Genomic DNA, 56,585 nt, shown 5'->3' on the forward strand with positions numbered 1-56,585 from the left:
CCACGCGGGCCGCGCTGAAAGAGCGCCGCAACCGCGCCCTCGAAAATCTCGACGTCTGGCTCGCGACTTTTGAAGAAAATGCGACTAAACGTGGCGCCACGGTGCTGTTTGCCGAGACCACGGCCGACGCCGCCAGGCTGGTCGCCGAGATCGCCCAGAAGCACGGCGTGAAGAAGGTCATCAAGAGCAAGTCGATGGTGACCGAGGAAATGCGCCTGAACCAGGTGCTGGGCGAGATGGGCGTGCAGAGCATCGAGACCGATCTGGGCGAGTACATCCTGCAGATCAACGATGCCGAGCCGCCGTCGCACATCATTGCGCCGGTGATCCACAAGGACAAGGACGAGATTGCCGACCTGTTCGCCAAGGTCCACAACAAGCCGCGCCTGACCGACATTCCCGAAATGACGCGCGAGGCGCGCGAAGTGCTGCGGCCCGAGTTCCTGTCCGCCGACATGGGCGTGACGGGCGGCAATTTCATCATCGCCGAGACCGGCTCGGTGGCCGTGGTCACGAACGAAGGCAACGAGGGCATGTGCACCATCATGCCGCGCGTGCACGTGGCCGTGACGGGTATCGAGAAGGTATTGCCAACGCTGGAAGACCTGGCCACCGTGATGCGGCTGCTGCCGCGCTCGGCCACGGGCCAGGCGATCTCGAACTACTTTTCGATGCTGACGGGGCCGCGTGCCGAGGGCGAGCGCGATGGCCCCGAGCATATGTACTTCGTGCTGGTCGATGGCGGCCGTAGCGGGCTGATCGGCGGCGAATTCCAGGAGATGCTGCGCTGCATCCGTTGCGGCGCCTGCATGAACCACTGCCCCGTGTACCAGAAGATTGGCGGCCATGCGTACGGCTGGGTCTATCCCGGCCCGATGGGCAGCGTGCTGACGCCGAGCTATGTCGGCCTGGCCAATGCGGTGGACCTGCCGCAGGCCGCCACGCTGTGTGGCGAATGCAACCGGGTGTGCCCTGCATCGATTCCGCTGTCCGACCTGCTGCGCAAGCTGCGCGAGAAGCAGATGGAGCGCCACCTGCGCCCGTGGCAGGAGCGTGTGGCGCTGCAGGTCTGGGGCTATGTGGCCCGGCGCCCGGACCTGTACGCCTTTGTCACCCGCATGGGTGCGCGTATGCTGTCACGCATGGGCGGCCGCAGCAAGCTGATTGCCAGTCTGCCAATGGCAGGCAAGGGCTGGACCGAAACACGCGACATGCCAGCCCCGAGCGGCCGCACGTTCCGCGAGCTATACAAGGAAAGGAGGGCGCGTTCATGAGCGCCAATCAGGAAACGCTGGCCGTCATGCGTCAGGCTCTGGAGGCCCATCTGGCCGGCACGCTGCCGGCCGGTGAGCTGATCGCCCGGTGGCGCGCTGCGGCGCCGTCGCTGACGCTGCCGCCCGTGTTCGGGCAAGCCATGGAGGAATTGCTACGTCGCATGGAGATGGCGGCGGTCTTCGCGCAGGACAGCTGTTCGTTTTCGAGCACGGCGGTGACCGATCAGCTCCAACGCTGGCTGGACAAGGCCGCGACGGTTTGAATGGCTGAGTGCACGTCCCCTCTCACGCATGCGGGAGAGGGGAGGCTGGCTCACCCCAGCAGCAGCGCGTCGTCGTCGAGTTGCTCATGCCGCGTCTGCTCGAACATCTTGAGCAGGTCGGGCACATCCAGGCCCTTGCGCTGGTCGCCCGACACATCGAGCACCACCTGGCCCTGGTGCAGCATCACGGTGCGCTGGCCGTAGTCCAGCGCCTGGCGCATCGAGTGGGTGACCATCATCGTCGTCAGCCTGCTTTCCTCGACGATGCGCGCGGTCAGTTCCAGCACGAATGCGGCCGTCTTGGGGTCCAGCGCCGCTGTGTGCTCATCGAGCAGCAGGATGCGCGAGGGCTGCAGCGATGCCATCAGCAGGCTCACCGCCTGGCGCTGGCCGCCCGACAGCAGCCCGATGCGGTCGGTCAGGCGGTTTTCCAGGCCCAGGTTCAGCAGGCGCAGCTTGTTGCGAAATTGTTCGCGCGACGCCTTGTTCAGTGCCGGACGGAAACCGCGGCGCGAGCCACGTGCCATGGCCAGCGCCATGTTTTCCTCGATCGTCAGCGCCTCGCAGGTACCGGCCATCGGGTCCTGGAACACGCGGGCCACCAGGTGTGCGCGATCCCAGGCGGGCTGGCGCGTGACGTCGGTGTCGTCGATCATGATGCGGCCGCTATCGACCATCGTGTCGCCGCTGACGGCGTTCAGGAAGGTCGACTTGCCGGCACCGTTGGACCCGATCACGGCCACGAACTGGCCGGCCGGGATTTCCAGGCTCAGGCCGCGCAGGGCCCGGTTTTCGATCGGCGTGCCCGGGTTGAAGGTGAGCTTCAGGTTTTCAGCGCGCAGCATCTCAGGCACCTCCGTTCTTGCGGGCGAACAGCTTCTTGCGCGTGGCCGGCAGCACCAGCGCCAGCGTCACCAGCGCAGCGGTCACCAGGTTCAGATCCTGTGCCTTGAGGCCGATGAACTCGGAATTGAGCGCCAGCGCGATGAAGAAGCGGTACAGGATGGCGCCCACCACCACGGCCAGCGTCACGTAGACCAGGCGTCGCGCCGGGATGATGGTTTCGCCGATGATCACCGCGGCCAGGCCGATCACGATCGTGCCGATACCCATCGAGATGTCCGATCCGCCCTGCGTCTGGGCGAACAAGGCACCGGCCAGGGCCACCAGCGCATTCGACAGCGCCATGCCGGCCAGCGTGGCGCGGCCGGTAGGCACGCCCTGGGCGCGCGCCATGCGCGGATTGGCGCCGGTGGCACGCATGGCCAGGCCAAGCTGCGACGAGAAGAACCAGTCCAGCGCGAGCTTGGCGATGACCACCACCACGAACAGCACCAGCGGGCGCAGCACGTAGTCGGGCATCCATTCGGGCTGCAGGATCGTGAAGATCGTCGGCTCGGTGATCAGCGGCACATTGGGGCGGCCCATGATGCGCAGGTTGACCGAGTACAGCGCGATCATCATCAGGATACTGGCCAGCAGGTCCATGATCTTCAGGCGCACGTTGAGCCAGCCGGTGATCCAGCCGGCCATGGCGCCGGCCACGATGGCGACCACCGTGGCAATGAACGGGTCCTGTCCGGCGGAGATCAGCGTGGCGGCGACGGCGCCACCGAGCGGAAAGCTGCCGTCAACGGTCAGATCGGGAAAATTGAGGATGCGGAACGAGATCAGCACCCCGAGCGCCACGAGGCTGAAGATCAGGCCGATCTCCAGGGCGCCCAGCAGGGAAAAGAGGGACATGGGGGAAATCCTTTGCAGGCCGTCCGGCTGGCCCGGATAGGGCCATTGGGGGCGCTTCGCACCGCGCGCCACAGGGTAGGGCGCGCGGCATCGGCGGTATTACTTGATGACGGTCTTGGCTTCCTTGACCAGGTCCGGCGACAGCGTGACGCCCTGCTTCTCGGCGGCGCCCGTGTTCACGAACAACTCGAGGTTGTCCGACGTCTGCGAGGCAATCGCGCCCGGCTTCTCGCCCTTCAGGATGCGTACCACGACCTTGCCGGTCTGATGGCCGAGATCGCCGTAGTTGATGCCCAGCGCGGCGATGGCGCCACGCTTGACGCTGTCGGTATCGGAAGCCACCAGCGGAATCTTCGATTCGTTGGCCACCTTGACCAGCGATTCGTAGGCCGACACCACGTTGTTGTCGGTGTTCGTATAGATCACGTCGACCTTGCCGATCAGGCTCTTGGCGGCCGGGCCGATATCCACCGTGCGCGGTGCGGCGGCTTCCTTCAGCGACATGCCCTGCTTGGCCAGCAGATCCTTCAGTTCCTTGACCACCACCACCGAGTTGGCTTCACCGGGGTTGTAGACCATGCCGACGGTCTTGGCCTTGGGCACCACGCGCTTGATCAGCGACACCTGCTTGTCCAGCGCCAGCTTGTCCGACACGCCGGTCACGTTGGTGCCCGTCGCGCCCCAGCTCTTCACCAGTTGCGCGGCCACCGGATCGGTCACGCCCGAGTACACCACGGGCACGGTCTTGGTGGCGGCTACCACGGCCTGGGCCGACGGCGTGGCGATGGCCACGATCGCGCTCGGCTGGTCGCCCACGAACTTGCGGGCGATCTGGGCGGCGGTGCCCGTGTTGCCCTGGGCGCTCTGGTATTCCCACTTCAGGTTCTTGTCGGCGTCGTAGCCGGCAGTCTTCAGCTCTTCGCGCACGCCATCGCGGATGGCGTCGAGCGCGGGATGGTCCACGATCGACAGGACCTTCACGGTGGCCGTCTGGGCCTGCACGGCGCCGCCGTAGAGCAGGGCCAGCGCCACTGCGCTGCCGAGGATGGACTGGGTGGTGGATGCCTTGAAACGCAGCATGTAATTGTTCTCCCCCGAAGGTTCGGTGCTTTTCAGTCAGTCAGCCGCAAACGGTACGACAGCCGTCCTGACGGGCGCCGGCAGGCCGAAAGGGCGTCTGCGGGGCTGCCCGGCGGTCCATATGCGGACGCGGCGCGCCCGGCGGCAGGTACGGGCACGCGCGTGATCTCATCGGATACGACGGCGCGAAGCCTGCGAGCATACCATTTTCGGCCCCTGCTGGGTTCGCTTTTGGTGCTGCATCGCGCCATATCCTGCCGAAAAACACCTTCCAAAGAAGGGTGTGCCGCAAGATATTGCGCGAGATTGCCATTTTTCGCGTGAATGCGCCCGATGACCGACACGGGGCGGACGCCCCCGCGATACCGTTCGCAGCCTACCGGCGCAGGGCGGCGGCGCAGTCGCGGACCAGCGTCGGGCCGCGGTAAATCAAGCCGCTGTAGACCTGTACCAGTTGCGCGCCGGCATCGATTTTGGCGCGCGCGCCGGCGCCGTCGAAGATGCCGCCCACGCCAATAATTGGCAGATCATTGCCAACGACGCGGCGCAGTTCACGTACCACGCGCGTCGATGCCTCGAAGACAGGACGGCCGGACAGGCCTCCGGCTTCGTCGGCATGGGGCAGGCCCTGGACGGCGTCGCGCGAGATGGTGGTGTTGGTGGCGATCACGCCGTCGATACCGTGGCGGACCAGGGCATCGCCGATATTGCGGATCTGGTCGTCATCGAGATCGGGCGCGATCTTCAGCGCCACCGGCACGTACCGCTTGTGCTGGTCGGCCAGGCGCTGCTGGGCCGCCTTGAGCGTGGACAGCAGGCCGTCCAGCTCGCTGGCGCCCTGCAGCTGGCGCAGGTTCTTGGTGTTGGGCGACGAAATGTTCACCGTCACGTAGCTGGCGTGCGGATAGACGCGCTCCAGGCAGTACAGGTAGTCGTCGGCCGCGCGTTCGATCGGCGTATCGGCGTTCTTGCCGATGTTCAGGCCCAGCACGCCGCCTTCGGCCTTCCAGCGAGACGCCTGCACGTTGCGGATGAACGCATCCACGCCGCCATTGTTGAAGCCCATGCGGTTGATCAGCGCATCGGCCTGGGGCAGGCGGAACATGCGCGGACGCGGATTGCCGGCCTGGGCGCGCGGCGTGACGGTGCCCACTTCGATAAAGCCAAAGCCGAACGCGGCCAGCCCGTCGATATAGGCCCCGTCCTTGTCCAGCCCCGCGGCCAGGCCCACCGGGTTCGGAAAGCGCACGCCCATCACGGTGCGCGGGTCGTCGGCGATGCTGTTGCCGATGCAGCCGGCCAGGCCCATGCGCTTGGCGCGCATCAGGTTGTTCAGCGTGAAATGGTGGGCATCCTCCGCGTCCATGGAGAACAGGGCGGGGCGAAACAGGGGATAGAGCGCGTTGAGCACGGATGGGCGCGGCCGGAGCCGGAGAGGAGTCGGAATCAGGGCGGCATTGTAGCCGTTCAGGCCGCATTTGCTGCCAATTCCGGCCGGCTCGGGCGCTTATTCCTGTGCCGGGCCGGGATTGGCCGACGATGGCGGCTCCGGCGAGGCGGGCGTGCCCTTGAACGCGTGCCACTGGTTGCCGGTCAGGACCTGCAGCGGCTGGAAGCGCGCCTTGTAGGCCATCTTGCGGCTGTCCGCAATCCAGTATCCCAGGTACAGATGCGGCAGGCCCAGCTCGCGGGTCTCATTGATCTGCCAGAGGATGTTGTAGGTGCCATAGCTGGTGCCGGTCACCAGCGGGTCGTAGAACGTGTAGACCGACGACAGTCCATCGTCGAGCACATCGATCATGCTTACCATGCGCAGCTTGCCTGCCTCGGGCGAACCAGCCGGCTCGCGGAACTCCACCAGCCGGGAATTGACACGGCTTTGCAGCAGGAACTGCTCGTACTGGTCGCGGCTGTCCTGGTCCATGCCGCCGCCCGCATGGCGCATCGACTGGTAGAGCAGGTACAGCGCGTAGTGTTCTTCCACGTAGGTCAGCGGCGCCACCAGCGCCTGCAGGCCCTGGTGCTGCTTCCACGCGCGACGCTGGCTGCGGTCGGGCTCGAACTGGTCCACCAGCACCCGGCACGGCGTGCAGGCGCGGCATTCGTCGCAGTAGGGACGGTATGTGAAGATGCCGCTGCGGCGAAACCCCGCCCGCACCAGCCGCGAGTAGACATCGGCGTTGATCAGGTGGGCGGGGGTGGCCACCTGCGAGCGGGCCATGCGGCCTTCCAGATAGCTGCAAGCGTACGGCGCCGTCGCATAAAACTGCAGCGCGGAGAGCGGTAGTTCCTTGAGCTTGCTCATGACGTCGAATGAGGGGGCGGCGCGTCGGACGCCGGCATTGCCGGTCTGAGTGGCAGTCTATCAGAGCCCATTGGGGCACGTCTGCAAGCGGAATTGGCAGGGCGGCCAGCATTTTGAGATTCCTCGCATTGTTTTCAGCGCGGCGGCTTTCTACGATGGGCTCTCTGATACTTCAGGAGCACATCATGGCATCCATGCCCTTCGAGGAAGGTTCGGCAAGGACGCAGTCCGGCGCGACGCTGGTCGCTGCCCACCCGGTCGGGCGGTGGACGCGCTACGCGGACATCGCTACGGTGGCTGGCGTCGGTCTCGGGTTGCTTGCCGCATTGTTCGGCATCCTCGATTACCAGCGCACGGTCTACGGCGACATGTTGAAAACCGAGATTCGGGCCGTCGTGTCCACGATGTCGCAAATGGACAAGCGGCTCAGTGGCGAAATCGCGTCGCTGGACAGGAAGCTCAGCGGGGAAGTCGCGGGGCTGGACAGGAAGCTCAGCGGAGAAATCGCGGGGCTGGACAGGAAGCTCAGCGGGGAAATCGTGGCGCTGGATGGAAAGCTCAGCGGGGAAATCGTGGCGCTGGATGGAAAGCTCAGCGGGGAAGTCGCGGGGCTGGACAACAAGCTGACCGGGGGATTAAAGGGCCTGGAAGCCCGCCTCGGCGACAAGATCGACGCCACGAACCGGCGCCTCGATGAAACCAATCAGCGCCTGGCCGGGCTGGAAAAGGACGTCGGCGGCATCAACGTCCGTCTGGGCCGGCTCGAAGGAAAGGCCGGCAAGTGACGGCTCATGCGGCGCCGTTACCGGTCGCGCCAGTCCAGCGGCGCAGTTCGCCCTTGTCGAAATGCCATGGCTCGATCGTGGCAGAGGCTGCCGCTGCCCGCACATGCGCGATAAAGTCGGCGCGCGGGATCGGCGCCGCGCCAAGCGATGCTAGGTGGTCGGTTTCCTGCTGGCAATCGATCATGGCCACGCCGTGGCGTTCCAGGAAGGCACAGAGTGCCGCCAGCGCGATCTTCGAGGCATCGGTCCGATGCGCGAACATCGATTCCCCGTAGAACATGCGTCCCAGCGCCACGCCATACAGGCCGCCCACGCGCTCGCCCCGGTACCAGGCCTCGACGGAATGCGCCAGGTCCAGCCGGTGCAGGGCGGCGTACGCGGCGATGATCTCGTTCGTGATCCATGTGCCGAGCTGGCCGTCGCGCGGCGTCATGGCGCAGGCGCGCATGACCGCCGTGAAGTTGTCGTCGACGCGGATTTCCCAGTCGGGATCGCGCAGCACGCGCCGGAGGGTCTTGCGGAACGAAGGCGAAACCTTGAGCGCGGCCGGCACCAGTACCATGCGCGGATCGGTGCTCCACCACAGCACGGGCTGGCCTTCGGAGTACCACGGGAAGATGCCCTGGCGATACGCCAGCAGCAGGCGTTGCGGGGTCAGGTCGCGGCTGGCCGCGAGCAGTCCGGGCGCGTCGCTGGCGGGGCCGAGCGCGCGCTCGACCGGCGGAAACGGATCCTGCGGGTCGAGCCAGGTAATCATGCCGGGAAGATGGGCGGGGCCGCCTGGGTCGCGGTTACGGTGTGACGGTGGCGCGGCTGGTCAGCGGCCGCATCGGCTTGTCGATATCGAGCGTGTGCAGACGGAAGTCGCCGGCGGCGATCCTGCCTGCGGCGCGGTCGGCAAAGAAGCAGCGGAGCGTGTGGATCACGGTCGGGAAGGCCAGGTCGTCCCACGGCACGTCGGCTTCATCGACGAGCTTGACCTCCAGGCTTTCTTCGCCCGGGGCGATGTCCAGGTCGTTCAGTTTGGCCAGGTAGAACATATGCACCTGATGCACATGCGGCACGTTGAGCATCGAGAACAGCTCGCCCACTTCCACGCGTGCGCCGGCTTCTTCGAGCGTCTCGCGAGACGCAGCCTGGGCCGTAGTTTCGCCAATTTCCATGAAGCCAGCGGGCAAGGTCCAGAATCCGTAGCGCGGCTCGATGGCGCGCTTGCAGATCAGGATCTTGTCTTCCCAGACCGGAATCGTGCCCACGACGTTGCGCGGGTTGACGTAGTGGATGGTGCCGCAGTTATCGCACATGCTGCGCGGGCGGTTGTCGCCTTCGGGCACGCGCAGCACAACCGCATGACCACAGTTCGAGCAGAATTTCATGGGAGGCGTCCGGGAAGAATGGGGGCAAGTGTATCACCGCGCCGGAGACTCGCTTTGGCGGCTGCGTGATGTCCCGCCCCCAACGCGCTTATGGTGCGCAGATGGTGCACCGCGCCTGACATGCAGCGTGGCGGGGCCGGGATGCGAAACAAAAAACCCGCCGGTTTGGCGGGTTTGCTGTGTGACTGCTTGACGGTTCCGATCCATGATGATCGGTTGGTTGCGGGGGCAGGATTTGAACCTGCGACCTTCGGGTTATGAGCCCGACGAGCTGCCAGACTGCTCCACCCCGCGTCCGTCGAAGCTGTGATTATAGGTGACCTGTTTTCGCATTGCAACAGAAACTTAAAAGTTCTGCGATGGCAGCCCATCAGGCGCATGCATGCTGCACCTGACCTGCCTGATCTATTGGAGCGTTTTCGCGGCGGGGCGTTCAGGCCGGTGGGGGATATTCACTTGTGCGATGCGGCGGCCAGCGGGTACTTTCGAATTCGAAGCTGTCGCGCTGTCGCAGGTCATCGCGTTGCCAGATCACGCGGTCGTGGCGCACCGTGAGCATCCACGTGGTGGTGGCCAGCGGTTGTGGCGGGTCGAACGCGCGCGGCGTCAGCACGGCCACGCCGATGCCTGGCTCGGAATCGCGCACCGACGTGTAGCGGATCAGGCCGACACCGGCTTCCCGGGCAATGCGCGCGAAGGCCTGGCAGGGACCGTATTCGCCCGGGTGCATCCACTGCGCGGCGTCCTGCGCGAAGGGCAGGACGTCCAGTGCCACGCCATCGCTGCGGACACCCACCTGGAACAGCGTCTGTGCGCGTGCATCGATGCGGGGCAGGGCGGGGCAGTCCATCAGGAAGCGCCAGCGCCAGTAGCCCAGTTCGGCGCAGGCGGTACGGATCGATTCCGCGCCGTAGAACACGCCGGGGTCCTGGCCACCCCGGAAGCGCGAGCCCCATTCGGTGGTCGGATAGCGGAATGGCGTGAAGATCAGGTAGTGCAGGGCGCGTGCGTCGGGGGGGACGACGGGTTTGCCGGCATCGATCACCGCTTCCAGGACGGCCTGCTCTTCGAGGGTGTCAACCAGGGGCATGGTCGAGACAACATGCTGGGCTTCAACGGCCCGCCAGAGCGTGAGCGCGAACAGCTTGCGCTCAGATGCGACCGCGGGTGGCGTCCAGGTAGTGAACGACACGAACGAGGCCCTCGGTGGTGCGGATCAGCTCCAGCGGCTTGCCGCCAAGCGCGATGTTGTCGTGGGTCAGCCAGAGTCGCGCCTGCTCCTCATGGCCGAGGATAGCGTCCAGCGACCGGAACAGGCGGACGAACAGGACGGCGAATTCCCATTCCTTGCGATGCGTGTCGAGCACATAGCCGCCGGAGGCCATGCGGGATACCGACGCGGTGCTGATGCCGAGCACGCTGGCGACGATGGCCTGGCTGATGCCCAGGAAGCCGGCCGCGCGCATCACTGCCTTGGTCAGCGTCACGCCGGCGTCAGGGCTGCCGGCGGGCGCAGTCTCGGGGATCTGCCTCGATTGCATCGCCTATCGTCTCCTGTTTCTTGAGAAACATTATAGGCGGCAGGTTTCAGTTGGGAAGTCGCAAATCGAGCCCGTTCCGGACACTCCCGGTCAATAGGTTTCGATGTGCAGCCGGCCTTCGGCGCGCAGGCGGGTCTCGACCTCGGCCCACGACAGCCCCGCCGTCGCGCATACCTCGGAAAATGCCTCAAGCACGCCTTCCTCCATGCCCTTGAGCCCGCAGATGTAGACGTAGCCATGCGGGTCGCCAAGCAGTGCGGCGACATTGGCGCCGGCGTCGCGTATCGCATCCTGCACATAGCGGCGGGGCACCTCGGGGTCGCGCGACAACGCGAAGTGGATGTCCAGGAAATCCTTGGGCAGCTTCAGCAGCGGGCCGAAGTACGGCAGTTCGCGCCGGTTGCGGGCGCCGAAGAACAGCAGGCGGCGGCCGGTGAAGTGGTTCATGTTGCGCCGCATCCGCTCCGTCATGGCGCGCATCGGGGCCGATCCCGTCCCGGTGCAGACCATCATGACGCTGGCCTCGCGGTGGTTCGGCATCAGGAACGTGTTGCCGAACGGGCCGACGACCTGCACTGTGTCGCCCTTGCTCAGGTCACACAGAAAATTGGAGGCCACGCCACTGACCGGATTACCGTCGTGGTCGGTGTCCACGCGCTTCACGGTCAGCGCCAGGTTGTTGTAGCCGGGGCGCTCGCCATCGCGCGGACTGGCCACCGAGTACATGCGGATGTAATGGGGCTTGCCTGACGCATCGGTGCCAGGCGGGATGATGCCGATGGCCTGGCCTTCCAGCACCGGAAAGAACTGATTGCCGAAGTCCAGCACGATATGGTGGATATCGCTCGACGCATCGGCCTCGGTCAACCGGTAGTTGCCGGCCACCGTGGCGGTCAAGGGTTCGCGGACCCCATGAAGGTTGACGTACGGATGTGCCGCCGACCACGGCGCCTTGGGCGAGGTATGGCGGCTGGTTTCCACGGCCTGCATCGTCACCGGCTTGCTCGATGCCACGGCCTCGCCAATTGCCTGGTCGGCGGCTGCCGCGGCGTCGATGGCGGCATCGATCACCGCATCGGTCAGGGGTACCTCGGCGGGCAGTTCGTCCCAGCCCAGCTGCGCCTCGATCGTGTAGGCCTGCCCCTTGAACATGGTGCGCCAGTTGTCGATGGCGCCGGTGGGGCAGGGCGACAGGCATGCGCCGCAGCCGTTGCAGACGTCGGCCTTGACCACGTAGTTGCGGTCGTCGTGGGTGATGGCATCGATCGGGCAGGTGTCTTCGCAGGTGTTGCAGCGAATGCAGATTTCCGGATCGATCAGATGTTGCTTGATGATGTCGGCGGCGCCCATGATCGTCGGTTCCTTCGCAAATTCAGTTGAAGCGGACGTATTCGAAGTCCACCGGCTGGCGGTTGATGCCGATGGCGGGCGGGGCGATCCAGTTGGCGAACTTGCCCGGCTCGACGACCCGGCCCATCAGCGATGCCACGTACCTGCGGTCCGCGTCGGTGGCCAGCCACTTGTCCTTGTTGGCGTGCCACTCGGCTTCGCCGATCACATCGCCGGTGGGCGACACATGCAGGTTTGCGAACGTGCCGATCTTGCGGTTGAACGCCTTGTGCGGCACCGTCAGCCGGAACGGAATGCCGGCTTTCTCGATCACCTTGTTCCAGCGCGCCACCCCGCCCACGGAATCCTTGATGTAGTCGTCCCGCAGCACCTCGTTCAGCGCGTTGAGCATCGGCACCTCGCGCTCGGCCAGCTTGCCGTCCCGGACTTCCAGGATACGGTACACGTCCCCCTTGAGCACGTGATCGTCGGCGCGCTTGCCTTCCTCGAAGCGGCCCTTGAGGCCGGCGCTGTAGAACGTGGCGGCGTTGGACGACTGGTCCGCGCCGAACAGGTCGATCGTCACGCTGTAGTGGAAATTCAGATAACGCTGGATGGTTTCCAGGTCGATCACGCCGGCGGCGCGCACGTCGGCCGGGTCCTGGATGTCGCGCTCGCGCATGACCTCGCAGGTGCGCTGGATCACGCGCGACACACCCGATTCCCCCACGAACATGTGGTGGGCTTCCTCGGTCAGCATGAAGCGCGTGGTGCGCGCCAGCGGATCGAAGCCTGATTCGGCCAGCGCGCAAAGCTGGAACTTGCCGTCGCGGTCGGTGAAGTACGTGAACATGAAGAACGACAGCCAGTCGGGCGTGCGTTCGTTGAAGGCGCCCAGGATGCGCGGGTTGTCCTCGTCGCCGGAGCGTCGGCCCAGCAGCGCCTCGGCTTCCTCGCGGCCGTCGCGGCCGAAGTGGCGGTGCAGCAGGTACACCATGGCCCACAGGTGGCGCCCTTCCTCCACATTGACCTGGAACAGGTTGCGCAGGTCATAGAGCGATGGCGCGGTCAGGCCCAGGTGGCGCTGCTGCTCCACCGACGCGGGCTCGGTGTCGCCCTGCGTGACGATGATGCGCCGCAGGTTGGCGCGGTGCTCGCCGGGCACTTCCTGCCAGGCCGCCTCGCCCTTGTGCTCGCCGAAGTGGATCTTGCGCTCGGCATCTGCTGGTTGCAGGAAGATGCCCCAGCGGTAGTCCGGCATCTTCACGTGGTCAAAGTGCGCCCAGCCCGACGGGTCCACCGACACCGCCGTGCGCAGATAGACATCGAAATTGTGCGAGCCGTCCGGACCCATGTCACGCCACCAGTCCAGGAAGGCCGGCTGCCAGTGTTCCAGTGCGCGCTGGAGCGTGCGGTCTTCCGAAAGGTTGACGTTGTTCGGAATCTTCTGGCTGTAGTCGATGCTCATCGCGGTCTCCATTTATCGTTGTCAGGGGTGGCGGGCGGCGGTCAGACCCGGTCCCAGTCGAAGCGTGCCTTGTTGCCGGTGCCGAAGACCTTGAGCGCCCCGTGCTCGCCCACGGCGTTGGGGCGGTTGAAGATCCAGTTCTGCCAGGCCGTGAGCCGGCCGAAGATCCGCGTTTCCATGGTCTCGTGGCCCCCGAAGCGCAGGTTGGCCTCCAGGCCGGTCAGCGCATCGGGCGACAGGCTTGCGCGTTCCTCGATGGCGATGCGGATCTCGTCTTCCCAGTCGATATCGTCCAGCGCGGCCGTGACCAGCCCCAGCGCCTCGGCCGCAGGGCCGTCGAGCGGCTGGCCCGCCTGCGCGCGCACGGCGGCCAGCGCATCGGATTCTTCATAGAACCGTGCGGCGATGCGCGTCAGCCCGTTCGGCATCGGATATCGGCCAAAATTGGCGGCGTCGGCATGCAGGTGCGGGGCCTCGCCGGGAGCATCCGGCATATGCAGCATGTAGGTGCGGTCGGCGGCCAGCGCCAGTTCCAGCAGCGTGCCGGCAAAGCACGAACCCGGTTCCACCAGCGCGAACAGGCTGCGCGAGGATACATCCAGCCGTGCCAGCGTCCGGCGCAGCATGCCGATGGTCTCGCGCACGAACCAGTGGCTGGCGTGGGCCTCCATCAGGGCATCGGCGGCCAGCACCTGCGCGGCGTCGCCCGTGGTCTTCAGGATCCACATGCCGATGTCGAGGTGGTTGGCGCGCAGGGTCAGGATGGCGTCGTCGAGCTCGCGGGCCATCTTCAGCGGCCACCACTGTGCGCCGGCGGCGACGATGCTCGCCACGTCCGTGGGCGCTTCGCCGGTGGGGGCGCTCACGGTGATCGTGGCGTGGCGCGCGTCGCGGTCGATGTCGACGCGCACGGTGTCATAGCGATAGCCGGTGTCGCTGGTCTGGCGCGCCAGCGGCGTCAGCGCCACGCCGGCCTCGCCGGCGGGCCGGTCGCTTTGCGCGGCCAGTGCCTGCGCGCGTTCGCGCACGTGTTCGGTGAAGCGGGCGGGCTTGACCACATCGTCCACCAGGCGCCAGTCCTTGGCGCGCTGGCCGCGCACGCCTTCGGTGGTCAGGCAGAAGATGTCGGCGTGGTCGCGGCGCACGCGGCGCTTGTCGGTCACGCGTGTCAGCCCGCCGGTGCCGGGCAACACGCCCAGCAGCGGCACCTCGGGCAGGCTCACGGCCGACGAGCGGTCGTCGATCAGCACGATTTCGTCGCAGGCCAGCGCCAGTTCATAGCCGCCGCCGGCGGTGGTGCCGTTGCAGGCCGCGATGAACCTGATGCCGGAGTGGCGGCTGGCATCCTCGATGCCGTTGCGCGTTTCGTTGGTGAACTTGCAGAAGTTCACCTTCCAGGCATGGCTGGATTTGCCCAGCATGAAGATATTGGCGCCCGAGCAGAAGATGCGGTCCTTCGCGCTGGTGAGCACCACGGTGCGGACTTCCGGATGTTCGAAGCGGATGCGCTGCAGCGCGTCGTGCAGTTCAATATCCACGCCCAGGTCGTAGGAATTGAGTTTCAGCGTGTACCCGGGCCGCAGGCCGCCGTCCTCGTCGACGTCCATGGCCAGCGTGGCAATCGGGCCATCAAACGTGAGCTTCCAGTGGCGATACTGGTCGGGATGGCGCTCGAAGGTCACCGGGGCAGGGGCGGGCGTGGCGGTATCCGTCGACATGGGGGCGTCTCCTTGATGCACTATAGTTCCGTATCGTTTGCGATGAAATATAGTGCATCGCCACGGACGATGCAAGCCCCGCACGCGCTGGAAATCTTCCCGTTGGCCCCCGACCGTCCGCGGCGGCAGGCAGGTCTAGTGGCGAAGCTGGCGCAGTTGGGCCTGGAGCGCCTGCAGCGACGACGCGGCGTCCTGGCCGCTGGTGTCGATCGACACGTCCGCGCGCGAATAGAGCGGGGTGCGCGCCTGCAGGATGCGGCGCAGGTCGGTCATGGCTTCGCGGTTGCCTTCCATCGGGCGCATGTCGCCCTGGGCGACCACGCGTGCCATATGTTCCTCCGGCGACGTCCGTACCCAGACTGTCAGGCACCGCGACAGCAGCAGGTTGAAGGTGGCGGGTTCCGATACCAGGCTGCCCGGCGTAGCCAGCACCATCGTGTCGTGCTCGCGCAGCACACGTTCGAGCGCGCGCATTTCATAGCGCCGGTAGGCCGCCTGGCCATAGAGCGAGTGGATCTCTGACAGGCTGGCGCCGGCCTCCTGCTCGATCGCCACGTTCAGTTCGACGAACGGCATGCCTTCGGCGGCCGCCAGCGCGCGGCCGATCGTGGATTTGCCGGCGCCGCGCAGCCCGATCAGCGCAATGCGGCGATGCCGCGCGTCGCGCGATTCCGCTGGCGACAACGCTTGCTGCGCCGCCTCGCGCACGCGCGCCAGATCGCTGGCGGGCAGTTGTGCCAGCCATTGCACCAGTTGCGAGAATTCGGCGGCCGCGGGGTCGCCGTGCCCGGTGGCGTGGCCGTCCACCTCGGCCAGTACCACGGGCAGCGGCACGTCCAGCGCGCGAGCAACCTGGCGCAGCAACAGCACCGAGGCATTGCCGGTGCCGGTTTCCAGATTGGCCAGGTAGCGTTCCGAGACATCGGCGCCGCGTGCCAGGTCCTTGCGCGACATCCCGCGCGCCGCGCGCAACGAACGGATGCGTTCGCCAAGCTGCGTCAGATAGGGGTCGCGCTCGCCCGTGGCGCGGGGCTCCGCGCGCGGGTCGGCGCGGTCGTCAGGAGGCAGGAGCGTGTCGGGGTCGCGACGCATGCTGGTATGGAGAATGGTCCGTTGGATCGGGCGACGCATTATACGGACACGGCATGCGTGCGAGTGCATGGTCGCTTCGGCTATATAGTGCATACCCTTGCTTGCATAATAGTCGATATGAAATAAAATGCATCGACATCACGGCGGCGCTGCGCGTGGCTGTCGGTACAAGAAGACAAACTGCTGGAAGCCATACCAGACCGCGTGCTGTGGCTGGCGACGATCCGGGTGGTCAGAGGAGTGGAGACATGACGCCCCCGATCCCTAGCACCGCGGCTGCCGGCACGGCAGCGCAGGCGGTGTCCCCGGCTGTATCCCCGGCTGCATCGATGGCATCGGCTGGCGAGGCGCCCGGCTCGGCAACCGCGACGGCCGCCTTCGCCGTGACCGCGCTGCCCGCCCGCTACAACGCCGCCGACGACCTGCTCGCGCGCCACCGGCAGGCCGGGCGGGGCGGCAAGCTCGCCTATATCGACGACACCACGACGCTGACCTTTGCCGAACTGGACGATCGCTGCCGCCGCTTTGCCGGCGCGCTGCACCGGGCCGGGTTCCGCCGCGAGGAGCGCGTCCTGCTGTGCGCGCTCGATACGATCGACTTTCCCACGGTATTTCTGGGCTGCCTGCTGGCTGGCGTGGTGCCGGTGGCCGTCAACACCCTGCTGACGGTCGACGACTACGCGTACATGCTGGCGCACAGCGGCGCCCGGGCCGTGGTGGTGTCGGCGCCGCTGCTCGGCACGATGCAGGCCGCCATCGACAAGGCCGGGCTTGCGCCCGACGTGATCGTGGCCGCGCCCGGGACGGCGCCGATGGCCGACGCACCGGGCCCCACCGTCGCCAGCATGGTGGCCGGTGCCGATCCCGCGCCCACCGTAGCCGCCACGGGCCCCGACGACATGGCGTTCTGGCTGTATTCGTCGGGCTCGACGGGCCGCCCCAAGGGCACGGTCCATACCCACGGCAACCTGTTCCACACGGCCGATCTGTACGGGCGCCGGGTGCTGGGCATCCGCGAAGACGACGTGGTGTTCTCGGCCGCCAAGCTGTTCTTTGCCTATGGGCTGGGCAATGCGCTGACGTTTCCGCTGTCGGTGGGGGCCACCACGGTGCTGATGGCCGAGCGGCCGACGCCCCAGGCGGTATTCCAGCGCCTTGTCAAGCATCGGCCGACCGTCTTCTGCGGGGTGCCGACGCTGTTCGCGGGCATGCTGGCCGCCCCCGACCTGCCGCCGCGCGCCGATGTGGCGATGCGGGTCTGCACATCGGCCGGCGAGGCGCTGCCGCGCGATATCGGCGACCGTTTCCTGGGGCATTTCGGCTGCGACATTCTCGACGGCATCGGCTCCACCGAGATGCTGCACATCTTCCTGTCGAACCGGCCGGGCGAAGTGCGCTACGGAACCACGGGCCGCCCGGTGCCGGGCTATGAACTGAAGCTGCTCGACGAACAGGGCGAGCCGTGCGCGCCGGGCGAAATTGGCGACCTGTTTATCAAGGGGCCGTCGGCCGCGCTGATGTACTGGTGCAATCGCGACAAGAGCCGCGATACCTTCGTGGGCGCCTGGACGCGCAGCGGCGACAAGTATGTCTGCGATGCCGACGGCTACTACACCTACGCGGGCCGCAGCGACGACATGCTGAAGGTCGGTGGCATCTATGTGTCGCCGTTCGAGGTGGAGGCCGTGCTGGCCCAGCATCCGGCGGTACTGGAGGCGGCCGTGATCGGCGTGCCCGATGGCGACGACCTGATCAAGCCGAAGGCCTTCGTGGTGCTGCGCCCGGGCCAGCAATGGCACGACGGCATGGCCGCCGAACTGCAGGCTTTCGTCAAGGCCAAGCTGGCGCCGTACAAGTATCCGCGGCAGATCGAATGCGTGGACGAGTTGCCGAAGACGGCCACCGGCAAGATTCAGCGATTCCGCTTGCGCCAGCGCGAGGAAGCCGCGCGGCAGTCGTGAGGTATCGTTGACGGCGTGTGACCGGGCAGTCGGCCTGGCGGGCGCGGGCAGGCGTGGTGAAGGGGTAGTGACATGGGTAGCGAACTGGTTCGGATTCCGTTCGACGGGCGGCAGATCGACGTCGAGTACCAATGGCTGAGGCCGGCACGCACGCGGCGGCCGCTGGTGGTGTTCCTGCACGAGGGACTGGGCTCGATCAGCATGTGGCGCGACTTTCCGCGCCAGTTCTGCGACGCCGGCGATTTCCGGGGCCTGGTGTTCTCGCGCTACGGCTACGGGCGTTCCTCCGCGCGGCCGCATGATGAAAAATGGGGTGTCGATTTCATGCACCGCCAGGCTCGCGAGGCGTTGCCGGCGCTGTTCGATGCGCTGGGCATCGGCCCCGGCCGCCAGCATGGCAGGCCGTGGATGCTGGGCCACAGCGACGGCGGGTCGATCGCGCTGATCTACGCGGCAAGCTTTCCTGATGGCGTGGACGGCCTGACCGTGCTGGCGCCCCACATCTTTGTCGAGGACCTGTCGGTGCGCAGCATCGCCACCACGCGCGATACCTACCGGCACACCGATCTGCGCGCCCGCCTGGCGCGCCACCATGCCGACGTCGATTCGGCGTTCTGGGGCTGGAACGATATCTGGCTCAACCCGGAATTTCGCCATTTCGACCTGCGCCCGTTGCTGGACGGCATCCGCTGCCCGGTGCTGGCCGTGCAGGGCGAGGACGACGAGTACGGCACCATGGCCCAGATCGAGGGTATCCAGCGATATGCCCCGCAAACGGTACTGCTTAAACTCGCGCGCTGTGGGCATTCGCCGCACCGTGACCAGGCGGGTGCATTGACGGCGGCGACCGCGGCGTTTATAACGGCAAATACTTCAATCCTAAAATAATTGGCGGCGACAGCCGGGCCGGCACCGGTCCGGTGCGCGCGGCGCCACCGGCTTCAGACCACCAGGAGGAGATTCCATGCATCGCAATGCATTGCGCAGGCTGCTGCACGCGCGTCGTCTGTCTGTCGTCACCTTGGCCGCCAGCGCGCTGCTGGCCACCGGCGGCGCCGCCCTGGCCCAGACCGCGCCGGCCGCCCCGGCCGGTGGCAAGGTCAAGGTCGGCTTCATGCTGCCGTACACGGGCACCTATGCGGCGCTGGGCACGGCCATCGAGAACGGCTTCCGGATGTATGTGCAGCAGCAGGGCGGCAAGCTGGGCGGGCGCGACGTGGAGTACTTCAAGGTGGACGATGAATCGGATCCGGCCAAGGCACCGGAAAACGCCACCAAGCTGATCCGGCGCGATCAGGTGGATGTGGTGGTCGGCACCGTGCATTCGGGCGTGCAGATGGGCATCGTCAAGGTGGCCAAGGAAAACAACACGCTGCTGATCATCCCCAATGCGGGCGTGGACGAAGCCACGGGCCCGCTGTGCGGCCCCAATATCTTCCGGTCGTCGTTCTCGAACTGGCAGCCCGGCTATGCCATGGGCCACGTGCTGGCCGATCGTGGCATGAAGAAGGTGGTCACGCTCACCTGGAAGTACGCGGCCGGCGAGCAGTCGGTCAAGGGCTTCAAGGAGGCCTTCGAGGCCAAGGGCGGCAAGGTGGTCAAGGAACTGAGCCTGCCGTTCCCGAACGTCGAGTTCCAGGCGCTGATCACCGAAGTGGCGTCGCTCAAGCCGGACGCCGTGTTCGTGTTCTTTGCCGGCGGCGGTGCGGTCAAGTTCGTCAAGGACTGGCAGGCAGCCGGGCTGAAGGACAAGATCCCGCTCTACGGTTCGGGCTTCCTGACCGATGGCACGCTGGAGGCGCAGGGCGCCGCCGCCCAGGGGCTGGAGACCACGCTGCACTACGCCGATGGCCTGAACAACGCGCGCGACAAGGCCTTCCGCCTGGACTACGCCAAGACCTACAAGCTGCAGCCGGACGTCTACGCGGTGCAGGGCTACGACGCCGCACAGCTGCTGGCCGCCGGCGCCAACGCGGTGAAGGGCGACATGACGCGCAAGCCGGACATCATCAAGGCCATGGAAGCGGCCAGGGTGGACAGCCCGCGCGGCGCGTTCACGTTGTCGAAGGCACACAACCCGGTGCAGGACTTCTACCTTCGCCGCGTGGATGGCCGCGAGAACAAGGTCAGCGCCGTGGCAGTGAAGGCGCTGGCCGATCCGGCGCGCGGCTGCCGCATCTGAACCGGCGCGGCCACAGGCGTTCCGCCCAGCCACCCACGGCACCCACGACCCACCATACGGCACGGCCGGTTTCACGATGGACATCGTTTCCTTCCTCATCCAGTGCCTGAACAGCGTGCAGTACGGCCTGCTGCTGTTCCTGGTGGCCAGCGGGCTGACGCTGATCTTCGGCATCATGGGCGTGATCAACCTGGCCCATGGCAGCTTCTACATGCTGGGGGCCTACCTGGCGTTCACGCTGGCCAGCCTGACCGGCAACCTGTTTATCGCGCTGCCGCTGGGCATCGTGCTGGCCGTGCTGTTCGGCTACCTGCTCGAATGGGCGTTCTTCAGCTACCTGTACCAGCGTGACCACCTGCAGCAGGTGCTGATGACGTACGGGCTGATCCTGGTCTTCGAGGAACTGCGCAGCATCCTGGTGGGCGACGACGTCCATGGCGTGCCGGTGCCCGCGCTGCTGGACGGGGCCCTGCCGATCGGCAACGACATGACCTATCCGGTGTACCGGCTGTTCATTTCGGCGGTCTGCCTGCTCGTGGCAGGCGCGATGTACTACGTGATCCGCCGCACGCGGGTGGGCATGATGATCCGCGCCGGCGCCACCAACCGCGAGATGGTGCAGTCGCTCGGCATCAATGTGACGGTGCTGTACCGCTTCGTGTTCGCGCTGGGCGTGGCGCTGGCCGTGCTGGCGGGGATGATCGCGTCGCCGGTGTCGTCGGTGTACCCGGGCATGGGCGGGCAGGTGCTGATCATCTGCTTCGTGGTGGTGGTGATTGGCGGAATCGGGTCGGTCAAGGGGGCGCTGGTGGCCTCGCTGCTGATCGGCTTTGTCGACACGTTCGGCAAGGTGTTCTGGCAGGACGCCGCCGGCGTGCTGGTGTACCTGCTGATGGCCGTGATCCTGCTGTGGAAGCCGCAAGGGCTGTTCCGCGCGGGTTGAGCAGGAAGGGAACATGCAAACCGACATCTCGACAACCGCGCCCCAGGCAGTGCGGCGCCCCGCGTGGCTGGCCGCGCTGGGCTGGGCCATCGCGCTGGCCGTGCTGTGCGCCGCGCCGCTGGTGCTGACCGCCGACAGCCACAAGTACTACATCGAGCTGCTCAGCAAGGTGATGATCATGGCGATCTTCGCGCTGTCGCTGCAGTTGCTGATCGGCTACACCGGGCTGGTGAGCCTTGGACACGCGGCGTATTTCGCCATGGCGGCCTATGCCACCGCCATGCTGGCGCCCCAGAGCGGCGCGGGCAACGGCTGGCTGCTGTTGCTGGGCGCGGTGGGCGCGGCGGGCGCGCTGGCCCTGGTGGTGGGTACGCTGGTGCTGCGCACGCGCGGCATCTACTTCATCATGGTCACGCTGGCCTTTGCCCAGATGGTGTATTTCGTGTTCCACGACACCAAGATCGCCGGGGGCAGCGATGGCACCTATATCTACTTCCGGCCCGAATTCGGCCTGTTCTCGGAACTGCCGCTCACGGTGAACGATCCGGTGCGCTTCTACTGGCTGGTGCTGGCCGCGCTGGTGCTGACCGTGGCGCTGCTGGCGTTGCTGCTGCGCTCGCGTTTCGGCCACGCGCTGGTGGGCATTCGCCATAACGAGCAGCGCATGCGCGCGGCCGGCTTTGGCACCTATCGCTATCAGCTGGGCGCCTTCGTGGCGGGCGGCATGCTGGCCGGGCTGGCGGGATTCCTGTATGCGATCCAGTTCGGCTTCGTGAACCCGGAGATTGCGTCGTGGCACCAGTCGGGCAATGCCATGCTGATGGTGATCCTGGGCGGCGTGGGCAGCCTGGCCGGGGCCGTGCTGGGAGCGTTCTCGTTCGTGCTGCTGGCCGAGTGGTTCGGCACGCTGACCCGGCACTGGCAACTGCTGATGGGCGGCTTCATCATCGTCGCGGTGGCGCTGCTGCCGCGCGGGCTGGTGAGCGTGCCGGCGGTGCTGCGCCAGCGTGGGCCGCGCCGCGCGCGCCGCCATGCCGGCGCGGCGGACCCCAACGCGCAGAGCCGGGAGGCCGTATGAACCATTCCACATCGGCGCCGGTGATGCAGGCCGAGATGCTGTCGCGCCGCTTTGGCGGCCTGACGGCGGTCAACCAGGTGGACCTGTCGCTGCACCTCAATGAAATCCACGCCGTGATCGGTACGAACGGCGCCGGCAAGTCGACGCTGATCAACCTGCTGTCCGGCGAGCTGCCGCCGTCCGAAGGCCGGCTCTATCTGCAGGGGCACGAGGTCACCGGCTGGGCGCAACCAAGGCTGGCGCGCCACGGGGTGGGGCGCAGCTACCAGCGCAACAATATCTTCCTGCCGCTGACCGTGCGCGAGAACTGCCGGCTGGCCGCCCAGTCGCGCGCCCAGCGTGCGTGGCGGCTATGGGAATCCGCTCAAGGCTGCCGCACCAGCCGGGCGCTGGCCGACGAGGCGCTGGAGCGCGCGGGGCTGGCGCAGCATGCGGGCCGCGTGGCCAGCGAACTGGCCCACGGCCAGAAGCGGCAGCTGGAAGTGGCGATGTGCCTGGCCACCGAGCCCGTGGCGCTGCTGCTGGACGAACCGCTGGCCGGCATGGGTGCCGAGGAATCGGCCCGCATGCTCGACCTGCTGCGCGGCCTGCGCGAAGGGCACGCGATCCTGCTGGTCGAACACGACATGGAGGCCGTGTTCGCCGTGGCCGACCGCATCACGGTCATGGTCAACGGCACGGTCATCGCATCGGGCGATCCGGCCAGCATCCGCGCCAATCGCGAGGTACAGCTGGCCTACCTGGGCGAAGAGGACGAGATGGGCCAGCGGCAGGAGGCCGGCGCATGAGCACCAACGCCATCATCGACGCCAGCGGCGTCAACGCCTGGTATGGATCGAGCCACGTGCTGCGTGGCATCGACTTCCATGTCAACGCGGGCGAGACCGTCGGGCTGCTGGGCCGCAACGGCATGGGCAAGAGCACGCTGCTGCGTACGCTGCTGGGCCATGTCCGCGAACGCGCCGGTACGATCCGCGTGGCTGGCCGCGAGATGTCGCGCGCCCGGCCGCACGAGGTGGCCCGGCTTGGCATCGCCTACGTCCCAGAAGGGCGTGGCATTTTTCCGAATCTGAGCGTGCGCGAGAACCTGGTGATGGCGGCGCGGGCCGGCTGCGGCGGCCGCAAGGACTGGGACGAGGCACGCGTGCTCGACCTGTTTCCGCGACTCAAGGAACGGCTATCCCATGGTGGGCAGCAACTGTCCGGCGGCGAGCAGCAGATGCTGTCGATCGGCCGCGCGCTGATGACCAACCCCGACTGCCTGATCCTGGATGAGGCTACCGAGGGGCTGGCGCCGCGCATCGTCCACGAGATCTGGAACGTGATTGCCACCGTGCGGGGGACCGGCATCGCGTCGATCGTGGTCGATCGCAATTACCGGGCGGTGCTGTCGCATGCCGACCGCGTGGTCGTCCTCGAAAAAGGGCAGGTGGTCATGGCGGGGCCCGCCGCCAGCCTGGCCGCCACGCCGGCGGCGCTGGACCGCTACCTGGGCGTCTGACCGTCCGACGCCTGTTTGAAAAAGTAACGTATCAGACATTTGGTGTCGTGCCGTCACAACGTGCCGAGGGTGGGTGATCCCACGGTGCCGGCATCGGCGGGGCTTGACCATGCCCGGCTTCTTTCCCATGCTTGATCGGTCGTGCCCCGTGACGTCGGCATTTCCATAGTGGTCGCCGCACGACACTTCATCTAGAATGCGCGCGTTTGTGCATCGCAATAGAAACTGAGAAGGCCAACACGCCCCATCGGGGACCGGAGCCGCTAGCGTGAGAGAAATCGTGCCTGATGAAGCACTTTGGAGGGACTGTCCGTCTGGCGCCATGCCAGGGCAGCCAAAGGCAGGCACGGGAGGCGCGAGCCGGTTCACCTGACCCAATTCCATGACCCAATCCGCAACCACCAGCCATTATTTCGTCGAAAGCCAGAGCACCCGTGCGCTCGTGATCGGCGCGATCGGCGTCGTCTTTGGCGACATCGGTACCAGCCCCCTGTATTCGCTGAAGGAGTGTTTCAGCAAGGACCACGGCATCCCGTTCAGCCCCGAAGCGGTGCTGGGCATCATCTCGCTGCTGTTCTGGGCGATGATCGTCGTCGTGTCGATCAAGTACGTGCTCTTTGTGATGCGCGCCGACAACAACGGCGAGGGCGGCGTGCTGGCGCTGATGGCGCTGGCGCTGCGAACCGCGGCCCCAAGGTCGCGCATGGCCCGGCTGATCATGATGTCAGCCATTTTCGGCGCCTGCATGTTCTATGGCGATGCGGTGATCACGCCGGCCATCTCGGTGCTGTCGGCCGTGGAAGGGCTGGAGATTGCCGCGCCGGCGCTGTCGCACTTCGTGATCCCGATCACGCTGTCCATCCTGTGCGTGCTGTTCTTTATCCAGCGCCACGGCACCAGCGCCGTGGGCAAGCTGTTCGGGCCGATCATGGTGGTGTGGTTCCTGGCGCTGGGCGGGCTGGGCATCCTGCATCTGGTGCAGGCGCCGGACATCCTCAAGGCCATCAATCCCTGGTACGGCATTTCGTTCCTGATCGAGCACTCGCTGCTGGCGTTCATCGTGCTGGGCAGCGTGTTCCTGGTCCTGACGGGCGCCGAGGCCCTGTATATCGACATGGGCCACTTCGGCGCCAAGCCCATCCGCTATGGCTGGTTCGCCCTGGTGATGCCCTGCCTGATGCTGAACTACTTCGGCCAGGGCGCGCTGCTGCTGGGCAATCCGCAAGCCATCGAGAATCCGTTCTACCTGATGGTGCCGGAAATGCTGCAGTTGCCGATGGTGCTGCTGGCCACGGCGGCCACGGTGATCGCGTCGCAGGCGGTCATCTCGGGCGCGTTCTCGCTGACCAGCCAGGCCATCCAGCTGGGATTCCTGCCGCGCATGCGCATCCTGTACACGTCGGCGGCGGAAATCGGCCAGATCTACCTGCCCGTGATCAACTGGGCGCTGCTGGTGCTGGTGATCGCCGTGGTGCTGTCGTTCCGCAAGTCGGAAAACCTGGCCGCCGCCTACGGCATTGCGGTAACCACGACGATGCTGATCACGACGTTCCTGGCGGTCATCGTCATGCGCCGGTTCTGGAAGTGGAACCGGGTGCTGGTGACGCTGCTTGGCGCATCGTTCCTGATCGTAGACCTGTCGTTTTTCGCGGCCAACCTGCTCAAGGTGGCCGAAGGCGGCTGGTTCCCGCTGCTGATGGGCAGCACGGCGTTCTTCCTGCTGATGACCTGGCACAGCGGCCGCAAGCTGCTGCGCGCGCGCAGCCTCGAAGACGGCATTCCGCTGGAGCCGTTCATCGCCGGCCTGCTGGCCCATCCGCCGCATCGCGTGGAAGGCACGGCGGTGTTCCTGACCGGCAGTACCGAATCGGTGCCGGTGTCGCTGCTGCACAACCTCAAGCACAACCGCGTGCTGCACGAGCGCGTGGTGTTCCTGAGCTTTGTCACGCGTGACATTCCGTACGTGGACGACGACCACCGCCTGACCTGCAAGGACCTGGGCGGCGGCGTGTTCATCCTGGCGTCGGAGTACGGCTTCAAGGAAACGCCAGACGTGAACCGCGTGCTCGACCTGGCGCAGCGCAAGCTCGACATGCACTTCGAACTGATGGAGACCTCGTTCTTCATCGCGCGCGAGACGGTGATTCCGTCCAAGCTGCCCGGCATGTCGATGTGGCGTGAGCGGCTCTTTGCCTGGATGCATCAGAACGGCGCCAAGCCGTCAGACTTCTTCTCGATTCCGGCCAACCGGGTGGTGGAGCTGGGTACCAAGGTAGAAATCTGAGCCGGCTTGCTGACCGAGCCATAAAAAAACGCCCCGCATCGAGCGGGGCGTTTTTCGTTCTGGCGTGCGTTGCCGGGGTTGCCGGCGTGGCCGGTGGCTTAACGCTTCAGCTTGGCAAAGGCCGCGGCCATGGCGCCTTGCGTTTCGGGTTCGCGGCGGGCGTTGCCGCCGACGCCACGGTTGCCACCGTTGCTGCGCTGGCCCCGATCGGCCGGGCGGTCGCCGCCGCCGGCTCGGGCGGCCTGCTGGCCGGGTTCGTCGTCCAGGCGCATGGTCAGGCCGATACGGTTTCGCTTGACGTCCACTTCCATGACCTTGACCTTGACGATCTGACCGGCCTTGACCACTTCGTGCGCGTCCTTGACGAACTTCGTGGACAGCGCCGAGATGTGGACCAGTCCGTCCTGATGCACGCCGATGTCGACGAACGCACCAAAGGCTGCCACGTTCGTGACCACGCCTTCCAGGATCATGCCCGGCTGCAGGTCCTTCACGTCTTCCACGCCTTCCTGGAAGGTGGCGGTCTTGAACTCGGGGCGCGGGTCGCGGCCCGGCTTTTCCAGTTCGGTCAGGATGTCGCGCACGGTCGGCAGGCCGAACTTGTCGTCGGCAAACTGCTGCGGCGACAGGCCACGCAGGCTCTCGCGGTTGCCCATCACGTCCGGCAGGCCCTTCTTGATGTGGTCCAGGATCTTCTGCACCACCGGGTAGGCTTCCGGGTGCACCGACGAACGGTCCAGCGGGTTGTCCCCATTGTTGATGCGCAGGAAGCCGGCGGCCTGCTCGAACGTCTTGTCGCCCAGGCGCGGCACCTTTTTCAGCGATTCACGATTGCTGAATGCACCGTTGGCATCTCGGAATTCGACGATATTGCGCGCCAGCACCGAATTCAGGCCCGACACGCGCGCCAGCAGCGGGGCGGATGCGGTGTTCACGTCCACGCCCACCGCGTTCACGCAGTCTTCCACCACGGCGTCCAGCGCGCGGGCCAGTTCACGCTGGTTCACGTCGTGCTGGTACTGGCCCACGCCGATCGACTTGGGATCGATCTTGACCAGCTCGGCCAGCGGGTCCTGGAGGCGGCGCGCAATCGACACCGCGCCGCGCAGCGATACGTCCAGGTCCGGGAATTCCTTGGCGGCCAGTTCCGACGCCGAGTACACCGACGCGCCGGCTTCGCTGACCACGATCTTGGTCAGCTTCAGTTCCGGGGCGCTTTTTATCAGGTCCTGCACGAGCTTGTCGGTCTCGCGGCTGGCCGTGCCGTTGCCGATCGAGCAGAGCGCCACATTGTGCTGTCTGGCCAGCCGGGCCAGCGTGGCCAGCGAACCGTTCCAGTCACGGCGCGGCTCGTGCGGGTAGATCGTGGCGGTATCGAGCAGCTTGCCGGTGCTGTCCACCACGGCGATCTTGCAGCCTGTGCGGATGCCCGGGTCGATACCCATCACTGACTTCGGGCCCGCCGGCGCGGCCAGCAGCAGTTCGTGCAGGTTGCGGCCGAACACCTTGATGGCCTCGGCCTCGGCGGTCTCGCGCAGCTGGGTCAGCAGCTCGGTTTCCAGGTGCGGCTGCACCTTGACGCGCCAGCACCAGCGGCACACGTCGGCCAGCCATTTGTCGGCCGGACGGTTGCGGTTCTCGATGCCGACATGGCGCGCAATCATGCCTTCGCACGGGTGCGGCACCATGGCGTCCTGCTCCTCGCCCAGGCCAAGCTTGACCAGCAGCACGCCTGCGTTGCGGCCGCGGAACAGCGCCAGCGCACGGTGCGACGGCACGGTACGGAGGGTCTCGCTGTACTGGTAGTAGTCGCGGAATTTCTCTTCCTCGGCGGTTTCCTTGCCTTCCATGACCGTGGACGACACCACGCCGTTGTTCCACAGGTGGTCGCGCAGCTTGCCCAGCAGCTCGGCCGTTTCGCCAAACTGCTCGGACAGGATGTCGCGGGCGCCGTCCAGTGCGGCCTTGGTGTCAGGCACGCCGCCTTCGGCGGTGGGGTTGCCATTGACGTATTTGGCGGCCTCGGCTTGCGGGTCCAGTGTGGGGTCGGCCAGCAGCGCCTGCGCCAGCGGTTCCAGGCCGCATTCGCGGGCGATCTGGGCGCGCGTGCGGCGCTTTGGCTTGTAGGGCAGGTAGAGATCTTCGAGCGTCTGCTTGGTCTCGGCGCCCTCGATGGCGGCACGCAGCTCGTCGGTCAGCTTCCCCTGTTCCTCGATCGACGCCAGGATCGTGGCGCGGCGGTCTTCCATGTCGCGCAGGTACAGCAGGCGTTCTTCGAGATTACGCAGCTGCGTATCGTCGAGGTTGCCCGTCACTTCCTTGCGGTAGCGGGCGATAAACGGCACTGTGGCACCTTCGTCCAGGAGGTCCACGGCAGCCGCCACCTGGCGCGGTTGCACGGACAGTTCGGCCGCGATCAGCGACACAATCTTTTGCAGGACGGAAGCAGGCAGATTGGACATCGAGAAAACGAGTCAGTCGAAAGCGGGGCATTGTGCCACAAGCGCGGCGCGCATCCGGTGACGGGAAGACACCTTTTACACTGTCTTTTCCGCGGCTGGCGCGGGTGGTGCCCGCACGGCACCCGGCGCCCGGTTCGCGGTGCGGTCCGAGGGGGCCCCGGATGCTAGAATCGCGGCATGATCGTCAAGCCCCTTCCGGCCGTCATGGCTCGCCCGGTTTCCATTTCCGCTTCCCCGATTGCCACGCTGGCGCTGGCCGCGCTGATGCTGGCGGCGCCGCTGGGCACCGCGCACGCGCAGGCGTCGGCACCCGCTGCCGCCCCTTCGTTCGCGCCGCCGTCGGCGCCCACTGCGGCACCCATCCCGCCGGACCCGGGCAAGCCGCGCGACTTCGAGGCCGAGCGCAAGGCCATCAATGATTCGCGCGCATGGACCAATTACCGCTTCGCGGTTGCCGAGCGCGCGTGCTACAGCAAGTTCCTGGTGACCAACTGCATCGATAAGGCCAAGGACGTCCAGCGCGAGGAACTGCACGTGCTGCGCGCCCGGGATCTGGAAGTTGGCGATGCCGAGCGGGCGTACAAGGCGGCAACGCGCGATCGCGAGCAGGCCCTGCGCCGCGCCGAATACGAGGCCGGCCAGCCGGGCCGGGCGGCCAACGAGCAGGCCAGCCGGGAAGCCTTCGAACGCAAGCAGCAGGAACAGGCGCAGCGCGATGCGCAGGCCACGGGGCAGGCGCCCCAGCGCGCGGCCAATGCCGAGGCGTACCAGAAGAAACAGGACGATTACAACGCGCGCATGAAGGAAGCCCAGCAGAAGGGCGCCGAAAGCGCGCGCCAGCGTCAGGAAAACGTCAAGACTTACGAGCAGAAGCAGGCAGACGCCGTGCAGCGCCAGAAAGACCTGGACGAGCGGCGCGCACGTGCCGAGGAGAAGCAGAAGCAGGGCGGCCAGAATTCCGGGCCGAGCCCGTTCGGGTTCTGATTCGTTGGCAGGGTCGGGCGGGGCCGCTGGCCGCCGCCCTGGAGTACGAAGGCGCACCATGGATGAAAATCTCAACACGCTGGCGCGGCAGATCATCGAGTTGCAGATCGAACACCGCGACCTCGATTTCCTGATCGACCGGCTATCCGCCGATCCCGCCCACGATGAACTGCAGCTGCGCCGCCTGAAAAAGCGCCGCCTCAAGCTCAAGGACGCGATCACCTTGCTGCAGCTGCACCTGGAACCCGATGTTCCGGCCTGACGCCCCAGCAGCGGCGCGCTGGCCGGACGATCCGGCCAACGCAAGCGCGGCACACGCACCACATATCTCCCGTGGCAGGCCCACCGGCCACGGGTATCGAAGAAAGCCCCACCTTGCCAGATCCCACTGACGACCTCCTGTCCGATGCCGCCGAGGCGCCCGATGCCCGCGAACCCGCCGAATCGCCAGGCGACGCCGTGGCCGCGGCATCGGCCAGCCAGGCGGCCTCGCAAGCCGCCCAACTGTCGACGATGTTCGCCGACACGGGCACGCTGGCCACGGCCATCCCAGGCTACCGGCCGCGCGCGTCGCAGTTGAAGATGGCCCAGGCCGTGGCCAATGCCATCGGCCAGAACGACACGGTCATCGTCGAGGCCGGCACCGGCACCGGCAAGACCTTTGCCTACCTGGTGCCGGCCATGCTCTGGGGCGGCAAGGTCATCCTGTCCACCGGAACCAAGAACCTGCAGGACCAGCTGTTCCTGCGCGATATTCCGACGGTGCGCCATGCGCTGAACGTGCCGGTGTCGGTGTCGCTGCTCAAGGGGCGCGCCAATTACGTGTGCCACTACCATCTGGAGCGCGCGCAGGCCAACGGTCGGCTTGCATCGAAGCAGGATGCCGCGTGGCTGCGCGATATCGGGAAATTCGCCAAGACCACGGCGACCGGCGACAAGGCCGAACTGGCGGCCGTGCCCGAGAACGCGCCCGTCTGGCAGATGGTGACGTCCACGCGCGACAACTGCCTGGGCAGCGAATGCCCGAACTACAAGGAATGCTTTGTGATGCGCGCCCGCAAGGAAGCGCAGCAGGCCGATGTGGTGGTGGTGAACCATCACCTGTTCTTTGCGGACGTGGTGCTGCGCGATACCGGCATGGCCGAACTGCTGCCGGCCGCCAACACCGTGATCTTCGACGAAGCCCACCAGCTGCCGGAAACGGCGACGCTGTTCTTCGGCGAAACGCTGTCCACCAGCCAGTTGCTCGAACTGGCACGCGACACCGTGGCCGAAGGGCTGTCACATGCCCGCGACGCCGTGGACTGGGTCGCGCTGGGCGCGCCGCTGGAGCGTGCCGCGCGCGACTTGCGGCTGGCGTTCGGCCGCGACAACGTGCGCATGGCGATGGGGCAGATCGATGCCGATCCGCGCACCGCCGAGCCGTTCTACGAAACGCTGGACGCGCTGGAAGAGGCGCTGGCGGGGTTTGTCGAGGCGCTGGAATCGCAGGCCGAGCGCGCCGAAACGCTGGAGCAATGCCACCGCCGGGCCGTGGAGCTGGCCAACAAGCTGGAAGTCTGGCGGGACGATCGCGCTGCCGCGCCGCCGCCGGCCCCCGCCCCCGCATCGTCCGCCGAGACGGCGGCCGAGGCCGCCGGGGGCGACGCCGAGACCCCGCCGCCGCCCGCGCCTGCCCAGTTCGGCCCCGATACCGTGCGCTGGGTCGAAGTGTTCTCGCACACCGTCCAGCTGCACCGCACGCCGTTGTCGATCGCGCCGATCTTCACGCGCCAGCGCGAAGGCCATCCCCGCGCCTGGATCTTTACTTCGGCGACGCTGTCGGTGAAGGGCAATTTCGCCCACTACGCGGCGCAGCTCGGGCTGAACAAGGATCAATCACTGACGCTGCCCAGTCCGTTCGACTACGCGAAGCAGGGCCTGCTCTACGTGCCGCGCGACATGCCACCGCCGAATTCGCCCCAGTTCACGGAAGCCGTGGTCGAAAGGGCGCTGCCGCTGATCGAGGCGGCTGGCGGCCGGACGTTCCTGCTCTGTACCACGCTGCGTGCGGTGCAGAAGGCATCGGACATGCTCTACGACCTGTTCGCCGCACGCGGCATCAACCTGCCGCTGCTGGTGCAGGGGCAGGCCAGCCGCACCGAACTGCTGGACCGCTTCCGTCAACTCGGTAACGCGGTGCTGGTCGGCAGCCAGAGCTTCTGGGAAGGTGTAGATGTGCGCGGCGAGGCGCTTTCCCTGGTGATCATCGACAAGCTGCCGTTTGCGCCGCCCGACGACCCGGTGCTGGCCGCCCGCATGGAGGTGCTGCAGAAAAAGGGCCTGAGCCCGTTTGCCGTACACCAGCTGCCGCACGCGGTGATTACGCTGAAGCAGGGCGCCGGGCGCCTGATCCGTTCGGAATCGGATCGCGGCGTGCTGGCCATCTGCGACACCCGGCTCGTAGAAAAGCCATACGGCCGGCAGATCTGGCAGAGCTTGCCGCCGTTCACGCGTACGCGCGAGGCCGAAACGGTGGTCCGGTTCCTGGAAAGTCTGCGCCAGCCGGCCGGCGAGGCAGGCACCGACGCCACGCCTGGCGGCGAGGCGGACGGTGAAGGGGAACGCGGCGAGGTATAGACGGGCCGGGCGGGGCCGCCGTGGCGGCTAAAGCGCCAGCAAGCAACCAACGCCATCGCCAAAAAACGAAAAAGCCCGACCTTGCGTCGGGCTTTTCTCATGCTCCGGCCAGGCCGGGCGTCGTCAGAACACTTCCCACCAGGACTTGTCCTTGCGGCGCTGTCCGTACTTGATGAAATCGCTGTTCGGGTAGTTGCGTTCCATCACGCGTGCCGCGTCGTCGCGCAGGTCTTTCATGCCCAGCGCATCGTACGACCGCACCATGATGTACAGCGCCTCTTCGTTGGCCGGCGCGCCATCGTAGTCCTTGAGCGCCTGCTGCGCGCGGTTCACGGCCGCCAGGTAGGCCCCGCGGCGGTAGTAGTAACGCGCGGCGTGGACTTCGTGCTGGGCCAGCGCGTTGACGATGTACTGCATGCGCAGCGTGGCGTCCGGCGTGTACTTGCTGTCCGGATAGCGCGTGATCAGGGTCTGGAACGCGTCATAGGCGGCGCGGGCTGCCTTGGGGTCGCGTTCGCTGAGATCCTGGCCCGAGAAGCGGCCAAGCCAGCCGAGGTTGTCGTTGAAGTTGATCAGGCCCTTGAGGTAGTAGGCGTAATCGATGTTCGGGTGGCTCGGGTGCAGCTGGATGAAGCGGTCCACGGCAGCCAGCGCGGCAGCGGTCTCGCCATCCTTGTAGTTGGCGTAGGCGGTATCGATCTGGGCCTGCTGTGCATAGCGGCCAAACGGATAGCGGCCCTCGAGCTTTTCGTACAGCTTGACGGCGCGCGTGTAGTCGCCGCCATCGAGGGCATCCTTGGCTTCCGAATATAATTTGTTGGCCGACCAGCCGGCGGTTTCGTCAGGCTGGTCTCCCAGCAGGCCGCATGCCGATAGCATGACGCATCCGCCTGCGAGCAAAACCGCTCCAATTTTCGCGCGCCAGTTCGCGCGTTTGATGCTCTGCAATTGCATGGGCAACCTGTTCCGGATGAAAAAAAATAGCGCCAAGCATTATAGCCGAAGCCCCAAGACCGAAACCGGTCTGGAACGCCACACCGCAAAAGCCGACGTGACCCACGAGGAATCCGAAGACTTCGACGACCATTTCGACGAGGGCGACGAAGGGGGACCGACGGACGAATTCAATGACGAGGTGCCTGCCACGGCGCCTGCCGCGCCTGACCTGATGCCACTGTACCTGGAAGTCGATAGCGCGGCGCACGGCGAGCGGCTCGACAAGCTGCTCGCGCGGCATTTCAACGAATTTTCGCGCAGCCGCATCCAGCAGTGGATCGAGGATGGCGCCGTCCGCGTGGACGGCGAGCCTAGTCGCGCCAAGGCGTCCGTCCAGATGGGTCAGCAGATCGAGATCCGGCCCCAGGCCGCGCCGGAATCGATGGCGTTTACGGCAGAGGACGTGCCGCTGGACGTGCTGTACGAGGACGACGCCCTGCTGGTCATCAACAAGCCGGCCGGACTGGTGGTGCATCCTGCCGCAGGCAACTGGAGCGGCACGGTGCTCAATGGCCTGCTGCATCGCGACCCGCACGCGGCGCGCCTGCCGCGCGCCGGCATCGTGCATCGGCTGGACAAGGAAACGTCGGGCCTGATGGTGGTAGCACGCACGCTGACTGCGCAGACCGACCTGGTACGGCAGCTGCAGGCCCGCACGGTCAAGCGCACGTATATCGCGCTGGTCTGGGGCGAGACGCCCGACGAGGGCACCATCGATGCGCCGATCGGGCGCGATCCGCGCGAGCGCACGCGGATGGCCATCGTGCATACCAACAGCGGCAAGCCGTCGCGCACCCACTTCGAAACGCTTGGCACGGTGCCGCTGGGCCGCTCGAAGGTGTCGATGGTGATGTGCCAGCTGGAAACCGGGCGCACGCACCAGATTCGCGTGCATTTCGAGTCCATTGGCCATCCTCTTGTGGGAGATCCGGTCTATCACAAGGCGACGCAGCGCGGCCAGCGCCCGGCCGTGCGCGTTCCGCTGCCGGTGCCGTTCACCCGGCAGGCGCTGCACGCATACCGGCTGGGGCTGATGCATCCGGTGACGGGCCGCAAGAAATCATGGGAAGCCGAGCCGCCCGAAGACCTGCAGGCGCTGATCGATGCGCTCGACTTCGAGCGGTATGCCGACGAAGACGACGAGGACGAGGGCGAGCCCGAGTGGTACGAAGGAGAGGCCGATGACGATGACGACTGACCGGACGACGGTTGACCCGATGGCCGGTGACGCGGCCTGGATCGTCCCGGACTGGCCGGCGCCAGCCCGGGTGCGCGCGCTGTCCACCACGCGAAAGGGGGGTGTCAGCGCGGGTCCGTATGGCCTTGCAGACGGTAGCGCCGGAGGGCTCAACCTGGGCACGCACGTCGGCGATGATCCGGCTGCCGTGGCCACCAACCGCGCCCGGCTGGCCAGCTACCTGCCGGCCATGCCTCGGTGGCTGGAGCAGGTGCATGGATGCGGCGTGGCGACAGCCGATGACGCGGGCCAAGGCGACGATGTGCCGCGCGCCGATGCCAGCGTGAGTGCCACGCCCGGACACGTCTGCGCGATCATGACGGCCGACTGCCTGCCCGTGTTGCTGTGCAATACGGAAGGCACGGTGGTGGGTGCCGCTCACGCCGGCTGGCGTGGGCTTTGCGATGGCGTGATCGAGGCCACCTTGGCACGCATGGCAGCACGAGCGGGCGCCCAGGCGCAGTGGCTGGCCTGGCTCGGGCCGGCGATCGGCCCCGATGCCTTCGAAGTGGGGCCCGAGGTACGCGAAGCGTTCCTGCAGCAGGCCGTGCCCGACGAGCGTGCGGCAGTGGCGGCGGCGTTCATCGCGGGCGGACCCGGCAAATTCCTGGCCGATCTGTATGCACTCGCACGCATTCGCCTGGCGCGCGCTGGCTGCACGCAGGTGTTCGGCGGCAATGCCTGCACGGTGCGCGAGGCCGAGCGCTTCTACTCCTATCGCCGCGACCGCACCACGGGCCGCATGGCCACGCTGGTCTGGCTGGCCGACTAGGGCCCGGCAGCGCCATCGTCCGGAAGCCGTGCCGCCTGTGCCGAGGCGGCTTGGGCGGCGTCACGGGCTTCCTGCGCACGGCGCCTGCGACGCCGGCCCGGCGTCCCCATGATGTACATCACGATCGACACCGGCGCCAGTCCGTACAGCAGAAACGTGGCCACACCGGCGACGACGCTGGTCTCGGTGATGGCCATCATCAGGGCGACGTAAAGCCAGCCAATTGCCACGATATACATCAGGCTTTCATCTTTCTCGAATAGGGGTTGGGCCGGCCCGGCAACCCGCGCCAGCATTACCGTCCGGTAGGTCGGGCTTCACTTATTCGCCCCCCGCATCGCAATGCGGATTTCCGCATTGACAGTCTCTCCATTGCAAGGCAACAATGCCTCGAAATGTATCGGAACCGAGGAACGATTCCAGGGTTTCGCCGGCAAGCATAGCGTAAGAGCCAAGCAGCCCTGGGCAGCTTGCGGACGCAACCCGGGATACGGGGCGGGTCGGGAGACAGTTACCCCGAGCCCGTCATCCACTACGACAGGCAGAGAGACGATCACATCATGGCGACCGGCAAAGGTGCGGCAGCTTCCGGAAAGGAAGACAAGTCCCAACCGTTTCAATTTGCGCCGGGGCCATTCGATCCAGCTGCATGGCTGGAATGGTCCCGTCAGTGGGCCCCTGAAACCAACGGCGAGATGCCGGCCGGTTTCCCGGCGGGTCTGGCCGGTGCATTCCCCGGTGGCTTTCCCGCGGGCGATGCCTTCGCCAAGGCGTTCCAGCAGGCGTTTCCGACTGGCGGTGCGAACGGCGGCGCCGTGAAGATTTCGCCGGACCAGCTGGCCGGCATCCAGCAACGCTATCTGAAGGACTTTGCCGAGCTCTGGCGCGAAATGGGCGAGGGCGCCATGGTCGCCAACGGCCATCCCGGCGGCAACGGCAATGCGGGTGCCAGCGAACGCTTGTCCGATCGCCGCTTCGCCAGTCCTGCCTGGCGCAACAACGCGCCATACCGGTATACCGCTGCGTTCTATCTGCTGACGGCGCGCGCCATGACCGAACTGGCCGATGCCGTGGAAGCCGACCCGAAGGTGCGCCAGCGCATCCGCTTCGCGGTGTCGCAATGGGTCGATGCCATGTCGCCGGCCAACTTCCTGGCCACCAATCCCGATGCCCAGCAGCGCCTGATCGAATCGGGCGGCGAATCGCTGCGCAACGGCGTGCGCAACATGCTGGAAGACCTGCAGCGCGGCAAGATCTCGCAGACCGATGAGAAGGCCTTCGAAGTGGGCCGCAACGTGGCGGTGACCGAAGGCGCCGTGGTCTACGAGAACGAGTACTTCCAGCTGCTGCAGTACAAGCCGCTGACCGACAAGGTCTACGCCCGGCCGCTGCTGCTGGTGCCCCCGTGCATCAACAAGTATTACATCCTCGACCTGCAGCCTGAAAGCTCGCTGGTGCGGCACGCCGTGGAAAACGGCCACACGGTCTTCCTGGTGTCGTGGCGCAACCCCGATGCCTCGATGGCCGAGCGCACGTGGGACGACTACATCGAGCACGCGGCCATCCGCGCGATCGAGGTGACGCGCGATATCAGCGGGCAGGACCAGATCAACGTGCTGGGCTTCTGTGTGGGTGGCACCATCGTCTCGACCGCGCTGTCCGTGCTGGCCGCGCGTGGCGAACGGCCGGCAGCGAGCCTGACGCTGCTGACCACACTGCTCGATTTCTCCGATACCGGCATCCTCGACGTATTCGTCGACGAAGCACACGTGCAACTGCGCGAAGCCACGCTGGGCGGCGCGTCCGGTGCGCCTTGCGGCCTGCTGCGCGGCGTGGAGCTGGCCAACACGTTCTCGTTCCTGCGACCTAACGACCTGGTGTGGAACTACGTGGTGGACAACTACCTGAAGGGCAATACGCCTGTGCCGTTCGACCTGCTGTTCTGGAACGGCGACGCAACCAATCTGCCAGGCCCCTGGTATTGCTGGTACCTGCGCCACACCTACCTGCAGGATGAACTCAAGGTGCCTGGCAAGCTGACCGTCTGCAACGCCCCGGTGGACCTGGGCAAGATCGACGTGCCGACCTATATCTACGGGTCACGCGAAGACCATATCGTGCCGTGGATGGCTGCCTATGCATCGACCGCGCTGCTGAAGAACAAGCTCCGCTTCGTGCTGGGCGCCTCTGGCCATATCGCCGGCGTGATCAATCCGCCCGCGAAGAAGAAGCGCAGCCACTGGACCAACGATGCGCTGCCCGAATCGGCCCAGGAATGGCTGGCCGGCGCCCAGGAGCACCCGGGCAGCTGGTGGCCCGACTGGATGGCCTGGCTGGGCAAGCAGGCAGGCCCGAAGCGCGCCGCACCCGACGCGCTGGGCAACGAACATTACCCGCCGGTGGAGCCGGCGCCCGGCCGCTACGTCCGACAGCGCGCCTGATTTCATGCGGGCTGGCCGTGACGGCCGGCCCGGTTTCGAACCGATCCGCGATTCGCTTTCTCGAAAGGACCTGAAATGACCGACATCGTCATTGTTTCCGCAGCCCGTACCGCAGTAGGCAAGTTCGGTGGCTCCCTGGCGAAGATCCCGGCGCCTGAACTGGGCGCCATCGTGATCAAGGCCGCGCTCGAGCGCGCCGGCGTGAAGCCGGACCAGGTGAGCGAAGTGATCATGGGCCAGGTGCTGACGGCCGCTTCGGGCCAGAACCCGGCGCGCCAGGCATCGCGCAAGGCCGGCCTGCCGGACATGGTGCCGGCCATGACCATCAACAAGGTGTGCGGCTCTGGCCTGAAGGCGGTCATGCTGGCCGCCAACGCCATCATTGCCGGCGAAGCCGAAATCGTGGTGGCTGGCGGCATGGAGAACATGAGCGCCGCACCGCACGTGCTGCCGGGCTCGCGCGACGGCTTCCGCATGGGCGACACCAAGCTGGTGGACTCGATGATTGTTGACGGCCTGTGGGACGTCTACAACCAGTACCACATGGGCATCACGGCCGAAAACGTGGCCAAGGAATACGGCATCACGCGCGAAGCCCAGGATGAGTTCGCCGTGGGATCGCAGAACAAGGCCGAAGCCGCCCAGAAGGCCGGCAAGTTCGACGAGGAAATCGTGCCGGTGCTGATTCCGCAGCGCAAGGGCGATCCGGTGGCCTTCAAGACCGACGAGTTCGTGCGCCAGGGCGCCACGCTGGACAGCATGGCCGGCCTGAAGCCCGCCTTCGACAAGGCCGGCACGGTGACCGCCGCCAATGCATCGGGCCTGAACGACGGCGCCGCCGCCGTGGTGGTGATGTCGGCGGCCAAGGCCAAGGAACTGGGCCTGACGCCGCTGGCCACGATCAAGGCCTACGCCAACGCGGGCGTGGATCCGGCCGTGATGGGCATGGGTCCGGTCCCGGCCAGCAAACGCTGCCTGTCGCGCGCCGGCTGGGGCGTCAAGGACCTGGATCTCATGGAAATCAATGAAGCCTTCGCCGCCCAGGCCCTGGCCGTGCACAAGGAAATGGGCTGGGACCAGTCGAAGATCAACGTGAACGGTGGCGCCATCGCCATCGGCCATCCGATCGGTGCATCGGGCTGCCGCATTCTGGTGACCCTGCTGCACGAAATGAAGCGTCGTGACGCGAAGAAGGGCCTGGCCTCGCTGTGCATCGGCGGCGGCATGGGCGTGGCGCTGGCAGTCGAGCGCTGATTGCAGGAGGGCATGCCGGCGGCGCGTGCCGAGGAACGTCTACCTGCCGGCATCGATACAGACCTGAGCATCGATAACAACGATCGAGCGAGCCAACTAGGAGTGGATATGACTCAGCGCATTGCATATGTGACCGGCGGCATGGGTGGCATCGGAACCGCGATTTGCCAGCGTCTGGCCAAGGACGGATTCAAGGTGGTGGCGGGCTGCGGTCCGAACTCGCCACGCCGCGAGAAGTGGCTCGAACAACAGCGCGCGCTCGGCTACGAGTTCGTGGCGTCCGAAGGCAACGTGGCCGACTGGGATTCGACCAAGACGGCCTTCGACAAGGTCAAGGCAGAAGTGGGCGAAGTGGATGTGCTGGTCAACAACGCCGGCATCACGCGCGACGTGGTCTTCCGCAAGATGACGCGGGCCGACTGGGACGCCGTGATCGACACCAACCTGACGTCGCTGTTCAACGTGACCAAGCAGGTGATCGACGGCATGGCCGACCGTGGCTGGGGCCGGATCATCAATATTTCGTCGGTGAACGGCCAGAAAGGCCAGTTCGGCCAGACGAACTACTCGACGGCGAAGGCAGGCCTGCACGGCTTCACGATGGCGCTGGCGCAGGAAATGGCCACCAAGGGCGTGACTGTGAACACGGTGTCGCCGGGCTATATCGCCACCGATATGGTCAAGTCCATCCGTCAGGACGTGCTGGACAAGATCGTCGGCACGATCCCGGTCAAGCGCCTGGGCGAGCCGGCTGAGATTGCTTCGATCTGTGCCTGGCTGGCATCGGAAGAGTCCGGTTTTTCGACCGGAGCCGACTTCTCGCTGAACGGCGGCCTGCACATGGGCTGACGCCGGCGGCCTGCGTTGGAGCGTCGGGTTGATGCGGCGCATCCAGCGCAGTGCACAAGCGGATATTCCGGGCCAACCGATCGGCCCCGGGAACAGGCCGCCCGCATGCCATCCGGCGCGCGGGCGGCCTTTTTTTCAGGCCTTTTGGGTAAACGGCCGGGGTTTGCTGCGGGTTTTCCTTAAACACTGCCGACTTTCCATAGTGCTTTCTTGAGCATAGAATCAGGGCAATGGCGCAACCGGCACCAAAGAAGAGCGTTTCTCACGGGTCTGGTCCGGTTGTATCTTGCGCGCCTGCGGCGTCGATCCCGCCCGGGACGACGCGTCCATTGCGCACTGCACCGCATGCGGTGCAGCAGCGTTGCGACCAGGCGCAGCAGCGGATGCCAACCGCCGGCATCAGCGACGACAAAAGGATAGAGCACCGATGGCCACGACCAAGAAAGGCGCAGAGCGACTGATCAAGAAATATCCCAATCGCCGGCTCTACGATACGCAGACCAGCACCTACATCACGCTCGCGGACGTCAAGCAGCTGGTCATGGATACCGAGGAATTCAAGGTCGTCGACGCAAAGACGGGCGAGGAACTCACGCGCAGTATCCTGCTGCAGATCATCCTGGAAGAAGAAACGGGCGGCGTGCCGATGTTTTCGAGCGCCATGCTGTCGCAGATCATTCGTTTCTACGGCCATGCCATGCAGGGCATGATGGGCACCTACCTGGAAAAGAACATCCAGGCCTTCATCGACATCCAGAACAAGCTTGCCGAGAACTCGAAGGGCCTGTATTCGGGCGAGGCGTTCAGCCCGGACATGTGGTCGCAGTTCATGAACCTGCAAGGCCCGATGATGCAGGGGATGATGAGCAACTATATCGAGCAGAGCAAGAACCTGTTTGTACAGATGCAGGAACAGATGCAGAACCAGGCCAAGAGCATGTTCGGCACGTTCCCGTTCAACCAGTCTGACAAGAAGTAAGCGGCCTTCCGCCCGCGCCGATCAGGCCCTGCACGTGCAGGGCCTTTTTCGTTGTGCGGCGGCGACGAGATGTTGCGAATGTCTGGCGAATTGCCACATTGGTGTTGCACTCCCCGGAGGGCGATGTCCACGGCAGGTCTTCTGTGGTGCAATCGGCCGAACCCTGAGCAACGGGTACCCGCTGATCCCAATTTCTTTCGCTGCACGATGGCATGCCGCACGCCAACCCACACGGGGCGCGCCGCCATCGGGCCCGAACTGGAGGCACGTCCATGTCCAGCCAAGCCGCTACCTGGGGCCTTGAGCCGGATCCTGTCGAATCGCCGCAATTCACGAATGTCCTGGAGTTTGCACTCGGTCTGTACGGCCAAATGGCCCACATTCAGCACGAGGTTGGCGCGTTGTCGGCGGCCCACCCGCGGATCGAGGAGCGAATCGATGCGACGCAGGCCCTGGTCGGCGCCTCCGAAACCCGTCTCGGCGGACAGATCGTTGAAGTCGAGGCGCGCCTGACGGACCGCATTCGCGAATCGGAAGCCCGCATGACCCAGGCGCTGGCGGCGTCGGAGAAAAGGGGCGAGTCGCTGATCGCCAGGGTGCTGCAGGAAATTGACGCCCGTTCCGAAGCGCGCTTTAGCCGGATGGACGCCAGGTTTGACGCCATCGACGCGAAATTCGAAATCGTAGACGCCAAGTTCGATGCCATCGACGCCCGATTCGACCAGATGGACGCGCGGTTCGACCAGATGGACGCCCGGATGGACAAGATGGACGGCCGGATGGACAAGATGGACGGCCGGATGGACAAGATGGACGAGCGGTTCGACAGGATGGATGCCCGGTTCGACAGGACGGACGACAGGTTCGACAAATCTGATGCACGGGTGGACAAGCTGGAAGTCAACCTTGGAGATCGCATCCAGGCCGGTAACGAAAAGATCTCCGCCCTGAAAGACCGTCTCAACAAGGTCTTCTGGGTGGCCTCAGGCGGCGGCATCGTGCTGGGCCTGGCAGTGGGCTGGAAGCCGATCATCGAACGCGTCGGAGGTATGGCAGGCCTGTCGTAGCGTGGTTTGCGCCCATTTGGTTCCCCCGTGCGCCAATCCCGCCCGCTCGGGGTAAAATCTCGGCCTTTCATGGCAATGACGGCGCCCGGCAGGCTCGCCGGGTGCCACTAGACCAGCGCGGCGCACCACCGGGGACGGTAGGGCGCGCCCAGATCCCCACATTCGCGGTGCCCCATGTCGTCTGATACCAATCTGTCCAACCCTGCGCCGAAAGTCGGCTTTGTTTCACTTGGCTGCCCCAAGGCCCTGGTCGACTCCGAGCAGATCATTACGCAGCTGCGCGCCGAAGGCTATGCCATTAGCGGCACCTACGACGGTGCCGATCTCGTGGTGGTGAACACCTGCGGGTTCATCGACGAGGCCGTGCAGGAAAGCCTGGACGCCATTGGCGAAGCGCTGACCGAGAACGGCAAGGTCATCGTGACCGGCTGCCTGGGCGCCAAGAAGGACGCGACGGGACACGATATCGTGTCGTCGGTGCACCCGAAGGTGCTGGCGGTCACGGGACCGCATGCGCTGGGCGAAGTGATGCAGGCCGTGCATACGCATCTGCCAAAGCCGCACGATCCGTTTACAGATCTGGTGCCGGCCGCGGGCATCAAGCTGACCCCCAAGCACTATGCCTATCTGAAGATTTCGGAAGGCTGCAACCATCGGTGCTCGTTCTGCATCATCCCGTCGATGCGGGGCGACCTGGTTTCGCGCCCGGTGGCCGAAGTGATGCTGGAAGCCGAAAACCTGTTCAAGGCCGGCGTCAAGGAACTGCTCGTGATCTCCCAGGACACCAGCGCCTACGGCGTGGACGTCAAGTACCGCACGGGCTTCTGGGCGGGCCGGCCGTTGAAGACGCGCATGACCGAACTGGTGGCGGCCCTTGGCGAGCTGGCCAGCCAGTATGGCGCCTGGGTGCGGCTGCACTATGTCTATCCGTATCCGCATGTGGACGAGATCATTCCGCTGATGAACCAGGGCAATGTGCTGCCGTACCTCGATGTGCCGCTCCAGCACGCGCATCCGGATGTGCTCAAGCGCATGAAGCGTCCGGCCAACGCCGAAAAGACCCTGGACCGCATCCGTGCATGGCGCGAAATCTGCCCCGAGTTGACGATCCGCAGCACGTTTATCGCCGGTTTTCCGGGGGAAACGGAGGCCGAATTCCAGACGCTGCTCGACTTCATTGCCGAAGCCGAGCTGGACCGCGTGGGATGCTTCGCCTATTCGCCGGTCGAGGGTGCAACCGCCAACGACCTGCCGGGCGCGCTGCCCGACGAGGTGCGTGAAGAGCGCCGTGCGCGGTTCATGGAAGTTGCCGAGGCCGTGTCGGCACGCAGGCTCCAGCGCAAGGTGGGGCAGACGCTGCGGGTACTCGTCGACGAAGTGAACCAGGACGGCGGCATTGGTCGGTCGTCCGCCGATGCGCCGGAAATCGACGGTCTGGTCTATATCGACCCGGCCGCCAAGCCGTCGCAGCGTTTCAAGACCGGGGACTTTGTGAACGTCAAGATCACCGGTGCCGATGGTCATGATCTCTGGGGTGAGATCGCCTGAACCCGGTATCGGCTTTTGGGGCCGGACCCGGCAGACCAAAGTGTGCCTGTCCAGACAATTAGGTAAAAGTACGGTCGTTCGCTTTTGCGTGGCGGCGACTATACTGTGCACCGCAACATAACGCATGGAGACAAGACATGACGCGTGAAGTGGTGGTTGTCAGCGGTGTGCGCACCGCAATCGGTACCTTTGGTGGCAGCCTGAAGGACCTGGCCCCGACTGAACTGGGTGCGCTGGTGGTGCGCGAGGCGCTGGCCCGCGCCAATGTGTCAGGCGACGACGTGGGTCACGTCGTATTCGGCAATGTGATCCAGACTGAACCGAAAGACATGTACCTGGGCCGCGTGGCGGCCGTGAACGGTGGTGTTTCCATCAATGCGCCCGCGCTGACCGTGAACCGCCTGTGCGGTTCGGGCCTGCAGGCGATTGTCAGCGCCGCGCAGACGATCCTGCTGGGCGACGCCGATGTGGCCATTGGCGGCGGTGCCGAAAGCATGAGCCGCGCCCCGTATCTGGCGCCGATGGCCCGCTGGGGCGCGCGCATGGGTGACGCCAAGCTGGTCGATATGATGCTGGGCGCGCTGCACGACCCGTTCCACACGATTCACATGGGTGTGACGGCCGAGAATGTCGCGAAGGAATACGACATTTCCCGCCAGCAGCAGGACGAAGCCGCGCTGGAATCGCACCGCCGGGCGTCGGCCGCCATCAAGGCTGGCCACTTCAAGGACCAGATCGTTCCGGTCACGTTGAAGTCGCGCAAGGGCGATGTCGTTTTCGATACCGACGAGCATGTGCGCCACGAAGCCACCATGGAAGACATGACGAAGCTGAAGCCGGTTTTCGTCAAGGAAAACGGTACGGTGACGGCTGGCAATGCCTCGGGTCTCAATGACGCCGCCGCCGCAGTGGTGCTGATGGAGCGGGCAGAAGCGGAGCGCCGCGGGCTGAAGCCGCTGGCACGTCTGGTCTCCTACGGCCATGCCGGCGTCGATCCCAAGACGATGGGGATCGGTCCCGTGCCGGCTACCAAAATTGCGCTCGAGCGTGCCGGCCTGTCGGTCAAGGATCTGGACGTGATCGAGGCCAACGAAGCATTCGCGGCGCAGGCCTGCGCGGTGACCAAGGCGTTGGGGCTGGATCCGGCCAAGGTCAATCCGAACGGTTCGGGCATTTCGCTGGGCCATCCGATTGGTGCCACGGGCGCCCTGATCACCGTGAAGGCGGTGCATGAATTGCAGCGCGTGCAGGGTCGCTACGCGCTGGTGACCATGTGCATCGGCGGCGGACAGGGAATTGCCGCGAACTTCGAGCGCATTTAACGTCACTTTGCGCGCGATTGCCGAGGAAGCCGTCTTGTCCCGTACCGTTCTGTCCTGTCTGCTGCATTCAATAATCGTTGCCGCGACGCTGTCGCTGCCGGCAACGGCCATGGCTGCCGCTGACGAGTTGTCGACAGGAACCGGGCAGGGCGGCGGCTTCGGCATCAATGACGCCATCCGCGCTGGGGAAGCCGCGCGCGGGGCGTCGTTGTCGACCGGACCGGTTCGCATGCTGTCTCCCCGCCAGGAGTACGCGCACTATCCGACTTACGTCGGCACGGTGGGCGACAAGCCAGTGCGCATGCGGATCGCGCCGAAGACCGACACACGAGACAGCCTGCAGGGCGAGTACCAGATTGGGGATGGGAAGGGCGTGCGATTGCTGTCCGGGGAATGGGACAACGGCGCATTCCTGATGGAGGAGTCGGACGACGGCACGCGTGTGTCCGGCAACTGGGAAGGTCAGATCGACCGGAATGGCGCGGTGCGTGGCACATGGACCGATGCCTACAATCCGGCGATCGTCTTGCCTTTTTTTATTCGCCCGTTTGGCGGATATCTGGTGATTCCGCCGTTTGACACGAATCCGGGCAGTGGCGTCACCTATGCGCCGCCGGCCCCCAAGTCAACGATCTCGACGGGCAAGTCCCGCTAACGGGTCGGCGCCACATCACGTGGCGAGCGCGGCATTTGCTGGTAAGCTCGGACGCCTGATCCGAATTTTCCAGGGAATACGCCGTGTCTGCATCTGACTCTTCCCGCAACGCCCCCCGCTATATCCAGACCACCGCGGTCCAGCCTGAACTGGATATCGCGCCAGGTTTCGATTCCTTTTCCACGCCAACGTACCGCGGCTCGACGATCGTCTTCCGCAATCTTGCCGAACTGCGCGCCTATGGTGATCGCAGCAAGACGTACTGGCGCTACGGCCTGCATGCCACGCCCACCAGCGAGGCACTGTGCCAGCAACTGGCGCAGATTGAAGGTGGCCGGCACACATTGCTGCTGCCATCGGGCATGGGCGCCATCTCGCTGGTGTACTTTGCCTTGCTGCGGACCGGCGACGATGTGCTGGTGCCCGACAACGTCTATGGCCCGAACCGCGACCACGGCGAATGGCTGGCGCGTGAATTCGGCGTGACGGTGCGCTACTACCATCCGTCGATTGGCGCCGGAATCGCTTCGCTGATCCAGCCGAATACGCGGCTGATCTGGATGGAAGCACCCGGCTCCGTGACGATGGAGGTGCCCGACACCGACGCCATCGCCTCGGTGGCGCGGGCGCGCGGCGTGCTGACCGCCATCGACAATACGTGGTCGGCCGGCGTCTATTTCAAGCCTTTCGAGAAGGGCATCGATATCTCGGTGCAGGCGCTGACGAAATACCAGTCCGGGGGCAGTGATGTCCTGATGGGTGCCGTCATCACGCAGGACGACAAGGTGCATGACCGCCTCAAGCGTACCCGCATGATCATGGGCTGGGGCGTGTCGGCGGACGATTGCTTCCTGGTCTTGCGCGGGCTTGCCAGCATGCCGGTACGCCTGGCGGCGCACGACCGTGCGGCACGTGAAGTTGCCGAATGGCTCAAGCAGCGTCCGGAGGTGACCCGCGTGTTGCATCCAGCCTTGCCCGATTGCCCGGGCCACGCGGAATGGTTGCGCGATTTTTCCGGGGCCAGCGGACTGTTTTCGATCATCCTGCATGACCGCTTTTCGCGCGAGCAGGTGGATGCGTTCGTCGAGGCCCTGAAGCTCTATGCGATCGGATGGTCCTGGGGCGGCGCGCATAGTCTGGCGGTGCCGTACCACATCGACACGATGCGGCCGGCGGGCACCTGGCCGCCGGAAGGCTGGACGAACGCCGGGGAGCTTGTACGCCTGTACATTGGCCTGGAAGACACGCGCGACCTGATTGGCGATCTGAAGCAGGCGATGGAAAGCTGCCTGCGCTAGCCGCCAGCGCCCCGTAGCAGTAAAAATGCCCCGCCGATGCGGGGCTTTCTGTTTGCTGGCCAGTCAATCAGGAGGCGTCGGCCTTGCGCATCGTAGCTTGCGGCGCCGGCTGGGCCGCAGTGCCGCGTGTTGCCCACACCGATTCGGCGGGGCCGCTCTGCGCGCGGCGCCAGGTCACACGGGCCAGTGCGAGGTATCCGGCGGCCATGGCAATGGCGCCAATATCGAAGCCGGCGATGACCCAGCGGCCATGGAGCGCGGCGGCAAACAGGTGGTCCCCGGTCAGGATCCAGTTCGACAGCGGCACGGCCAGGGTTGCCAGCGCGGCCACGCACAGCAGTTCCACGGCGGCGCGAATGGGCGGCCGGGCCAGCGCCCACGCCGCAGCCAGCGCGAACACGGGCCAAAATAAATAGCTCACGGCGCGGTCCGGCCACAGCAGGGCAGCCGGGAAGCACAGCGCCACCCCGATGCAGGTGCCGATGCAGACGCCAACGGTGGCCTGGGCGAGCAGCTTGTGGACGCGAGGCTGTTCGGTCTGCCGGGACTTGCGGCGTGTCTCGATCCACAGCAGGTTGCCGGAATAGAACAGAAACGCGCCGGCCAGCCCGGCGACGAGGTAAACCAGCCGCACGGCCAGGTCGCCATACGTGCCGTAGTGGAGCGCAAACATGGCGCTATAGATCATGTGGTTCGTGTCGCGGGCGCCAGCCGTCTGGTTGGCGATCAACTGGCCCGCATTTGGCTCATTGGCCGCCGCGTGGATGCCTACCGCGCCCCCGTTGCCGAGCGCGCGCGTGCTATCGCCTCGTACTTCGGCCACGGCGTTGGCATCGCCATAACGCTGGAATCGGATGGCATTGGGCGTGAATCGCTCGCCGCCGTGTTCGCGGGCAATGGCCAGCAGCTGGGCCGAACTCATCGTCGGGGATGCGCGGCCCGACGCCGTGACTTCGGGGGCCGCACCCGTGACGCGCGGCACCGCTTCGAACAGCTTGCCGTCGAACGTCAGCGTGTTGAAGACCATGACCATGACCAGCGACAGGCAGAAAAACGCGCCGGTGATGGCAAAGATCAGGTGGAAGGGCAGGCTGAACAGGCCCAGCACATTGTGCGTGTCCATCCAGAAACGCTTCAGGTTGCGCCCGGGCCGCACCGCGAACAGGTCTTTCTTCAGGCGGGGCAGGTGCAGGATCACGCCCGATACGAGTGCCAGACCGTACAGCACGGAGACGATCCCCATGAAGTACATGCCATTGATGCCCAGCCCGAGCGAATAGTGCAGCGCGTTCAAGAACGCCGACAGCTCGCCCGTCACGTGGTCGAGCGACGTGTTGTCCTGTGCCGTCTTGTCGCCGTTCAGGCGCTCGCCGTTCATCGTGTGCCATTCACCGGCCTTGTCCTGCCAGTACGCATTGAAGTCCGGTTCTTCCTTGCTGGGCAGGCCGATGTAGACGCTGTTGGCCGCGTCCGGATGCACGGCCACCAGCTTCTGCACGAAGGCGTCGATGGCAGGCCCGTCCACCTGGACTTCGGTGCCGTGATGGCCCTCCAGGCGCGCCGGATTCTGCCAGACGTGCAATTCGTGGTGGAAGACGGTGATTGCGCCCGCGAAGAAGGCGATGAACAGCGCCCAGCCGGCCATCAGGCCGACCCAGGTGTGGAGCGTATTGAAAACGCGCAGGGTATTGGGTTTCATGCGAATGCCTCGGTGGCCCGGATCAGTGCCCAGACAGGGCAGACAGTGTCGATGCCGGCGGCATCGCGTGCATCAGGCGGACCGCCCACAGGATGCCGTAGCACACCAGGTTGCCGCCAAGCAGCCACAGCCACGCGGCGCGGCTGGTCTGGAACAACAGGCTCAGGCTGATGATGGTCACCCACAGCACGAAGCTCAGCGTGATGGCCAGCACGATGCCGCTTTCCCAGCCGCCCGGCAGCCACAGCACGCCGAGTGTGCACAGCGCGACGGCCAACGGCAGGCCCAGCAGGGTGCCGGCGAGCCACTTGGTTCCAATCATGGCGCACTCCCTTCGCCGGGCATGTCGTCGTAGCGTTTGTGGTGAATCCAGGTGCCGATGAAGGGCCATGCGGACAGGGCGCAGGTCAGCGTGACCAGCGTCGCGGCGATCGCTACGGGCCAGCCTTCGGGGATGCTCATGACCCAGGTGCCGGCGATGGCAAGCAAGACGCCCAGCCAGCGCAGCAGCCGGGGCGGGAGCGGCGCGCGGCCATTGTTGTCGGCGTCCACGCACAGCACCTGATTCGGCGCGGAAAGATAGAGGCACGCGGCGGCGGCCAGGGATAGGAAAACGGCTAACGCTTGCATGCGTCGGGCGACCGAGGGGACGGTGTTACGGGAAAGGAATAATAATAATGATTCGCATTTGATTTCACAAGGCAATCACGGCGTTTGCGGACCCCTCGGTACAGCTGTGGCCGAAAAGCGAATAACGAAAACGTAATGTGACAGCCGCACGGAAATGTGCGCAAGACGCCCCCGGGGTTCCAAGAGCAGCATCAGGCACCACGAACGGGTGCCTGGTGGGGAATCGCTTAGTGCGGGAACAGGTTCAGCAAGCCGTCCAGGCCGACATGATTGAACGCGACGCTGGCTTGCGCCCGCACCACGGGTTTGGCCCGGAAGGCCACCGACAGGCCCGCTACGGCCATCATCTTGAGGTCGTTGGACCCGTCGCCCATGACGATGGCCTGCGACGGATCGGCGCCGATCTGCTCGCAGACTTCCCGCACCGTGCGCGCCTTGACGTCGGCATTGACGATTTCGCCCACCACATTGCCGGTCAGCTTGCCGTCGACGATTTCCAGGGTATTGGCGCGCGCGAAATCTAGCTTCAGGCGCGGCTTGAGCTGGTCGGTGAAGTGCACGAATCCGCCCGACACCAGCAGCGTCTTCATGCCCAGCGCCTGGATCGTCTGCAGCATGCGCTCGGCGCCCGGCGACAGCTTCAGGCGTTCGGCGTACACGCGGTCGAGCACGCTCGCGTCCAGGCCCTTCAGCAGGGCCACGCGGCGGCGCAGGCTTTCGTTGAAATCGGTGATTTCGCCGCGCATGGCGGCCTCGGTGATGGCCGATACCTCGGCCTTGAGTCCGCAGAAGTCGGCGATCTCGTCGATGCACTCGATCGTGATCAGCGTGGAGTCCATGTCCATCGCCACCAGCCGGAAATCCGACAGCTTGCGTCCCGCCGGCACCACGGCCCAGTCGATGGCACGTTCGCCGCACACGTCGTCCAGGGCATCGCGCAGCGCCGGGGTCAGCGGATTGCAGTGGTCGGCGGCGGCCACGTTGTCGGCGCGCAGCGCGAGATCGGAGGCATTGGCCACCGTGCGCACGGCGTCGAGGTCGGCGGCGGACAGCGGGGACAGGCTTTGGAGAATCAGGGGCATGACGGCAGGAAATCCGGGCGATGCGGGAGGGCGACAGGAAGAAGGGCCGTATTGTACTGCGCCCCGCTCCCTGATCGCGCCTTGGGCTGTCCCGATCAGGCCACGCGCAGGCTGTCCACCACCTTGTGCAGGAACGCCTCGCAGGCAGCCAGCTGGTCCAGCGCCACGAATTCGTCGGGCTTGTGGGCCTGCTGGATATCGCCGGGGCCGCACACGACGGCCGGAATGCCGGCACGCTGGAACAGGCCGGCCTCGGTGCCGTAGGCCACCTTGTTCGTATCGCGGTCGGCGGTCAGTGCGCGCACGAGCTGCGTGATCGCATCGGATTCGGCGGCGTCCAGCGACGGGGCCGCGGCGATCTTGCTGATGGCCATGCCGGCGTCCACGTGCTCGGCGCGCATCTTCGGCACCAGCACGTCGTTCACGTACTGCTGGATGCGCGCCAGGATCGCTTCCGGGTCCACGCCCGGCAGGTTGCGGAACTCGAATACGAACTCGCATTCGGCCGGGATCGTGTTCAGCGCGATGCCGCCGTGGATCGTGCCGGTGGACGCCGTGGTGAACGGGACGTCGAAGGCCCGGTCGTACGGGCCGTTGGCCTTGAATTCGTCGGCAATGTCGCGGATGTAGCAGATCAGGCGCGCCGCATATTCAATGGCGTTGACGCCCTTGGGGGTCAGCGACGAATGGGCCGCCTGGCCCTTCACGCAGCAGCGATAGGCGTTGATGCCCTTGTGCGCCACGATCACGCGCATGCTGGTCGGCTCGCCGACGATGCAGCCCGCCGGCTTCACGCCGCGGTCGCGCAGTTCGGCCAGCAGGTACGGCGCTCCCATGCAGCCGATTTCCTCGTCGAACGACAGCGCGTAATGCACCGGCTCGCGCAGCCTGGCGTCGAGGATGGTGGGCAGCAGCGCCAGGCTGGTGCCGATGAAGCCCTTCATGTCGCAAGTGCCCCGGCCGTAGAGCTTGCCGTCGCGAATCACCGGCTTGAACGGGTCGGTGGTCCAGCTCTGGCCGTCCACGGGGACCACGTCGGTGTGGCCGGACAGCACGATGCCGCCGTCGGTGGCGCCGTTCGCGGCCGGAATCGTCACGAACAGGTTGGCCTTGTCGCCCTGCGGGTTGTAGCTCAGATGCGGACGCAGCCCCTTTGCCAGGAAGTGGTCGCGCACGGATTCGATCAGCCCCAGGTTCGAATGGCGCGACGTGGTGTCGAACGACACCAGGCGCTGGGTCCAGTCCAGCGCGCTGCCGCGTGGCGGAGCTTCGGCGTGGGTGTTGCGGGTGTCGGCGGCAGCTTGCATGGGATGGTCAAACAGTTGATTCGTCAAGGATGTGATCCTACACCTGTCGGCGCGGTCAGGCCAGTTGGCGCAGGGTGTGCTTGATGGTCTGCGCCCGAGCGCCCACGTCGGGCATCTTGGCCTCGATGCGCAGCTTGTCCTGTCCGGCCAGCTTGATGTGCTTGTTCTTTTGCACGAGGTCGATGATGCGGATGGCGTCGATTGGGGGATTCGGCACGAACTGCATGCTCACCGTAGCCTCGCCGGCGTCGATCTTGCGCACGCCCAGCGGCGCGGCGGCAATGCGCAGCCGGTGCGTTTCGATCAGTGCCTGCGCCTGGGCGGGCAGCCGGCCGAAGCGGTCGATCAACTCCTCCTGGATGTCGTCCACGCGCTCGCCGGTTTCACAGTTGGCCAGCCGCTTGTAGAGCGACAGACGCTCGTGCACGTCGGCACAGTAGTCGTTCGGCAGCAGCGCAGGCGTGCCGAGGTTGATCTCGGTGGTGGCCGCCAGCGGGGCCATCAGGTCAGGCTCCTTGCCGGCCTTGAGCGACTTCACGGCCGCGTTGAGCATGTCGGTGTAAAGCTGGAAGCCGATTTCGTGGATCTCGCCCGACTGCTTGTCGCCAAGCACCTCGCCGGCGCCGCGGATTTCGAGGTCGTGCATGGCCAGGTAGAAGCCCGCGCCCAGTTCCTCCATCTGCTGGATGGCTTCCAGCCGGCGCTGCGCCTGCTTGGTCAGGCCGTCCTCGTCATGCACCAGCAGGTAGGCATAGGCCTGGTGGTGGCTGCGGCCCACGCGGCCGCGCAGCTGGTGCAGCTGGGCCAGGCCGAAGCGGTCGGCGCGATGAATCAGGATCGTGTTGGCCGTGGGCACGTCGATGCCGGTTTCGATGATCGTCGTGCAGAGCAGGATATTGTCGCGGCGGGCCACAAAGTCGCGCATCACGCGTTCCAGCTCGCGCTCGTGCATCTGTCCGTGCGCCACGGCGATGCGGGCCTCGGGGACCAGTTCGGCCAGCCTGGCGCGCTTGTTCTCGATCGTCTCGACTTCGTTGTGCAGGAAGTAGACCTGGCCGCCGCGCTTGAGCTCGCGCAGGATGGCCTCGCGGATCACGCCGTCTTCCTCGCGGCGCACGAAGGTCTTGATGGCCAGCCGCTTCTGCGGCGCGGTCGCGATGACCGAGAAGTCGCGCAGGCCTTCCAGCGCCATGCCCAGCGTACGCGGGATCGGCGTGGCGGTCAGCGTCAGCACGTCCACCTCGGCGCGCAGCGTCTTCAGCGCCTCCTTCTGGCGCACGCCAAAGCGGTGTTCCTCGTCGATGATGACCAGCCCCAGGCGCTGGAACTTCACCTCGTCGGACAGCAGTTTGTGGGTGCCGATGACGATGTCTACCGTGCCGTCGTTGATCTGCTTGATCGCGGCGTCCACTTCCTTTTTGGTCTTGAAGCGCGACAGCTCCACGATGCGCACGGGCCACTCGGCAAAGCGGTCGGACAGCGTCTGGAAGTGCTGCTCGGCCAGCAGCGTGGTGGGCGCCAGCATGGCCACCTGCTTGCCGCCCAGCACGGCCACGAACGCGGCCCGCAGCGCCACCTCGGTCTTGCCGAAGCCCACGTCGCCGCAGACCAGGCGGTCCATCGGCTTGCCCGATGTCATGTCGGCGATCACGGCTGAAATGGCGGCGGCCTGGTCGGGCGTTTCCTCGAAGCCGAAGCTCTCCGCGAAGGTCTCGTAGTCCTTGGGCTGCAGCGGGAAGGCAAAGCCCTGGCGCAGCGCACGGCGTGCGTACAGGTTCAGCAGTTCGGCGGCCGTGTCGCGGATCTGCTGCGCGGCGCGGCGCTTGGCCTTGTCCCACTGGCCGGTGCCCAGCGAGTGCAGCGGGGCGGTGTCCGGATCGGCGCCCGAATAGCGCGAGATCACGTGCAACTGGTGCACGGGCACGTACAGCTTGCTAGCCTTGTCGTAGTCCAGATGCAGGAATTCCTCGTCGCCCTGGCCCATGTCCAGCGTGACCAGTCCCTGATAGCGGCCGATGCCGTGCTCGCTGTGCACCACGGGGTCGCCGATCTTGAGCTCCGCCAGGTCGCGCACCATCGAATCGACGGTGCTGGCCTGCTCCTGCTTGCGGCGCCCGGTGCGGCGCGCGGTGCCGGCATAGAGTTCGTTCTCGGTAACGAACGCGAATGGCGCGGCGGGCAGGGCAAAGCCGCTCTGCAGGGGCGCCACCACGATCGAGAAATGCGAATCGCCGGCCAGGAAGGCCGCAAAGTCCTCGACCACCATCGGACGCAGGCCGCTTTCGGCAAACAGCTGCATCAGCGTTTCGCGGCGGCCGGCCGAGTCGGCGCACATCAGCACGCGCGTGGCCTTGTTCAGCAGCAGTGCTTCCAGGTTGACCAGCGGATCTTCGGCGCGGCGGTTGACCGACACATCGGGCAGGCTGGCCGAGAACGCCGGCGCGTCGGCTGCCACGGCCTCGCGCTGCAGCACCAGCCGGGCCAGCGGCTTGGCCCCGATGAAGAACTGCTCTTCGGACAGGAACAGGTCCGCGGGCGGCAGCAACGGGCGCTCGCGGTCGTGGCGCATGAAGGTGTAACGCTGCGTGGTGTCGGCCCAGAAGCGGCGGATGGCTTCATCGACCTGGCCCGCGAAGGCCAGTTGCGTGCCGGCGGGCAGGTAGTCGAACAGCGTGGCGCTTTGCTCGAAGAACAGCGGCAGGTAGTACTCGATGCCCGCGGACGGTACGCCGTTGCCGATGTCCTTGTAGATCGGGGATTTGGTCGGGTCGCCCTCGAACACCTCGCGCCAGCGGCCGCGGAAGGCGGTGCGGGCGGCGTCGTCCAGCGGAAACTCGCGGCCCGGCAGCAGGCGCACTTCCTTGACCGGATACAGGCTGCGCTGCGAATCGGGATCGAACGCGCGGATGGTCTCGATCTCGTCGCCGAACAGGTCGATCCGGTACGGCAGGGCCGAGCCCATCGGGTACAGGTCGATCAGCCCGCCGCGCACGCTGTATTCGCCCGGTCGCATGACCGCACTGACGTGCTCGTAGCCGGCCAGCGTGAACTGCGCCTTGAGCGCGGCTTCGTCGAGCTTTTCGCCCTGCTTGAAGAAGAATGTGTAGGCGGCCAGGAACGAGGGCGGCGCCAGCCGGTAGAGCGCGGTCGACGCGGGGACGATCATCACGTCGCACTGGCCGCCCTGGATGTCGTGCAGCGTGGCCAGGCGCTCCGACACCAGGTCCTGGTGCGGCGAGAAGCTGTCGTAGGGCAGCGTTTCCCAGTCGGGCAGCAGCCTTACGCGCAGTTCGGGGGCGAACCATGGGATTTCCTCGGCCAGCCGCTGCGCGTCCATGGCATTGGCGCAGACCACGGCCACCATCGGCACGCTGGCGCGGTGCTGGCGTGCATAGGCGGCCACCGCCAGGGCGTCGGCGGACCCGGTCAGGCCGGTCAGGGTATGGCGCATGCCAGCCTTGACCAGCGGCAGGGTGGCGAAAGGAAATGCGGTAGCGTTGTCAGGCATTGGCAGCATCGGGCGCAAAAACGGCGACACCCCGCCGGCACATGCGAAAGGCATGCCACGGGCAGGGGTTGTCTGTCATGCCAGCCGGGCCATGCCAGGATTCATGGCGGCGGGCGAGGGCCGTATTATAGAATGCGCTCCGGCCGGCCCGCTGGCCGTGCCAAATATTCCAAGGCCCTCAGAAACCTGTGTCCGATCGTCGATTCGCCCTGATTCCCTGTGCCGGTACCGGCAGCCGTGCCGGCGGCGCCGTGCAGAAGCAATACCAGACCGTGGCCGGCCGGCCGATGCTCTGGTACGCCCTGGCGGCGTTTTCCGCCAGCGAAGTCATCAGCGCCACGGCGCTGGTGCTGGCGCCCGACGACATGCCGCTGGAGTCACGGTTCGGCGCCCAAGCCTTTGCGGGCCTGCGCTTCGACACCGCGTTCGTGGGCGGCGATTCGCGCCATGCGTCGGTGCTGGCCGGCCTGCATCATCTGGCCACGCTGGGTGCAACCGATACCGACTGGGTGCTGGTCCACGACGCCGCGCGCCCCGGGCTGACCAGTGCGATGATCGATACGCTGGTGCGGGCGGTGGAATCCGACGATTCGGCCAGCGAGCCGATCGGCGGCATCCTGGCCGTGCCGGTGCCCGACACCCTGAAGCGTGCCGATGCCAGCGCGCGCATCGGCGGCACCGTGCCGCGCGAGGGCCTGTGGCAGGCGCAAACACCACAGATGTTCCGCATCGGCGTACTGCGCCATGCGCTGGAAGACGCCATGGCCGCCGGTGCCGTGGTCACCGATGAAGCCAGCGCCATCGAGCGCCTGGGCCTGCATCCGCGGCTGGTCAACGGCTCGCTGCGCAATTTCAAGGTGACCTACCCCGAGGACTTTGCGCTGGCCGACGTGCTGCTGCGCACGGGCCAGCCGGCGTCGTGACCCACTTTTGCAAGGAGTCGTTTTGAATCCGTTCGATTTTCGCGTAGGGCAGGGCTATGACGTGCACGCCCTGGTGCCGGGCCGCAAGCTGATTCTCGGTGGCGTCGATATTCCGCACGACCGTGGCCTGCTGGGCCACTCCGATGCCGATGCGCTGCTGCACGCCGTGACCGACGCGCTGTTTGGCGCGGCTGCGCTGGGCGACATCGGCCGCCATTTTCCGGACACCGATCCGGACTTCAAGGGCGCCGACAGCCGCGTGCTGTTGCGCGAGGCCGCGCGCCGCGTGCGGGCCGCCGGGTTCGAGATCGGCAATGTCGATGCCACGGTCATCGCGCAGAAGCCCAAGCTGGCGCCGCATATCGCCGGCATGGTGGCCAACCTGGCCGCAGACCTGGGCCTGCCCGTCACGCATTGCAACGTGAAGGCCAAGACCAACGAGAAGCTCGGCTTCGAAGGCAAGGAAGAGGGCATCGTCGCGCAGGCGGCGGTGCTGATCTACCGCCGCACGGTCGACGTGCAGGACTGATTGCGCGACCGGCTCAGGGGGCTGGCGGCGATGGTGCGGCCGGTTCCTCGGCCGTGATCGGATATACGTAATCGATTAGCCGCGCCATGGCCCCATGGCGCGATCCGGCCTCCGTCCGCTTCTGGAAGCCCATCTGCTCGCACAGTTTGATGGCCGAATCCATCTCGGGCATGGTGCGGCAGATCAGGGCCTGGGCGCCAATGTCGCGGGCGCGCTGGATGCAGATCTGCATCAGCCGCTTGCCCAGCCCGAGCCCGCGCGCCTGCGGGCTGACCGACAGCAGCCGCGCTTCGGGCTGCGTCAGCGTGATCGTGGAGTCGTCCAGCGCCGTCAACGTGGCGCCCGGATGGCAGAACAGCACCGCACCGCTGATGCCGTGGTCGGTCTCGGCGACCCACCATTCCATGTCGGGATTGTCCTTGGCAGCCATCACGGCCTTCATGCCGCGCTGGAACGACGCGCGGCAATCTTCCATGATTTCGAGCTCATATTGCCCGTAGG

General features: G+C 66.1%; 50 protein-coding genes and 1 tRNA gene (2 of these 51 cut by a window edge). 27 read left to right on the forward strand and 24 right to left on the reverse strand.

All coding sequences use genetic code 11. The annotated features are described in order from the left end of the window. Window positions 1-1,274 carry the 3' portion of a LutB/LldF family L-lactate oxidation iron-sulfur protein gene (locus tag AC3G88_RS11405; protein ID WP_488772865.1) on the forward strand. Its footprint begins 139 nt before the window's first position, so 1,274 of the gene's 1,413 nt are visible here — the last part of the coding sequence; its start codon lies off the left edge, out of view; the stop codon is at window positions 1,272-1,274. Next, on the forward strand, window positions 1,271-1,537 hold the full coding sequence (locus AC3G88_RS11410; protein ID WP_153948090.1) for a hypothetical protein: 267 nt from the start codon (window positions 1,271-1,273) through the stop codon (window positions 1,535-1,537). Before AC3G88_RS11405 ends, AC3G88_RS11410 begins: the two co-directional genes overlap by 4 nt. Before the next feature lie 50 nt (window positions 1,538-1,587). On the opposite strand, the gene AC3G88_RS11415 is transcribed toward AC3G88_RS11410, so the two are convergent. From AC3G88_RS11415 to AC3G88_RS11435, 5 genes are all read right to left on the reverse strand, one after another. Then, on the reverse strand, window positions 1,588-2,382 hold the full coding sequence (locus tag AC3G88_RS11415; protein ID WP_488893399.1) for an ABC transporter ATP-binding protein: 795 nt from the start codon (window positions 2,380-2,382) through the stop codon (window positions 1,588-1,590). Window position 2,383: 1 nt separating this feature from the next. Beyond that, window positions 2,384-3,280: an ABC transporter permease gene (locus AC3G88_RS11420; protein ID WP_029051252.1), complete on the reverse strand. Its 897-nt coding sequence runs from the start codon at window positions 3,278-3,280 to the stop codon at window positions 2,384-2,386. A 99-nt stretch (window positions 3,281-3,379) separates the two neighbouring features. Then, window positions 3,380-4,360, reverse strand: coding sequence for an ABC transporter substrate-binding protein (locus AC3G88_RS11425; protein WP_488772866.1), 981 nt, complete (start codon window positions 4,358-4,360; stop codon window positions 3,380-3,382). 376 nt (window positions 4,361-4,736) lie between these two features. Beyond that, a complete protein-coding gene (locus tag AC3G88_RS11430; RefSeq protein ID WP_488772867.1) occupies window positions 4,737-5,771 on the reverse strand; it encodes a quinone-dependent dihydroorotate dehydrogenase in 1,035 nt (344 codons plus the stop codon). A 96-nt stretch (window positions 5,772-5,867) separates the two neighbouring features. Continuing rightward, the gene (locus AC3G88_RS11435; RefSeq protein ID WP_488893400.1) at window positions 5,868-6,665 is read right to left on the reverse strand and encodes an arginyltransferase; all 798 of its coding nucleotides are present in this window, start codon (window positions 6,663-6,665) and stop codon (window positions 5,868-5,870) included. Between the two features lie 185 nt (window positions 6,666-6,850). Here AC3G88_RS11435 and AC3G88_RS11440 point away from each other — a divergent pair, with 185 nt between their 5' ends. Next, entirely contained in the window at window positions 6,851-7,450 is a 600-nt protein-coding gene (locus tag AC3G88_RS11440; protein ID WP_488772869.1) for a hypothetical protein, read from the forward strand. A gap of 4 nt (window positions 7,451-7,454) precedes the next feature. Here AC3G88_RS11440 and aat read toward each other — a convergent pair whose 3' ends face one another. From aat to AC3G88_RS11485, 9 genes are all read right to left on the reverse strand, one after another. After that, on the reverse strand, window positions 7,455-8,207 hold the full coding sequence (aat, locus tag AC3G88_RS11445; protein ID WP_488772870.1) for a leucyl/phenylalanyl-tRNA--protein transferase: 753 nt from the start codon (window positions 8,205-8,207) through the stop codon (window positions 7,455-7,457). A 34-nt stretch (window positions 8,208-8,241) separates the two neighbouring features. Then, entirely contained in the window at window positions 8,242-8,826 is a 585-nt protein-coding gene (locus tag AC3G88_RS11450) for an NUDIX hydrolase (protein ID WP_488772871.1), read from the reverse strand. A 217-nt stretch (window positions 8,827-9,043) separates the two neighbouring features. Then, window positions 9,044-9,120: transfer RNA gene (locus AC3G88_RS11455), tRNA-Met, on the reverse strand. Window positions 9,121-9,259: 139 nt separating this feature from the next. Beyond that, complete coding sequence (locus tag AC3G88_RS11460) at window positions 9,260-10,018, reverse strand: RES family NAD+ phosphorylase (RefSeq protein WP_488772872.1); 759 nt, start codon at window positions 10,016-10,018, stop codon at window positions 9,260-9,262. Further along, entirely contained in the window at window positions 9,978-10,367 is a 390-nt protein-coding gene (locus AC3G88_RS11465; protein ID WP_153948099.1) for an MbcA/ParS/Xre antitoxin family protein, read from the reverse strand. Before AC3G88_RS11465 ends, AC3G88_RS11460 begins: the two co-directional genes overlap by 41 nt. Window positions 10,368-10,457: 90 nt before the next feature. After that, window positions 10,458-11,717 (reverse strand): benzoyl-CoA 2,3-epoxidase subunit BoxA, encoded by a 1,260-nt coding sequence (gene boxA, locus AC3G88_RS11470; RefSeq protein WP_488772873.1) that lies wholly within the window; start codon window positions 11,715-11,717, stop codon window positions 10,458-10,460. 22 nt (window positions 11,718-11,739) lie between these two features. Further along, entirely contained in the window at window positions 11,740-13,164 is a 1,425-nt protein-coding gene (gene boxB, locus AC3G88_RS11475; RefSeq protein ID WP_153948101.1) for a benzoyl-CoA 2,3-epoxidase subunit BoxB, read from the reverse strand. Between the two features lie 41 nt (window positions 13,165-13,205). Next, window positions 13,206-14,882: a 2,3-epoxybenzoyl-CoA dihydrolase gene (boxC, locus tag AC3G88_RS11480; RefSeq protein ID WP_488772874.1), complete on the reverse strand. Its 1,677-nt coding sequence runs from the start codon at window positions 14,880-14,882 to the stop codon at window positions 13,206-13,208. 135 nt (window positions 14,883-15,017) lie between these two features. Further along, a complete protein-coding gene (locus AC3G88_RS11485; RefSeq protein WP_488772875.1) occupies window positions 15,018-15,974 on the reverse strand; it encodes a helix-turn-helix transcriptional regulator in 957 nt (318 codons plus the stop codon). A gap of 248 nt (window positions 15,975-16,222) precedes the next feature. On the opposite strand from AC3G88_RS11485, the gene AC3G88_RS11490 reads away from it, so the two are divergent. From AC3G88_RS11490 to AC3G88_RS11525, 8 genes are all read left to right on the forward strand, one after another. Then, the gene (locus AC3G88_RS11490) at window positions 16,223-17,935 is read left to right on the forward strand and encodes a benzoate-CoA ligase family protein (protein WP_488772876.1); all 1,713 of its coding nucleotides are present in this window, start codon (window positions 16,223-16,225) and stop codon (window positions 17,933-17,935) included. 72 nt (window positions 17,936-18,007) lie between these two features. Next, window positions 18,008-18,823, forward strand: a complete 816-nt coding sequence (locus AC3G88_RS11495) for an alpha/beta fold hydrolase (RefSeq protein ID WP_488893401.1) — start codon at window positions 18,008-18,010, stop codon at window positions 18,821-18,823. A 76-nt stretch (window positions 18,824-18,899) separates the two neighbouring features. Next, entirely contained in the window at window positions 18,900-20,117 is a 1,218-nt protein-coding gene (locus AC3G88_RS11500) for an ABC transporter substrate-binding protein (RefSeq protein ID WP_488772878.1), read from the forward strand. Between the two features lie 76 nt (window positions 20,118-20,193). Beyond that, window positions 20,194-21,060, forward strand: coding sequence for a branched-chain amino acid ABC transporter permease (locus tag AC3G88_RS11505; protein WP_066738371.1), 867 nt, complete (start codon window positions 20,194-20,196; stop codon window positions 21,058-21,060). Between the two features lie 13 nt (window positions 21,061-21,073). Then, window positions 21,074-22,138, forward strand: a complete 1,065-nt coding sequence (locus AC3G88_RS11510) for a branched-chain amino acid ABC transporter permease (protein WP_488893402.1) — start codon at window positions 21,074-21,076, stop codon at window positions 22,136-22,138. After that, on the forward strand, window positions 22,135-22,926 hold the full coding sequence (locus AC3G88_RS11515; RefSeq protein WP_488772880.1) for an ABC transporter ATP-binding protein: 792 nt from the start codon (window positions 22,135-22,137) through the stop codon (window positions 22,924-22,926). The genes AC3G88_RS11510 and AC3G88_RS11515 overlap by 4 nt, the downstream gene beginning before the upstream one ends. Next, window positions 22,923-23,639, forward strand: coding sequence for an ABC transporter ATP-binding protein (locus tag AC3G88_RS11520; RefSeq protein WP_153948110.1), 717 nt, complete (start codon window positions 22,923-22,925; stop codon window positions 23,637-23,639). Before AC3G88_RS11515 ends, AC3G88_RS11520 begins: the two co-directional genes overlap by 4 nt. A gap of 382 nt (window positions 23,640-24,021) precedes the next feature. Beyond that, window positions 24,022-25,923 (forward strand): potassium transporter Kup, encoded by a 1,902-nt coding sequence (locus AC3G88_RS11525; protein ID WP_400392952.1) that lies wholly within the window; start codon window positions 24,022-24,024, stop codon window positions 25,921-25,923. Between the two features lie 98 nt (window positions 25,924-26,021). Here AC3G88_RS11525 and AC3G88_RS11530 read toward each other — a convergent pair whose 3' ends face one another. Beyond that, window positions 26,022-28,385, reverse strand: coding sequence for a Tex family protein (locus AC3G88_RS11530; RefSeq protein WP_488772881.1), 2,364 nt, complete (start codon window positions 28,383-28,385; stop codon window positions 26,022-26,024). A 177-nt stretch (window positions 28,386-28,562) separates the two neighbouring features. Between AC3G88_RS11530 and AC3G88_RS11535 the strand changes: the two genes are divergently transcribed. The 3 genes from AC3G88_RS11535 (at window position 28,563) to yoaA (ending at window position 31,988) form a co-directional block, all read left to right on the forward strand. Then, complete coding sequence (locus tag AC3G88_RS11535) at window positions 28,563-29,369, forward strand: hypothetical protein (RefSeq protein WP_488893403.1); 807 nt, start codon at window positions 28,563-28,565, stop codon at window positions 29,367-29,369. A gap of 58 nt (window positions 29,370-29,427) precedes the next feature. Continuing rightward, window positions 29,428-29,631 carry a DUF465 domain-containing protein gene (locus AC3G88_RS11540; RefSeq protein ID WP_029050639.1) on the forward strand — a complete coding sequence of 68 codons (204 nt, stop codon included), beginning with the start codon at window positions 29,428-29,430 and terminating at the stop codon, window positions 29,629-29,631. Window positions 29,632-29,882: 251 nt separating this feature from the next. Next, complete coding sequence (yoaA, locus tag AC3G88_RS11545; protein WP_488773154.1) at window positions 29,883-31,988, forward strand: DNA repair helicase YoaA; 2,106 nt, start codon at window positions 29,883-29,885, stop codon at window positions 31,986-31,988. Between the two features lie 123 nt (window positions 31,989-32,111). Here yoaA and AC3G88_RS11550 read toward each other — a convergent pair whose 3' ends face one another. Next, entirely contained in the window at window positions 32,112-32,942 is an 831-nt protein-coding gene (locus AC3G88_RS11550; RefSeq protein WP_029050638.1) for an outer membrane protein assembly factor BamD, read from the reverse strand. 16 nt (window positions 32,943-32,958) lie between these two features. Between AC3G88_RS11550 and AC3G88_RS11555 the strand changes: the two genes are divergently transcribed. Both AC3G88_RS11555 and pgeF read left to right on the forward strand, forming a co-directional pair. After that, window positions 32,959-34,182 (forward strand): RluA family pseudouridine synthase, encoded by a 1,224-nt coding sequence (locus AC3G88_RS11555; protein ID WP_488772883.1) that lies wholly within the window; start codon window positions 32,959-32,961, stop codon window positions 34,180-34,182. Further along, window positions 34,166-34,993, forward strand: coding sequence for a peptidoglycan editing factor PgeF (gene pgeF, locus AC3G88_RS11560; RefSeq protein ID WP_488772884.1), 828 nt, complete (start codon window positions 34,166-34,168; stop codon window positions 34,991-34,993). Before AC3G88_RS11555 ends, pgeF begins: the two co-directional genes overlap by 17 nt. Here the strand turns inward: pgeF and AC3G88_RS11565 are convergent. Further along, on the reverse strand, window positions 34,990-35,232 hold the full coding sequence (locus AC3G88_RS11565) for a hypothetical protein (protein ID WP_488772885.1): 243 nt from the start codon (window positions 35,230-35,232) through the stop codon (window positions 34,990-34,992). The two genes, pgeF and AC3G88_RS11565, sit on opposite strands and share 4 nt — an antisense overlap. A 321-nt stretch (window positions 35,233-35,553) precedes the next feature. Between AC3G88_RS11565 and phaC the strand changes: the two genes are divergently transcribed. The 9 genes from phaC (at window position 35,554) to AC3G88_RS11610 (ending at window position 46,406) form a co-directional block, all read left to right on the forward strand. Then, window positions 35,554-37,434, forward strand: a complete 1,881-nt coding sequence (phaC, locus tag AC3G88_RS11570) for a class I poly(R)-hydroxyalkanoic acid synthase (protein ID WP_488772886.1) — start codon at window positions 35,554-35,556, stop codon at window positions 37,432-37,434. 75 nt (window positions 37,435-37,509) lie between these two features. After that, window positions 37,510-38,688 (forward strand): acetyl-CoA C-acetyltransferase, encoded by a 1,179-nt coding sequence (locus AC3G88_RS11575; RefSeq protein ID WP_153948118.1) that lies wholly within the window; start codon window positions 37,510-37,512, stop codon window positions 38,686-38,688. Between the two features lie 108 nt (window positions 38,689-38,796). Next, window positions 38,797-39,537, forward strand: a complete 741-nt coding sequence (locus tag AC3G88_RS11580; RefSeq protein ID WP_400394856.1) for a 3-ketoacyl-ACP reductase — start codon at window positions 38,797-38,799, stop codon at window positions 39,535-39,537. A gap of 427 nt (window positions 39,538-39,964) precedes the next feature. Beyond that, on the forward strand, window positions 39,965-40,516 hold the full coding sequence (phaR, locus tag AC3G88_RS11585) for a polyhydroxyalkanoate synthesis repressor PhaR (RefSeq protein WP_153948120.1): 552 nt from the start codon (window positions 39,965-39,967) through the stop codon (window positions 40,514-40,516). Between the two features lie 272 nt (window positions 40,517-40,788). Then, on the forward strand, window positions 40,789-41,583 hold the full coding sequence (locus AC3G88_RS11590; protein WP_488772887.1) for a hypothetical protein: 795 nt from the start codon (window positions 40,789-40,791) through the stop codon (window positions 41,581-41,583). A gap of 174 nt (window positions 41,584-41,757) precedes the next feature. Then, window positions 41,758-43,131, forward strand: a complete 1,374-nt coding sequence (rimO, locus tag AC3G88_RS11595; RefSeq protein ID WP_488772888.1) for a 30S ribosomal protein S12 methylthiotransferase RimO — start codon at window positions 41,758-41,760, stop codon at window positions 43,129-43,131. Between the two features lie 137 nt (window positions 43,132-43,268). Then, complete coding sequence (gene bktB / locus AC3G88_RS11600) at window positions 43,269-44,453, forward strand: beta-ketothiolase BktB (protein WP_488772889.1); 1,185 nt, start codon at window positions 43,269-43,271, stop codon at window positions 44,451-44,453. A 109-nt stretch (window positions 44,454-44,562) separates the two neighbouring features. Next, window positions 44,563-45,108, forward strand: coding sequence for a hypothetical protein (locus tag AC3G88_RS11605; RefSeq protein ID WP_488773155.1), 546 nt, complete (start codon window positions 44,563-44,565; stop codon window positions 45,106-45,108). A gap of 83 nt (window positions 45,109-45,191) precedes the next feature. Beyond that, the gene (locus AC3G88_RS11610) at window positions 45,192-46,406 is read left to right on the forward strand and encodes a cystathionine beta-lyase (RefSeq protein WP_400393108.1); all 1,215 of its coding nucleotides are present in this window, start codon (window positions 45,192-45,194) and stop codon (window positions 46,404-46,406) included. Between the two features lie 67 nt (window positions 46,407-46,473). On the opposite strand, the gene AC3G88_RS11615 is transcribed toward AC3G88_RS11610, so the two are convergent. From AC3G88_RS11615 to mfd, 6 genes are all read right to left on the reverse strand, one after another. Further along, window positions 46,474-48,105, reverse strand: a complete 1,632-nt coding sequence (locus tag AC3G88_RS11615; RefSeq protein WP_488772890.1) for a PepSY-associated TM helix domain-containing protein — start codon at window positions 48,103-48,105, stop codon at window positions 46,474-46,476. A gap of 22 nt (window positions 48,106-48,127) precedes the next feature. Beyond that, on the reverse strand, window positions 48,128-48,427 hold the full coding sequence (locus tag AC3G88_RS11620; protein WP_153948126.1) for a hypothetical protein: 300 nt from the start codon (window positions 48,425-48,427) through the stop codon (window positions 48,128-48,130). Beyond that, window positions 48,424-48,735, reverse strand: a complete 312-nt coding sequence (locus AC3G88_RS11625) for a hypothetical protein (RefSeq protein ID WP_488772891.1) — start codon at window positions 48,733-48,735, stop codon at window positions 48,424-48,426. The genes AC3G88_RS11620 and AC3G88_RS11625 overlap by 4 nt, the downstream gene beginning before the upstream one ends. Window positions 48,736-48,962: 227 nt before the next feature. Further along, window positions 48,963-49,817, reverse strand: coding sequence for a phosphoserine phosphatase SerB (gene serB / locus AC3G88_RS11630; RefSeq protein ID WP_488772892.1), 855 nt, complete (start codon window positions 49,815-49,817; stop codon window positions 48,963-48,965). Between the two features lie 95 nt (window positions 49,818-49,912). After that, window positions 49,913-51,124 (reverse strand): acetylornithine deacetylase, encoded by a 1,212-nt coding sequence (argE, locus tag AC3G88_RS11635; RefSeq protein WP_153948251.1) that lies wholly within the window; start codon window positions 51,122-51,124, stop codon window positions 49,913-49,915. Window positions 51,125-51,179: 55 nt separating this feature from the next. Then, window positions 51,180-54,632 carry a transcription-repair coupling factor gene (gene mfd / locus AC3G88_RS11640; RefSeq protein ID WP_488893404.1) on the reverse strand — a complete coding sequence of 1,151 codons (3,453 nt, stop codon included), beginning with the start codon at window positions 54,630-54,632 and terminating at the stop codon, window positions 51,180-51,182. 188 nt (window positions 54,633-54,820) lie between these two features. On the opposite strand from mfd, the gene ispD reads away from it, so the two are divergent. Together ispD and ispF are read left to right on the forward strand one after the other, a co-directional pair. After that, window positions 54,821-55,555 (forward strand): 2-C-methyl-D-erythritol 4-phosphate cytidylyltransferase, encoded by a 735-nt coding sequence (gene ispD / locus AC3G88_RS11645; RefSeq protein WP_488772894.1) that lies wholly within the window; start codon window positions 54,821-54,823, stop codon window positions 55,553-55,555. 22 nt (window positions 55,556-55,577) lie between these two features. Continuing rightward, window positions 55,578-56,084 (forward strand): 2-C-methyl-D-erythritol 2,4-cyclodiphosphate synthase, encoded by a 507-nt coding sequence (gene ispF, locus AC3G88_RS11650; RefSeq protein ID WP_488772895.1) that lies wholly within the window; start codon window positions 55,578-55,580, stop codon window positions 56,082-56,084. A gap of 13 nt (window positions 56,085-56,097) precedes the next feature. Here the strand turns inward: ispF and AC3G88_RS11655 are convergent, their stop codons facing one another. Then, window positions 56,098-56,585, reverse strand: the 3' portion of a protein-coding gene (locus tag AC3G88_RS11655) for a GNAT family N-acetyltransferase (RefSeq protein WP_400393110.1). Its footprint extends 94 nt past the window's final position; only the last 488 of its 582 coding nucleotides appear in the window; its start codon lies off the right edge, out of view; its stop codon occupies window positions 56,098-56,100.

The organism is Cupriavidus sp. 86D6 (assembly GCF_057815095.1).

What these genes read in the sequence shown, in the direction of transcription:
- AC3G88_RS11410 (WP_153948090.1), top strand. Translation starts at nt 1,271, where the DNA reads ATGAGCGCCAATCAGGAAACGCTGGCCGTCATGCGTCAGGCTCTGGAG.
- AC3G88_RS11415 (WP_488893399.1), bottom strand. Translation starts at nt 2,382, where the DNA reads ATGCTGCGCGCTGAAAACCTGAAGCTCACCTTCAACCCGGGCACGCCG.
- AC3G88_RS11420 (WP_029051252.1), bottom strand. Translation starts at nt 3,280, where the DNA reads ATGTCCCTCTTTTCCCTGCTGGGCGCCCTGGAGATCGGCCTGATCTTC.
- AC3G88_RS11425 (WP_488772866.1), bottom strand. Translation starts at nt 4,360, where the DNA reads ATGCTGCGTTTCAAGGCATCCACCACCCAGTCCATCCTCGGCAGCGCA.
- AC3G88_RS11435 (WP_488893400.1), bottom strand. Translation starts at nt 6,665, where the DNA reads ATGAGCAAGCTCAAGGAACTACCGCTCTCCGCGCTGCAGTTTTATGCG.
- AC3G88_RS11440 (WP_488772869.1), top strand. Translation starts at nt 6,851, where the DNA reads ATGGCATCCATGCCCTTCGAGGAAGGTTCGGCAAGGACGCAGTCCGGC.
- aat (WP_488772870.1), bottom strand. Translation starts at nt 8,207, where the DNA reads ATGATTACCTGGCTCGACCCGCAGGATCCGTTTCCGCCGGTCGAGCGC.
- AC3G88_RS11450 (WP_488772871.1), bottom strand. Translation starts at nt 8,826, where the DNA reads ATGAAATTCTGCTCGAACTGTGGTCATGCGGTTGTGCTGCGCGTGCCC.
- AC3G88_RS11465 (WP_153948099.1), bottom strand. Translation starts at nt 10,367, where the DNA reads ATGCAATCGAGGCAGATCCCCGAGACTGCGCCCGCCGGCAGCCCTGAC.
- boxA (WP_488772873.1), bottom strand. Translation starts at nt 11,717, where the DNA reads ATGGGCGCCGCCGACATCATCAAGCAACATCTGATCGATCCGGAAATC.
- boxB (WP_153948101.1), bottom strand. Translation starts at nt 13,164, where the DNA reads ATGAGCATCGACTACAGCCAGAAGATTCCGAACAACGTCAACCTTTCG.
- boxC (WP_488772874.1), bottom strand. Translation starts at nt 14,882, where the DNA reads ATGTCGACGGATACCGCCACGCCCGCCCCTGCCCCGGTGACCTTCGAG.
- AC3G88_RS11485 (WP_488772875.1), bottom strand. Translation starts at nt 15,974, where the DNA reads ATGCGTCGCGACCCCGACACGCTCCTGCCTCCTGACGACCGCGCCGAC.
- AC3G88_RS11490 (WP_488772876.1), top strand. Translation starts at nt 16,223, where the DNA reads ATGACGCCCCCGATCCCTAGCACCGCGGCTGCCGGCACGGCAGCGCAG.
- AC3G88_RS11495 (WP_488893401.1), top strand. Translation starts at nt 18,008, where the DNA reads ATGGGTAGCGAACTGGTTCGGATTCCGTTCGACGGGCGGCAGATCGAC.
- AC3G88_RS11500 (WP_488772878.1), top strand. Translation starts at nt 18,900, where the DNA reads ATGCATCGCAATGCATTGCGCAGGCTGCTGCACGCGCGTCGTCTGTCT.
- AC3G88_RS11505 (WP_066738371.1), top strand. Translation starts at nt 20,194, where the DNA reads ATGGACATCGTTTCCTTCCTCATCCAGTGCCTGAACAGCGTGCAGTAC.
- AC3G88_RS11510 (WP_488893402.1), top strand. Translation starts at nt 21,074, where the DNA reads ATGCAAACCGACATCTCGACAACCGCGCCCCAGGCAGTGCGGCGCCCC.
- AC3G88_RS11515 (WP_488772880.1), top strand. Translation starts at nt 22,135, where the DNA reads ATGAACCATTCCACATCGGCGCCGGTGATGCAGGCCGAGATGCTGTCG.
- AC3G88_RS11520 (WP_153948110.1), top strand. Translation starts at nt 22,923, where the DNA reads ATGAGCACCAACGCCATCATCGACGCCAGCGGCGTCAACGCCTGGTAT.
- AC3G88_RS11525 (WP_400392952.1), top strand. Translation starts at nt 24,022, where the DNA reads ATGACCCAATCCGCAACCACCAGCCATTATTTCGTCGAAAGCCAGAGC.
- AC3G88_RS11530 (WP_488772881.1), bottom strand. Translation starts at nt 28,385, where the DNA reads ATGTCCAATCTGCCTGCTTCCGTCCTGCAAAAGATTGTGTCGCTGATC.
- AC3G88_RS11535 (WP_488893403.1), top strand. Translation starts at nt 28,563, where the DNA reads ATGATCGTCAAGCCCCTTCCGGCCGTCATGGCTCGCCCGGTTTCCATT.
- AC3G88_RS11540 (WP_029050639.1), top strand. Translation starts at nt 29,428, where the DNA reads ATGGATGAAAATCTCAACACGCTGGCGCGGCAGATCATCGAGTTGCAG.
- yoaA (WP_488773154.1), top strand. Translation starts at nt 29,883, where the DNA reads ATGTTCGCCGACACGGGCACGCTGGCCACGGCCATCCCAGGCTACCGG.
- AC3G88_RS11550 (WP_029050638.1), bottom strand. Translation starts at nt 32,942, where the DNA reads ATGCAATTGCAGAGCATCAAACGCGCGAACTGGCGCGCGAAAATTGGA.
- AC3G88_RS11555 (WP_488772883.1), top strand. Translation starts at nt 32,959, where the DNA reads ATGAAAAAAAATAGCGCCAAGCATTATAGCCGAAGCCCCAAGACCGAA.
- pgeF (WP_488772884.1), top strand. Translation starts at nt 34,166, where the DNA reads ATGACGATGACGACTGACCGGACGACGGTTGACCCGATGGCCGGTGAC.
- AC3G88_RS11565 (WP_488772885.1), bottom strand. Translation starts at nt 35,232, where the DNA reads ATGTATATCGTGGCAATTGGCTGGCTTTACGTCGCCCTGATGATGGCC.
- phaC (WP_488772886.1), top strand. Translation starts at nt 35,554, where the DNA reads ATGGCGACCGGCAAAGGTGCGGCAGCTTCCGGAAAGGAAGACAAGTCC.
- AC3G88_RS11575 (WP_153948118.1), top strand. Translation starts at nt 37,510, where the DNA reads ATGACCGACATCGTCATTGTTTCCGCAGCCCGTACCGCAGTAGGCAAG.
- AC3G88_RS11580 (WP_400394856.1), top strand. Translation starts at nt 38,797, where the DNA reads ATGACTCAGCGCATTGCATATGTGACCGGCGGCATGGGTGGCATCGGA.
- phaR (WP_153948120.1), top strand. Translation starts at nt 39,965, where the DNA reads ATGGCCACGACCAAGAAAGGCGCAGAGCGACTGATCAAGAAATATCCC.
- AC3G88_RS11590 (WP_488772887.1), top strand. Translation starts at nt 40,789, where the DNA reads ATGTCCAGCCAAGCCGCTACCTGGGGCCTTGAGCCGGATCCTGTCGAA.
- rimO (WP_488772888.1), top strand. Translation starts at nt 41,758, where the DNA reads ATGTCGTCTGATACCAATCTGTCCAACCCTGCGCCGAAAGTCGGCTTT.
- bktB (WP_488772889.1), top strand. Translation starts at nt 43,269, where the DNA reads ATGACGCGTGAAGTGGTGGTTGTCAGCGGTGTGCGCACCGCAATCGGT.
- AC3G88_RS11605 (WP_488773155.1), top strand. Translation starts at nt 44,563, where the DNA reads ATGGCTGCCGCTGACGAGTTGTCGACAGGAACCGGGCAGGGCGGCGGC.
- AC3G88_RS11615 (WP_488772890.1), bottom strand. Translation starts at nt 48,105, where the DNA reads ATGAAACCCAATACCCTGCGCGTTTTCAATACGCTCCACACCTGGGTC.
- AC3G88_RS11620 (WP_153948126.1), bottom strand. Translation starts at nt 48,427, where the DNA reads ATGATTGGAACCAAGTGGCTCGCCGGCACCCTGCTGGGCCTGCCGTTG.
- AC3G88_RS11625 (WP_488772891.1), bottom strand. Translation starts at nt 48,735, where the DNA reads ATGCAAGCGTTAGCCGTTTTCCTATCCCTGGCCGCCGCCGCGTGCCTC.
- serB (WP_488772892.1), bottom strand. Translation starts at nt 49,817, where the DNA reads ATGCCCCTGATTCTCCAAAGCCTGTCCCCGCTGTCCGCCGCCGACCTC.
- argE (WP_153948251.1), bottom strand. Translation starts at nt 51,124, where the DNA reads ATGCAAGCTGCCGCCGACACCCGCAACACCCACGCCGAAGCTCCGCCA.
- mfd (WP_488893404.1), bottom strand. Translation starts at nt 54,632, where the DNA reads ATGCCTGACAACGCTACCGCATTTCCTTTCGCCACCCTGCCGCTGGTC.